The 45,461-nt window shown below is 71.7% G+C and carries 43 protein-coding genes and 1 pseudogene; 15 read left to right on the top strand and 29 right to left on the bottom strand.

Annotated elements, in window-relative coordinates:
* Both J7E86_RS14820 and J7E86_RS14815 read left to right on the top strand, forming a co-directional pair.
* The coding region (locus tag J7E86_RS14820; protein WP_215082129.1) for a Scr1 family TA system antitoxin-like transcriptional regulator at positions 1–303 on the top strand (303 nt) is incomplete at its 5' end.
* A 13-nt stretch (positions 304–316) separates the two neighbouring features.
* On the top strand, positions 317–523 hold the full coding sequence (locus J7E86_RS14815; protein WP_215082128.1) for a DUF397 domain-containing protein: 207 nt from the start codon (positions 317–319) through the stop codon (positions 521–523).
* 2 nt (positions 524–525) lie between these two features.
* Here J7E86_RS14815 and J7E86_RS14810 read toward each other — a convergent pair whose 3' ends face one another.
* From J7E86_RS14810 to J7E86_RS14770, 9 genes are all read right to left on the bottom strand, one after another.
* Entirely contained in the window at positions 526–1,170 is a 645-nt protein-coding gene (locus J7E86_RS14810; RefSeq protein ID WP_215082127.1) for a response regulator transcription factor, read from the bottom strand.
* Positions 1,134–2,411 (bottom strand): sensor domain-containing protein, encoded by a 1,278-nt coding sequence (locus tag J7E86_RS14805; RefSeq protein ID WP_215082126.1) that lies wholly within the window; start codon positions 2,409–2,411, stop codon positions 1,134–1,136. Before J7E86_RS14805 ends, J7E86_RS14810 begins: the two co-directional genes overlap by 37 nt.
* 126 nt (positions 2,412–2,537) lie before the next feature.
* Positions 2,538–2,750 carry a hypothetical protein gene (locus tag J7E86_RS14800; RefSeq protein ID WP_215082125.1) on the bottom strand — a complete coding sequence of 71 codons (213 nt, stop codon included), beginning with the start codon at positions 2,748–2,750 and terminating at the stop codon, positions 2,538–2,540.
* A 36-nt stretch (positions 2,751–2,786) separates the two neighbouring features.
* A complete protein-coding gene (locus J7E86_RS14795; protein WP_215082124.1) occupies positions 2,787–4,385 on the bottom strand; it encodes a methylmalonyl-CoA mutase in 1,599 nt (532 codons plus the stop codon).
* A 560-nt stretch (positions 4,386–4,945) separates the two neighbouring features.
* Positions 4,946–6,625, bottom strand: coding sequence for a hypothetical protein (locus tag J7E86_RS14790; protein WP_215082123.1), 1,680 nt, complete (start codon positions 6,623–6,625; stop codon positions 4,946–4,948).
* The gene (locus tag J7E86_RS14785; RefSeq protein ID WP_215082122.1) at positions 6,625–7,329 is read right to left on the bottom strand and encodes an RNA polymerase sigma factor; all 705 of its coding nucleotides are present in this window, start codon (positions 7,327–7,329) and stop codon (positions 6,625–6,627) included. The genes J7E86_RS14790 and J7E86_RS14785 overlap by 1 nt, the downstream gene beginning before the upstream one ends.
* 34 nt (positions 7,330–7,363) lie before the next feature.
* Entirely contained in the window at positions 7,364–8,347 is a 984-nt protein-coding gene (locus J7E86_RS14780; RefSeq protein WP_215082121.1) for a DUF4328 domain-containing protein, read from the bottom strand.
* Positions 8,348–8,689: 342 nt separating this feature from the next.
* Positions 8,690–10,798 (bottom strand): glycosyltransferase family 4 protein, encoded by a 2,109-nt coding sequence (locus J7E86_RS14775; RefSeq protein WP_215082120.1) that lies wholly within the window; start codon positions 10,796–10,798, stop codon positions 8,690–8,692.
* Positions 10,799–10,934: 136 nt separating this feature from the next.
* The gene (locus J7E86_RS14770) at positions 10,935–12,560 is read right to left on the bottom strand and encodes a glycoside hydrolase family 20 protein (protein WP_215082119.1); all 1,626 of its coding nucleotides are present in this window, start codon (positions 12,558–12,560) and stop codon (positions 10,935–10,937) included.
* A gap of 223 nt (positions 12,561–12,783) precedes the next feature.
* Between J7E86_RS14770 and J7E86_RS14765 the strand changes: the two genes are divergently transcribed.
* The 5 genes from J7E86_RS14765 to J7E86_RS14745 all read left to right on the top strand — a co-directional run bounded on the left by J7E86_RS14765 (position 12,784) and on the right by J7E86_RS14745 (position 16,940).
* Complete coding sequence (locus J7E86_RS14765) at positions 12,784–13,299, top strand: 2-oxo-4-hydroxy-4-carboxy-5-ureidoimidazoline decarboxylase (protein WP_215082132.1); 516 nt, start codon at positions 12,784–12,786, stop codon at positions 13,297–13,299.
* A gap of 238 nt (positions 13,300–13,537) precedes the next feature.
* Positions 13,538–13,918 (top strand): succinate dehydrogenase, cytochrome b556 subunit, encoded by a 381-nt coding sequence (gene sdhC, locus J7E86_RS14760; protein ID WP_215082118.1) that lies wholly within the window; start codon positions 13,538–13,540, stop codon positions 13,916–13,918.
* Between the two features lie 6 nt (positions 13,919–13,924).
* Positions 13,925–14,398 carry a succinate dehydrogenase hydrophobic membrane anchor subunit gene (locus tag J7E86_RS14755; RefSeq protein ID WP_215082117.1) on the top strand — a complete coding sequence of 158 codons (474 nt, stop codon included), beginning with the start codon at positions 13,925–13,927 and terminating at the stop codon, positions 14,396–14,398.
* A gap of 20 nt (positions 14,399–14,418) precedes the next feature.
* A complete protein-coding gene (gene sdhA, locus J7E86_RS14750) occupies positions 14,419–16,173 on the top strand; it encodes a succinate dehydrogenase flavoprotein subunit (RefSeq protein WP_215082116.1) in 1,755 nt (584 codons plus the stop codon).
* Positions 16,173–16,940 carry a succinate dehydrogenase iron-sulfur subunit gene (locus J7E86_RS14745; protein ID WP_215082115.1) on the top strand — a complete coding sequence of 256 codons (768 nt, stop codon included), beginning with the start codon at positions 16,173–16,175 and terminating at the stop codon, positions 16,938–16,940. Before sdhA ends, J7E86_RS14745 begins: the two co-directional genes overlap by 1 nt.
* Positions 16,941–17,250: 310 nt before the next feature.
* On the opposite strand, the gene J7E86_RS14740 is transcribed toward J7E86_RS14745, so the two are convergent.
* The gene (locus J7E86_RS14740; protein WP_215082114.1) at positions 17,251–17,601 is read right to left on the bottom strand and encodes a MerR family transcriptional regulator; all 351 of its coding nucleotides are present in this window, start codon (positions 17,599–17,601) and stop codon (positions 17,251–17,253) included.
* A gap of 52 nt (positions 17,602–17,653) precedes the next feature.
* On the opposite strand from J7E86_RS14740, the gene J7E86_RS14735 reads away from it, so the two are divergent.
* A complete protein-coding gene (locus J7E86_RS14735) occupies positions 17,654–18,451 on the top strand; it encodes an alpha/beta fold hydrolase (protein ID WP_215082113.1) in 798 nt (265 codons plus the stop codon).
* A 19-nt stretch (positions 18,452–18,470) separates the two neighbouring features.
* Here the strand turns inward: J7E86_RS14735 and J7E86_RS14730 are convergent, their stop codons facing one another.
* Positions 18,471–20,021: an ABC transporter substrate-binding protein gene (locus J7E86_RS14730; protein ID WP_215082112.1), complete on the bottom strand. Its 1,551-nt coding sequence runs from the start codon at positions 20,019–20,021 to the stop codon at positions 18,471–18,473.
* 139 nt (positions 20,022–20,160) lie between these two features.
* Positions 20,161–20,403 carry an SCO4848 family membrane protein gene (locus J7E86_RS31065; RefSeq protein ID WP_251019144.1) on the bottom strand — a complete coding sequence of 81 codons (243 nt, stop codon included), beginning with the start codon at positions 20,401–20,403 and terminating at the stop codon, positions 20,161–20,163.
* Positions 20,404–20,560: 157 nt separating this feature from the next.
* Here J7E86_RS31065 and J7E86_RS14725 point away from each other — a divergent pair, with 157 nt between their 5' ends.
* Positions 20,561–21,817, top strand: coding sequence for a D-alanyl-D-alanine carboxypeptidase (locus J7E86_RS14725; protein WP_308312589.1), 1,257 nt, complete (start codon positions 20,561–20,563; stop codon positions 21,815–21,817).
* A 39-nt stretch (positions 21,818–21,856) separates the two neighbouring features.
* Here the strand turns inward: J7E86_RS14725 and J7E86_RS14720 are convergent, their stop codons facing one another.
* From J7E86_RS14720 to trpS, 3 genes are all read right to left on the bottom strand, one after another.
* Entirely contained in the window at positions 21,857–22,741 is an 885-nt protein-coding gene (locus J7E86_RS14720) for a YihY/virulence factor BrkB family protein (RefSeq protein WP_215082111.1), read from the bottom strand.
* 63 nt (positions 22,742–22,804) lie between these two features.
* Positions 22,805–23,398, bottom strand: a complete 594-nt coding sequence (locus J7E86_RS14715; protein WP_215082110.1) for a 2'-5' RNA ligase family protein — start codon at positions 23,396–23,398, stop codon at positions 22,805–22,807.
* A gap of 232 nt (positions 23,399–23,630) precedes the next feature.
* Positions 23,631–24,644, bottom strand: a complete 1,014-nt coding sequence (gene trpS / locus J7E86_RS14710) for a tryptophan--tRNA ligase (protein WP_215082109.1) — start codon at positions 24,642–24,644, stop codon at positions 23,631–23,633.
* Between the two features lie 100 nt (positions 24,645–24,744).
* Here trpS and rocD point away from each other — a divergent pair, with 100 nt between their 5' ends.
* Positions 24,745–25,950: an ornithine--oxo-acid transaminase gene (rocD, locus tag J7E86_RS14705; protein ID WP_215082108.1), complete on the top strand. Its 1,206-nt coding sequence runs from the start codon at positions 24,745–24,747 to the stop codon at positions 25,948–25,950.
* 50 nt (positions 25,951–26,000) lie between these two features.
* On the opposite strand, the gene J7E86_RS14700 is transcribed toward rocD, so the two are convergent.
* The 4 genes from J7E86_RS14700 to J7E86_RS14685 all read right to left on the bottom strand — a co-directional run bounded on the left by J7E86_RS14700 (position 26,001) and on the right by J7E86_RS14685 (position 29,363).
* Positions 26,001–26,198 carry a hypothetical protein gene (locus tag J7E86_RS14700; protein ID WP_215082107.1) on the bottom strand — a complete coding sequence of 66 codons (198 nt, stop codon included), beginning with the start codon at positions 26,196–26,198 and terminating at the stop codon, positions 26,001–26,003.
* Between the two features lie 89 nt (positions 26,199–26,287).
* Positions 26,288–27,472 (bottom strand): glutathionylspermidine synthase family protein, encoded by a 1,185-nt coding sequence (locus J7E86_RS14695; protein WP_215082106.1) that lies wholly within the window; start codon positions 27,470–27,472, stop codon positions 26,288–26,290.
* A 5-nt stretch (positions 27,473–27,477) separates the two neighbouring features.
* On the bottom strand, positions 27,478–27,819 hold the full coding sequence (locus J7E86_RS14690; RefSeq protein ID WP_215082105.1) for a hypothetical protein: 342 nt from the start codon (positions 27,817–27,819) through the stop codon (positions 27,478–27,480).
* 104 nt (positions 27,820–27,923) lie between these two features.
* Positions 27,924–29,363 (bottom strand): PLP-dependent aminotransferase family protein, encoded by a 1,440-nt coding sequence (locus tag J7E86_RS14685; protein ID WP_215082104.1) that lies wholly within the window; start codon positions 29,361–29,363, stop codon positions 27,924–27,926.
* Between the two features lie 47 nt (positions 29,364–29,410).
* Between J7E86_RS14685 and J7E86_RS14680 the strand changes: the two genes are divergently transcribed.
* Entirely contained in the window at positions 29,411–29,902 is a 492-nt protein-coding gene (locus J7E86_RS14680) for a carboxymuconolactone decarboxylase family protein (protein ID WP_215082103.1), read from the top strand.
* Positions 29,899–30,621: an isocitrate lyase/phosphoenolpyruvate mutase family protein gene (locus J7E86_RS14675; RefSeq protein ID WP_215082102.1), complete on the top strand. Its 723-nt coding sequence runs from the start codon at positions 29,899–29,901 to the stop codon at positions 30,619–30,621. Before J7E86_RS14680 ends, J7E86_RS14675 begins: the two co-directional genes overlap by 4 nt.
* Before the next feature lie 118 nt (positions 30,622–30,739).
* Here the strand turns inward: J7E86_RS14675 and J7E86_RS14670 are convergent, their stop codons facing one another.
* From J7E86_RS14670 to J7E86_RS31060, 9 genes are all read right to left on the bottom strand, one after another.
* Positions 30,740–31,708, bottom strand: coding sequence for an ABC transporter substrate-binding protein (locus tag J7E86_RS14670; protein WP_215082101.1), 969 nt, complete (start codon positions 31,706–31,708; stop codon positions 30,740–30,742).
* Positions 31,698–33,689, bottom strand: coding sequence for a proline/glycine betaine ABC transporter permease (locus J7E86_RS14665; protein ID WP_215082100.1), 1,992 nt, complete (start codon positions 33,687–33,689; stop codon positions 31,698–31,700). The genes J7E86_RS14670 and J7E86_RS14665 overlap by 11 nt, the downstream gene beginning before the upstream one ends.
* Positions 33,690–33,723: 34 nt before the next feature.
* Positions 33,724–34,785, bottom strand: coding sequence for a glycine betaine/L-proline ABC transporter ATP-binding protein (locus J7E86_RS14660; protein WP_215082099.1), 1,062 nt, complete (start codon positions 34,783–34,785; stop codon positions 33,724–33,726).
* Positions 34,782–36,356 carry a GMC family oxidoreductase gene (locus J7E86_RS14655; RefSeq protein ID WP_215082098.1) on the bottom strand — a complete coding sequence of 525 codons (1,575 nt, stop codon included), beginning with the start codon at positions 36,354–36,356 and terminating at the stop codon, positions 34,782–34,784. The genes J7E86_RS14660 and J7E86_RS14655 overlap by 4 nt, the downstream gene beginning before the upstream one ends.
* A 93-nt stretch (positions 36,357–36,449) precedes the next feature.
* Positions 36,450–37,952 (bottom strand): aldehyde dehydrogenase family protein, encoded by a 1,503-nt coding sequence (locus J7E86_RS14650; RefSeq protein WP_215082097.1) that lies wholly within the window; start codon positions 37,950–37,952, stop codon positions 36,450–36,452.
* A 150-nt stretch (positions 37,953–38,102) separates the two neighbouring features.
* Positions 38,103–38,984, bottom strand: a complete 882-nt coding sequence (locus tag J7E86_RS14645) for a photosystem II reaction center PsbP family protein (protein ID WP_215082096.1) — start codon at positions 38,982–38,984, stop codon at positions 38,103–38,105.
* A 13-nt stretch (positions 38,985–38,997) separates the two neighbouring features.
* The gene (locus tag J7E86_RS14640; RefSeq protein WP_215082095.1) at positions 38,998–39,531 is read right to left on the bottom strand and encodes a hypothetical protein; all 534 of its coding nucleotides are present in this window, start codon (positions 39,529–39,531) and stop codon (positions 38,998–39,000) included.
* Positions 39,528–41,123 (bottom strand): hypothetical protein, encoded by a 1,596-nt coding sequence (locus J7E86_RS14635; protein WP_215082094.1) that lies wholly within the window; start codon positions 41,121–41,123, stop codon positions 39,528–39,530. Before J7E86_RS14635 ends, J7E86_RS14640 begins: the two co-directional genes overlap by 4 nt.
* Before the next feature lie 248 nt (positions 41,124–41,371).
* Complete coding sequence (locus tag J7E86_RS31060; protein ID WP_251019147.1) at positions 41,372–42,301, bottom strand: VCBS repeat-containing protein; 930 nt, start codon at positions 42,299–42,301, stop codon at positions 41,372–41,374.
* Here J7E86_RS31060 and J7E86_RS31875 point away from each other — a divergent pair.
* The 3 genes and pseudogenes from J7E86_RS31875 to J7E86_RS14620 form a co-directional block, all read left to right on the top strand.
* Positions 42,278–42,328, top strand: a pseudogene (locus J7E86_RS31875) (hypothetical protein); the annotation flags it as partial. The gene J7E86_RS31060 and the pseudogene J7E86_RS31875 sit on opposite strands and share 24 nt — an antisense overlap.
* A 114-nt stretch (positions 42,329–42,442) precedes the next feature.
* Positions 42,443–43,690 carry an RHS repeat-associated core domain-containing protein gene (locus J7E86_RS14625; RefSeq protein WP_308312590.1) on the top strand — a complete coding sequence of 416 codons (1,248 nt, stop codon included), beginning with the start codon at positions 42,443–42,445 and terminating at the stop codon, positions 43,688–43,690.
* Between the two features lie 134 nt (positions 43,691–43,824).
* The gene (locus J7E86_RS14620; protein ID WP_215082092.1) at positions 43,825–44,154 is read left to right on the top strand and encodes a hypothetical protein; all 330 of its coding nucleotides are present in this window, start codon (positions 43,825–43,827) and stop codon (positions 44,152–44,154) included.
* Between the two features lie 78 nt (positions 44,155–44,232).
* Here J7E86_RS14620 and J7E86_RS14615 read toward each other — a convergent pair whose 3' ends face one another.
* Entirely contained in the window at positions 44,233–45,222 is a 990-nt protein-coding gene (locus J7E86_RS14615) for a malate dehydrogenase (protein ID WP_215082091.1), read from the bottom strand.
* Positions 45,223–45,461 lie beyond the last annotated feature (239 nt).

Genomic DNA, 45,461 nt, shown 5'->3' with positions numbered 1-45,461 from the left:
CGGAAAACCGCTCGTGCTCAATTGCGGCACGTACTCACGATGACAGAGCGGGACAATGTGACCGTGTGCGTGATCCCCTTCGACACCGACGACTTCGGGGGAGCCGGCAACGCGATGCTCTACCTCGGGGGGCCGGTGTCGCAGCTCGACACAGTTCAACTCGATACCGCGCACGGGAGCATCTTCCTGGACGCCGAAGCTCAGCTCAGGCGGTACCGAGCGCGGCTGGACAGGATCGCTCACTCGGCTTTGGGTCCCGATGAGTCACGAGACATGATCTATCGGATTGCCCAGGACCTCTGAAAGGCCGCGAACCGTGTCCACCCCCATCACATGGCAGAAGTCCTCGTACTCCAGCGGTGGTGAGCCCGAGAACTGCATAGAAATCGGCGGCTTCCCCTCCGCCACCCATCTCCGCGAGAGCGAAACCCCCCACACCACCCTCCCCCTCACCCCCCACCGCCTCGCCGGCCTCATACGCACGCTCCAAGCAGGCACCCTCGACCGCCCCGGTAACGGCTGACGTCACCGCTCCAAGTACGCCAACACCGCCAGCACCCGCCGGTTGTCCGTATCCGAAGGATGCAGGCTCAGCTTCGGGAAGATGTTGCCGATGTGCTTGGCCACCGCCTTCTCCGAGATCACCAGCGCCTCCGCGATCCCCGCGTTCGAGCGGCCCTGGGCCAGGCATTCCAGGACCTCCCGCTCGCGCGGGGTCAGGCTGCCGACGCCCTCGTCGCGGCCCTTGCGCTGGAGGAGTTTGGTGACGACCTCCGGGTCCATGACCGTGCCGCCGTCCGCCACGCACCGCAGCGTGCTCATGAACTCCGCGCCGTTGGAGACGCGGTCCTTGAGGACGTAGCCGACCGCGCCCGCCCCGTCGGCCAGCAACTCGTGCGCGTAGAGCGGCTCCACGTACTGGGAGAGGAGCAGCACGGGCAAGGACGGAACCTCGCGGCGGGCCGCAAGCGCGGCCCGCAGGCCGTCGTCGGCGAAATCCGGCGGCAGGCGGACGTCGACGATCGCGAGGTCCGGGCGGGTCGTGGTGAGGGACGTCAGGAGGTCCGGGCCGTTGTCCACGGCGGCGAGGACCTCGTGGCCGAACGCCTCCAGGAGGCGTATCAGGCCGTCCCTCAGAAGGAAGTGGTCTTCGGCGAGGACAACACGCACGGGAGCTCCATCGTCACCATGGTCGGGCCGTTGAGGGGGCTGTTCACGGCCAGGACGCCGTCGAAGGCGGCGAGGCGGCGTTCGATGCCGCGCAGCCCCGTACCGCGGGTGATGTCCGCGCCGCCGCGGCCGTCGTCCGTGACGGTGACGCACAGCATGGCGTGATCGTAACGGACGTCCAGCCAGGCCCGGTCGGCCCCGGAGTGCTTGGCCGCGTTGGTGAGGACCTCGGACACCGCGAAGTACAGGGCCGACTCCACCGGTGGTTCCGCGCGGCCCGGCAGGTCGATCGTGACCTCGGTCGTCAGGGGGCTGACCAGGGCGAGCGCGCGGATCGCGTCGGCGAGGCCGCGGTCGGCCAGGATGGGCGGGTGGATGCCGCGGACGAGGTCGCGGAGTTCCTCCAGGGCCTTGGAGGAGGCGGCGCGGGCCTCCGTCAGCAGCCGCCGGACGGCCGCGGGGTCGGAGTCCAGGAGGTGTTCCGCCGCGTCCAGGGTCATGCCCATCGCCACCAGCCGGGCTTGCGCCCCGTCGTGGAGGTCGCGTTCGATGCGGCGGATCTCCGCCATCTGCGTGCCGACCACGTCCGAACGCGTCGCCGACAGGTGCTCGATGCGCTGCGCCATCCGCGCCGCCTGGCTGGGGGCCAGCAGCCGGTGGGTGTACGCGGCGTGGGCGCGGACCGTGTACGGCGCGGCCCACAGGGCGAGGGCCAGGTGGAGCAGGCCGACGACGGCCGACAGCGCGGCGGTCGTCGCGCCCTGGACGGGGAAGAACTCGAACCAGATGCCGCCCCATCGCTCCGCGAGCTCCACGCCCCGGAAGCCGAGGTAGATCCCCCAGGACCCGGCCAGCACCAGGCCGATCGGCAGGAAGGCGAGCGTCCCGCCCACCACCGGCTCGGTCACCAGCCACAGCCAGTCCCGCCAGGTCTGGCCGTCCCGGACGATCCACTGGCAGCGGGCCGACCAACCGGGGACGGGCGGCGGCGCGTACGGATCGGGGATCGGCTCGCCGGTCCAGTCGGCCGCCAGTGCGCGCTGCCGGTTCGCCAGGCGGCGGACGGCCGCGACCGTGAGCGGCAGCATCAGCAGCCCCAGGCCCGTACCGAGCAGGGCGAGCATCAGGGACACCAGCAGGGAGACGAGGAAGGCGACCTGCGAGAGCCACCACAGGGTCAGCGACCGCCGGAGGCCGCGAAGGCCCTTCGCCGTGAAGCGGCCGACCGAGAATCCATCCATCCGCACTGCTGTCCCCACCCCGTCCGACCGGCCGGCCGGTTCTTCGCCCGCCCTCTGTCATTATCGGGTGGCCCAGGCCCCCTGGTCGGTGGGAAAAACTCCCCTTTCCCCGCCACCCTCACAAGGTCAGAACAGCTGCTGCTGGCCCTCCATCGGCGGTTCCTCCGGGTCGAAGAGCCTCGGTTCCGTCGCCAGCAGCGGTGCCGAGCGGCGCGACCCGGGGCAGGAGATGAGCTCGAACGACACGCGGCGGCCCGGTGGGTCGTGACGGGCATAGCGGCCACCGACGACAGCGATCTCGCGGGAGCAGACGGGGCACGTGCGGCGGGGAGACGACATCACACCAGTGTCGCTCACCTCCGGTGGGCGGGGCGCTCAGAAGGCGTCGGCCGGGACGTACGTGCCCCACACCTCCCGCAGCGCGTCGCACACCTCGCCGACCGTCGCCCGCGCGCGCAGCGCCTCCTTCATCGGCGCGAGGACGTTGTCCGTGCCGGCCGCCGCCTTCCGCAGCTCCGTCAGCGACGCCTCCACCGCCCGGCGGTCGCGCTCGGCGCGAAGCCGCTCCAGGCGGGCGACCTGCTGGGCCTCGATCGCCGGGTCGACGCGCAGCGGTTCGTACGGCTCCTCCTCGTCCAGCTGGAAGCGGTTGACGCCGACGACGACCCGTTCGCCGCTGTCGGTCTCCTGGGCGATGCGGTACGCGCTGCGTTCGATCTCGCCCTTCTGGAAGCCGTCCTCGATGGCGGCCACGGCACCGCCCCGGTCCTCGACGGCGCGCATGAGGCCGAGGGCGGCCTCCTCGACCGCGTCCGTCAGCGACTCGACGGCGTACGAGCCGGCGAACGGGTCGACCGTCGCCGTCACGTCCGTCTCGTACGCCAGCACCTGTTGCGTCCGCAGCGCCAGCCGGGCCGCCTTGTCGGTGGGCAGGGCGATGGCCTCGTCGAAGGAGTTGGTGTGCAGGGACTGGGTGCCGCCGAGGACGGCCGCGAGGCCCTGGACGGCGACGCGTACGAGGTTGACCTCCGGCTGCTGGGCGGTGAGCTGGACGCCCGCCGTCTGGGTGTGGAAGCGCAGCATCAGCGACTTGGGGTCGCGGGCGCCGAACTCCTCGCGCATCACCCTCGCCCAGATCCGCCGGGCCGCGCGGAACTTCGCGACCTCCTCCAGGATCGTCGTGCGCGAGACGAAGAAGAAGGACAGGCGCGGCGCGAAGTCGTCGACCTCCATGCCGGCGGCGACGGCAGTACGGACGTACTCGATGCCGTTGGCGAGGGTGAAGGCGATCTCCTGCGCGGGCGTGGCCCCGGCCTCGGCCATGTGGTAGCCGGAGATCGAGATCGTGTTCCACTTCGGCATCGTGGTGCGGCAGTAGCGGAAGATGTCCGCGGTCAGGCGCAGCGACGGCTTGGGCGGGAAGATGTACGTGCCGCGGGCGATGTACTCCTTGAGGACGTCGTTCTGCACGGTGCCGGTCAGGCGGGCGGCCGGTACGCCCTGTTCCTCGCCGACGAGCTCGTACATCAGCAGCAGGAGCGCGGCGGGGGCGTTGATGGTCATCGACGTGGAGACCTCGTCGAGGGGGATGCCGCCGAACAGCACGCGCATGTCCTCGACGGAGTCGATCGCGACGCCGACCTTGCCGACCTCGCCGCTCGCGAGCGGGGTGTCCGAGTCGTGGCCCATCTGCGTGGGCAGATCGAAGGCGACGGACAGGCCGTGCGTGCCGTGGGCGATCAGCCGCTGGTAGCGGGCGTTGGACTCGGCGGCGGTGCCGAAGCCGGCGTACTGGCGCATGGTCCAGGGGCGGCCGGTGTACATCGTCGGGTAGACGCCGCGGGTGAAGGGGTACGCGCCCGGCTCGCCCAGCCGCTCGGCGGGGTCCCGGCCGGCGAGGTCCTGCGGGCCGTAGACCGGCTGGATGGGTGTTCCGGACTCGGTGGACCGGGTGTGGTCCGGTTCGTGCGCCATGGGTTCCCGCCTCCCGCTGCCGCTCTCCCCCACTGGGGCCCTGCTGACAGGATGCGCCGACGGGCGGGTGCGGCGCAGCCGCGACACGGCGGGGGCCCGGGGGCCAGGCGGTGTCCGGTGGGTCTTCGGCCACCGGCCGCCGTCCTTGCCGCCTGCGGCGGCGAGCGCGGGTCTTCGGCCGCGGGCCGTCTTTGCCGCCTGCGGCGGCTGGCGCGGGTTTTCGGCCGCGGGCCGTCTTTGCCGCCTGCGGCGGCGAGCGCCCTGCGGGCGCGTCCTCAATCGCCGGACGGGCTTGATTGTGGCTGGGCTCAGCCCCCTTCAGCCCGTTGAGGGCACCCCAGCGGTAGCTGGGGGAGCTTGAGGACACCACCGCGCAGCGGAGGTGCGCCACGACACACCCGCGACACTCGCTCACATGATCCGCCGGACACGGCCTACCGGGGAAGGGAGGGGGGCGCGGGCAGGGCCGGGGGAAGAGCCCCGCCCGCGCCGATGCGCCGAGCCGACGGTATGGGGGGAACTCCGGCTCGTGCGCGGCCGATGACCAGTCGGCTCACTTCTTACAGCGCCACCGTCGCGGAAAACGTCACAGCGGGGGTCTCGGGCGTCGTCTGAGGGACGCTCGCGGCGGGCGGTGCGAGGAGGGAACGGCGGCGGGTGTCGCTGCCGCCGGTGGTTCCGCCGGGCTTCCGGATGCCGCCGGTGCTCGCATCGGCGTCCTTCACGAGCTTCTCGCAGTACGCGCCGAGCGCGTCGGCGCCGATGCCGGCGGTGCGCTCCAGCAGACGCATGTCGTCCTCGTCGGCGCCCTTGCCCCGGCGCTGCTGGGCGGCCAGGACGTCCTGGCACACGCGCACGGCCCAGGTGCCGGTCGCCTTGCCGACGTCCTTGTCCATGTCCTTGTCCGTGGGGTCCTTGGTGGCGTCGCGGTCCTGTCGCCCGTCGGGGCGCGCGGAGGTGTCGTCGCCGGGTCTGTCGCGCCGGTCCCGGTCGCCGGTGGCACCGGCGCCGGGCGCGGTGGAACCGGGCGCCGTCGGGCGGCCGCTCTCCCGAGGGCCGCCGTCCTTGCCGCGCGACGGCACGGGGGTGGGCCCGCCGGGGGTGGCGGGTGCGGTCCCGGGTCCGCCGGTCTCCAGCGCGGAGACGCTCGGTGCGCTCTCGGGCTCACCGCTCGACCCGAACGGCGCGGGCAGCACGCCTGTTCCGGCGGCCACGGCGACGCCGCCCAGGGCGCAGCCGGCGATGCCCATAGCGATGGCGGCCTTGACGGGCCGCCACCGTCGCAGCAGCCCTTGCCGCGTCGCCGCGGCGGTGGCCCGGACTGTGGGATGTGACGCTTCGTCAACGCGCGTAGCCCGTGGCGCGGTGTCGCCGGGTGCGGCCCACGTGGCAGCGGCGGGATTCTTGTCCAGGGCGACGGCGGACGCGCCCGCTTCCGGGCCGGCAGCGGCCATGGACGCAGCGGCACCCAGGTGCGCGTTGGTGGCGGCGGCCGGGCCGGTCGTCTCCTGTGCGCCGAGGGCTCCGGGCGCGGCAGCGCCGTCAAGGTGCTCACGGGTCACGGCAACGGCCGGTCCCTGCGCATCGGCGAGCCCGGACGCGGCGGCAACGGCGTTACGGAGGTCATGGGCCGGGACGGCAGCCGCCCCGGCCGGTCCCCGCGCACCGGCAGACATCGCGGCAGCGCCACTCGCATACCCGTTCGCGGCGGCAACCGGTGCGGCCGGTTCCTGGAGCGCGGCAGTCGTGGACGCCGCCGCGACGGCACCCAGGTGCCTGTTCGTAGCGGCGGCAGGTCCGGCCGGTCTCTCGACGGCCGGGGACGCACCGTCGCTGCGAAGCCCGGCCGCAGCGCCGGTCGGCCCGTGACCCGCAGCCGACTCGGACGCCGCCGCGAGGTGCTCCCGCGCGGCAGCAGCGGACCCCACGGAGCCCTGCGCGCCCGCCGGCCCGTACACCTCCGACACCGTCCGGCCGAAGTCCGCGGTCGTCGCCGCTCCGGCCTCCGCCGGACCCGCGGCCCGAGCGTCGCGCATCGCAAGGAACGCCGCCACCGCCGCGTCCTCGCCCGGCAGCGGCTCGTCCGTCGTGGCGGGCCGCGGGGCCAGTGAGCGGAGAGCCGTCATCAGCCGCTCGGCCTCCGGCGGAGCCGACTCGGTGGCCGGAGCGCTCAGCAGCCGCTCCGCGGCGTCGTCGTCCAGCCAGTCTTCCAACCGGTCGTACCGGTGGTCGTCCGCCATCACATGTCCTTCTGCGTCCGCGCACGCAATTGCGTCACACCCGCAGAAGCATTCACTCCGCTGCGCGACGCCGGTGGCTTTGGTGATGTGGGTGACGTGGGGGACGTCGGTGACGTCCGTGACGAGGCCGGCCGCCGCTGCGCCGGGACGGCCTCGGGGGCCGTCACCAGCTCGGCGAGCCGTCGCAGGCCGCGGTGGGCGGCGGTACGGACCGCGCCCGGCCGCTTGCCCAGCACCCCGGCGGCGCTCTTCGCGTCGAGACCCACGACCACCCGCAGGACGACGGCCTCGGCCTGGTCCTGCGGGAGCTGGGCTATGAGCGCGAGCGTGTGGTCGGTGCCCAGGGACTCCAGGGCCTCGCCGGCGGTGTCCGCGTCGGCGGCCCGGCCCGCGAGTTCGCTCTCGTCCCCGCCGATGGCCGGGCGCCGGCCCCGCATGCGTACGTGGTCGAGCGCGCGGTTGCGGGCGATCCGGGCCGCCCAGCCGCGAAAACGGTCCGCGTCACCGGTGAACCGCTCCAGATCGCGGGCGATCTGCAGCCACGCCTCGGACGCCACGTCCTCCGCGTCCGCGTCGCCGACCAGCGACCGGACGTAACCGAGCAGGCGGGGGTGCACAGCGCGGTAGACGGTACGGAATGCCGTCTCGTCCCCGCTCTGCGCCGCGCACACCGCGGCCGTCAGCTCAGCGTCGTCCCCCTGCACGCCCTCATCCTGCCCCACTCCGAGAACCCGCGGCTCAGTAGCCCGCCGGGCCGCTGCCGTAACGATTCTGCGGCGGACCGTTCCAGCCCGCACCCGGACCGGGTTGTACGGGCGGATACCCGGTGGCGGCGTACGGCACACCGCCCGGGGGCACGGACTGCGGGCCCGCGAGGGCGCGCTGCTCCTGGAGGCTGCCGAGCTGGCGTACGACGAGGACGGCGAGGACACCCGCGACGGCGGTCAGCAGCGTGGCGAAGCCGGTGACGCTCGCGGCCGTCTTCAGCGCGCCGACGTCCTCGCGCCAGCTGCTGCCGTCGTAGCCCCGGGTCTGGATCTTCGCGCTCGCGCCGGCGGCCATGACGCTGCCCACCAGGTTGAGGGCGGCGGAGCCGATCCACAGGGTCCACCAGCTGTTGAGCAGGCCCTTGGGCGCGCTCTGCGCACCCGCCGGGGCGCTCGCCCGGTAGATGTCGTTGACGATCTGCTTGGGGAACCAGAAGTTGACGACCGGCGTGAACCAGGCGCCCGCCGCCCAGCCGGCACCGAAGCGGTGCGTGCCGGGCGCGAAGAGCTCCGCGTTCTGCCGGGCGCGGCGCATCCAGATGGCCCACAGCGTGGCACTGGCGGCCAGCGTCAGGAAGTAGAGCACCGTCGAGAACGCGACGAACCCGTCCGCGGCCTCGGCGTCGTCCTGCGTGGTCGCGGTGACCCCGTCGTCGAGGAGGGCCTCCAGGGCGAGGCGCTGCTGCGTGCGGGCCCAGAAGAGGAGCAGCAGCACGGCCGCGCAGACCGACAGCGCCACCATCAGCGCGATCCGCAGCCCGCGCCGCAGGTCGGCCCCGCCGACGGGCATGCCGGCGGCCATTCCCTGCTGCGGGAACGGCTGCGGGTACGGCGGCTGCTGGGACGGCTGCTGCGGGTACGGCTGCTGGGACGGCGCGTACGGCTGCTGGCCGGCCTGCTGGCCAAGCTGCTGCTGGTACGTACCGCACGCACCGCAGCGCCCGTCCGGGCCCACCGCGGCAGCGCGGCACCGACCGCACGGATACATCTTCGAGACCCCCTGGGGATGTGGTCGAATTCTCCGGAATTCCCCGGTTCCCCGGCCACTGGGACACAAACGACAGACGCGCCTCGGGGCGCGGAACCCCGCACGTTACGGGCAGGGACCCGGCCTCGTCCAGAAAGGGTCACCGGCACGGCGGTATGACAGTGTGACGGATTCGCGCCCGGCGGCGCTGTACTGATTGCGGGCCTCACCAGGGTTCGCACCGGACGGCGGCCGGAGCCTCTCCTGTGGGGGGTGGCGGCTCCGGCCGTCCTCCGTCCGGCGCCGGCTTCCGGCGTCAGACCCGCCCGCTCACGCGCCCTCCTCGGCGGCGATGTCCTTGACGGTGATCGTCAGGTCGTTGGTCACCGTGAAGTACGGGCGCAGCCGCACGTCCCCGCGCGTCGCCGCCGGGAAGGTGTCGATGCCCTTGCGGTCGGCGAAGTCGCCCGCGATCCGGCCCAGGCGCACCAGCGCGGCGCCGGCCGACGGCCGCACCCACAGGTCCCACAGGTCCTGCTCCTCCGCCGGCTTGTGCCGCCGCGCCATCGGCTCGTACGGCAGCTGACCGGTGCCGTGCTCCCCCTCGTCCGAGGGCAGGTTCTTCAGGGGCACCCGGACGTCCCCGACGGAACCGTCGCCGTGGCGCAGCCGCGCGATCAGTTCGGCGCCCTCGCCGAGCGTCGTGCCGTGCGGCGCGAGCGTGACGGTGATGCCGTCGTCGCCGAGCCGCACCGCGACGGCCTCGGCGTGCTCGGGGCGCAGCCAGGTGCGGACGGCCAGGAAGCCGTCGCTCGTCTCGTACGGGACCCAGGCGGCGACCCCGGCCGGGCCGTGGGCGAGGTCCAGGACCAGCAGGGCCTTCTGCTCGACGAGCGCGGCGGCGAGGCGGCGGCGGGACTTGTCGCCGGAGCGCTCGACGTAGCTGTCCCAGCGGCCCTCGGCCATGGTGTGCGCGGCCCGTTCGACGCGGACCTCGACCGGGGCGCCCGGCGCGCGGTGGGCCGGCAGCGCGACGCGCACGGACTCCTTGCCCTTGGTGCCGCGGTGGCGCAGCAGCAGGTGGGTGTCGGCGGCGGTGAGTTGCTCGGGGCGCAGCCGGACGGTCAGCGAGCCGTCGGCCTCGACGACGCAGCGGGCCTCGGGGTGGGTGAGCTCCCCGGCCGTGCAGGCGGGCGCGGCGGCGGGCTTGGCGCGGCCGCCGCCGAAGAGGCCGCGCAGCAGGCCGCCCTTGGGCTTCTTCTCCGGCGCGGCCGCCGTGGAGCCGGGGCGCAGCTCCTCGAAGAGCTCCTCGTAACGCTGGGCGATCCGGGCGGGCTCGTAGCGGTGGGCGGTCTCGCGGGCAGCCGCGCCCAGGCGGCGGCGCAGCGCGGCGTCGCCGGTGAGCTTCAGCAGCGCGTCGGCGTAGGCGCCGACGGCGTCGGAGTCGTCGAGGGGGACGAGCACGCCGTCGGTACCGTCGGTGAGGATCTCGCGCGGGCCGTAGGGGCAGTCGGTGGCGATGACCGGCAGGCCGGCGTGCATGGCCTCGACGATGGTCATGCCGAAGGACTCGGCGTCGGAGGCGACGGCGGCGACGGCGCCCTTGGACCACTCGGTCTCGATGGGCGAGCGGGCGCCCATGAGGGTGATCCGCTCGTACAGGCCGAGCTCCTCGATCTGCTTGCGCAGCTTGTTCTTGGCGGGGCCGCGGCCGTAGATCCGCAGGTTCCAGTCGGGGCGCTCGGCGGCGACCTCGGCGAAGGCGGCGATGAGGCGGTCGTAGCGCTTGACGGCGACGAGGCGGCCGGCGGAGACGATCGTCTTCGACATGCCGTCGGACGGCTCGGCCAGCGGCGCCGGGACGGCGTTGGGGATGGACAGGATGCGGGCACGGGCGTCGGGGAGGGCCTCCCGGTAGTGCCCGGCGTCGGCTTCGGAGACGGTGGCGAAGGCGTCGAGCGCGGCGATCGCGGGGTCCATCACGGCGTGCAGCTCGGGGACGTGCGCCTCGTGGGTGAGGTGCTCCTGGCCCAGGCGCAGGTAGCGGTCGCTGCCGTACGTCGCGAGGTAGCCGATGAGCTTGGGGCGGGTGGCGATGACGACGTCGGCGTCGGTGGCGGCGAGGTGGGCGGCCACGCGCTCGTCGGTGAGGGCCGTCGCGGCCATGCGGCCGTTGTCGATCCGCTCGTCGCGGAAGATCTCGCTCGGCCGCTGGTTGAGCGGGGCCGCGTACTCGTCGCCCTCGGTGTCCTCGCGCAGGTCGACCAGGGGGGTCAGGCGTACGCGCGGGTCGATGGTGAGCTCGGGTTCGTCCACGGGGCGGTTGACGCTGATGATCCGCACCTCGTGCCGGTCCGCGAGGGCGGCGGCGAGGTTGACGGTGGAGCGGATCGTGCCGCCGATGCCGTACGCGTTGTGGAGCAGGAATTCGATCTTCATCGGGCCCTCGTTACAGATGCGCGGGGTGCGCCTGCGCACACCGCCGTGGAGAGATGCGCGAGCTGCCCCGGTCTTGCCTTCCACATCTCACGACGACTGGGCGCTCCGCATGGTTCAACCCCGAACGCTAAGCCCCTCAGACCCCCACGCGTCCCGCGAGGGCCGAGAAATCCCGCCATGGGCGACTCGGCGGGCGTGGATCCCACAGCCGCTGGGCCACCGCGGCGAGCGGCAGCCGGATGCCGTCGGCCACCTGTTGCGGGGTCTGCGCGTCGGGGTGGTCGCACCAGACGGCGAGGCGGCCGCCGAGGATCCTGTCCGGTCCGGCGAGGTGGCGGGGGGCCGCCGTGGAGCCTCGGAGGACGGCCGGTGACCACTCCTCGTAGATGCGCTGACCGGTCGGATAGCGGAACTGGTTGGGCTCGCCGAGGACGTAATAGAGGTATTCGTCGTTGAGGTTGACGAGGGTTCGTCCCTCGTCGAGGTAGGTGCGCGGTTCGCGGGCGCCGAGTTCCTTGCCGGTCCAGTACTCGACCTCGATGCCCCGGTCGGCGGTGATGACGCCGCCGGCGAAGAAGCCGTCGTTCCATGCCTTGGGCGTCTTGCGGAGGGAGCGCACCACCGCGGCCCGTTCGTTGAGCCAGCCGGTGGCCAGGTCCGCCACCCCGGCCCGCGTTCCGAAGCGCTGGCGGGCCAGCGTGGCCAGGCGCGGGTAGGCGGTCTGCGGGTCCTTGGCCATCAGGGCGCGGTATTCGTCGGCGCCGAGGTGGAAGTACCGGCCGGGGAACAGGGCGCCGTACTCGCGCAGCAGGTCGTCGACGATGGCGGCGGCCTGCGGCTCGGCGATGTCGACGGCGCCGCGGGCGGGGGTGCCGGCGGCGTCGCGCAGCTGGAGGGCGGGGTGGGCCTTGATGACCGCGCCGAGGTGGCCGGGCGAGTCGATCTCGGGCACGACGGTGATGTGCAGGGAGTCGGCGAGGGCGAGGATGCGGCGGACCTCGGCCTTGGTGAGGTGCTGCGGGGAGACGATCTCGGGGTGGGTCTCGCTCTCGATGCGGAAGCCCTGGTCGTCGGAGAAGTGCAGGCCGAGCTGGTTGAGCTTGAGGGCGGCCATCTCGCGCAGCCGGCCCTCGATCCAGTCGGCGGTGAAGTACTTGCGGGCGATGTCGAGGTTCAGGCCGCGCTGGGCGCGGTCGGGCGCGTCGCGCACGACGCCGTCGGGGAGCCCGCCACCGGAGCGCACGGCCTGTGCCAGGGAGCGCGTGCCGTAGAACACGCCGGCCTCGCCCGCCGAGGTGACCAGGACCTTGCCGCCACTGGTGGTCAGCTCGTAGCCCTCGGCGCCGCCGCTCTGGCCGGGGCGCAGCGCCAGTTCGACGTCGCCGTGGCGGGCGGGGCCCCCGGCGAAGCCGATCCGGAGCTCACCGGCCAGCCGGCGGGCCTCGTCGGCGAGGGGGCCGGCGGGGTCGGCGACGACCCGGGCGCCGGGGGCGGGCCGCCAGCCGGGACCGGTGCCGGCGGTGGCCGAGCGCAGGGAGGGGATGGTGCTCGGGACGCCGGTGGGGACGGGCGCGCGGGAGGTGGTGGCGGGCGCCGCGCCGCTGGAGACGGGGCGCGAGGCTTCGGGGGAACGGGAGTCGTCCGGCGGGGCGGGGGCCTCGTCGCGCGGGCAGCCCATCAGGGTCATGGTGGCGAGGAGCGCGAGTCCGGCGACGGCGCCCCGGGCGGCGCCGGCCCGGGTGATGCTGACAGGCAGTCCCATGGAGCAGAACCTCCCATATAGGGCATATATGGGCTCAAGGTATTGCCCTTTGCCCGTCGAGGTTGTCCACCACGCGCCAGAAACCGGCCTCGTCCGAATGAAATTCGCGCATCCGTCGGGCGTCGGCCGAGAAGCGTCGTTACCGTAACGGCTCAGTTCGTCGGCCGGAAGTACCAATTCCGCATCATCTCCGGCCCCTGCACGCTCCCCCGAGGAGACCCCGCTGCACGGCTCCGACCGCCACGGCCTCGACCGCCTCAACTCCGCGCTGCCGGGCGTCGCCGAAGCCGCCCTCCTCGCCTGTTGCGGCAGCCGCCGCTGGGCCCGCCACCTCGCCGATCACCGGCCCTACCCCGACCTGCGCACCCTGCTGGCCACCGCGGAGCGGGCCGCCCGCACGCTGACGCCCGCCGACCTCACCGAGGCACTCGCCGACGAGACCGGCCCCCGGCAGCTCCTCGTCACCCATCCGGCCCTGCGCCGGGCCGAAGCCGCGTACGAGAGCAGATTCGGCCACATTTTCATCATTTATCCCGCCCCCACGGCCCCTCCCGACGACCGGCTTCCCGACGACACCGTCGGGCGGCTGCTCGCCGCGCTCCGCGTCCGCCTCGGCCACTCACCGCGCGAGGAGACCGCCGTCACCGCCGCCGAACTCACCCGACTGGCGGCAGGCCGGCTGACCCGGCTCGCCCCCGACGTCCCCTCGCCCCGGCGCCACGACGCCCGGCAGGCGTAGGGGACATAACGCCCTTATGCGAGAAAGGCGCAGGACACAACGGTCGTACCGGACACCCGCAAGGGCCGATCGGTCCCGCTCACTGGTCCGTACGTGCCTCTTTGATCACACCTGAGGACCCCGCGATACCGAACCGACAAGGCGTCGCTACGATGGCCAGGGCCGGTGGACCGTACCCGGCCGGGCCCGCTGACAGTGAAGCCGGCAGGCTCTGATCCCCGCTCCCGGAGGGTTTTCCGTGCCGGCTGGAACGCTGTACCGCGGCCGGGAAGGCATGTGGTCCTGGGTGGCTCATCGAGTCACCGGCGTCCTCATTTTCTTCTTCCTGTTCGTGCACGTCCTTGACACCGCCCTCGTTCGCGTCTCGCCCGAGGCGTACGACGAGGTCGTCGCGACGTACAAGACGCCTCTCGTCAACGTGATGGAGTACGGCCTCGTCGCCGCCATCCTCTTCCACGCACTCAATGGTCTGCGCGTCATCGCGGTGGACTTCTGGTCCAAGGGTGCCCGCTACCAGAAGCAGATGCTGTGGACCGTTGTCGCCATCTGGGTCGTGCTGATGGCCGGCGCCTTCTACCCCGTGCTCCAGCACACGCTGCGCACGCTGTTCGGGAGCTGACGCGAGATGTCCGCTGAGACCACCACCCCCGCCGTGAACGACACGGTGTCGCTCTACGACGTGGACCACCCGGCTCCGGTCATCGAGCCGCCCCGCAAGCGCACCAAGAAGACGCCGAAGTCGACCCGCACCAACTTCGAGCTGTACGGCTGGCTGTTCATGCGGCTGTCCGGCATCGTCCTGGTCGTCCTGGTCCTGGGCCACCTGCTGATCCAGCTGGTCCTCGACGGCGGCGTCAGCAAGATCGGCTTCGCCTTCGTGGCCGGTCGCTGGGCCTCGCCTTTCTGGCAGGCATGGGACCTGATCATGCTGTGGCTGGCGATGCTGCACGGTGCCAACGGCCTGCGCACGGTCATCAACGACTACGCGGAGCGGCCCACGACCCGCTTCTGGCTGAAGAACCTGCTGTACACGGCCACGGTGTTCACCGTCCTGCTGGGCACGCTGGTGATCTTCACCTTCGACCCGAACATCCGCTAGAGCCCGGGGCTGACGAGACCATGAAGATCCACAAGTACGACACCGTCATCGTCGGCGCCGGTGGCGCCGGCATGCGCGCGGCCATCGAGTCGACCAAGCGCAGCCGCACCGCGGTGCTGACCAAGCTGTACCCCACCCGCTCCCACACCGGCGCCGCCCAGGGCGGCATGGCCGCCGCCCTCGCGAACGTCGAGGAGGACAACTGGGAGTGGCACACCTTCGACACGATCAAGGGTGGCGACTACCTGGTCGACCAGGACGCCGCCGAGATCCTGGCGAAGGAGGCCATCGACGCGGTCCTCGACCTGGAGAAGATGGGCCTGCCGTTCAACCGCACCCCGGACGGCACCATCGACCAGCGCCGCTTCGGCGGTCACAGCCGTAACCACGGCGAGGCCCCGGTCCGCCGGTCCTGCTACGCCGCGGACCGCACCGGCCACATGATCCTCCAGACGCTGTACCAGAACTGCGTCAAGGAGGGCGTGGAGTTCTTCAACGAGTTCTACGTCCTCGACCAGCTGATCACCGAGGTCGACGGCGTCCGGAAGTCGGCCGGCGTGGTGGCCTACGAGCTCGCCACCGGCGAGATCCACGTCTTCCAGGCGAAGGCCGTCATCTACGCCTCCGGCGGCACCGGCAAGTTCTTCAAGGTGACCTCCAACGCGCACACGCTCACCGGTGACGGCCAGGCGGCCTGCTACCGCCGCGGCCTGCCGCTGGAGGACATGGAGTTCTTCCAGTTCCACCCGACGGGCATCTGGCGCATGGGCATCCTGCTGACGGAGGGCGCCCGCGGTGAGGGCGGCATCCTCCGCAACAAGGACGGCGAGCGCTTCATGGAGAAGTACGCGCCGGTCATGAAGGACCTCGCCTCGCGTGACGTCGTCTCGCGCTCCATCTACACGGAGATCCGCGAGGGCCGTGGCTGCGGTCCCGAGGGCGACCACGTCTACCTCGACCTCACCCACCTGCCGCCGGAGCAGCTCGACGCCAAGCTCCCGGACATCACCGAGTTCGCGCGGACGTACCTCGGCATCGAGCCCTACACGGACCCGATCCCGATCCAGCCCACCGCGCACTACGCCATGGGCGGCATCCCGACCAACGTCGCGGGTGAGGTGCTGGCCGACAACGACACCGTCGTCCCCGGCCTGTACGCCGCCGGCGAGGTCGCCTGCGTGTCCGTGCACGGCGCCAACCGTCTGGGCACCAACTCGCTGCTGGACATCAACGTCTTCGGCAAGCGGGCCGGCATCGCCGCCGCCGAGTACTCCGCCAAGGCCGACTACGTCGAGCTGCCGGAGAACCCGGCGCAGCTCGTCGCCGACCAGGTCGAGCGGCTGCGGAACTCCACCGGCACCGAGCGGGTCGCCGAGCTCCGCAAGGAGCTGCAGGAGACCATGGACGCCAACGTGATGGTGTTCCGCACCGAGCAGACGATCAAGACGGCCGTCGAGAAGATCGCCGAGCTGCGCGAGCGGTACCTGAACGTCTCCGTCCAGGACAAGGGCAAGCGGTTCAACACCGACCTGCTGGAGGCCATCGAGCTGGGCAACCTGCTCGACCTGGCCGAGGTCATGGCCGTGTCCGCGCTGGCGCGCAAGGAGTCCCGCGGCGGTCACTACCGCGAGGACTACCCCAACCGCGACGACGTCAACTTCATGCGGCACACCATGGCGTACCGCGAGGTCGACGCGGACGGCAAGGACTCGATCCGCCTCGACTACAAGCCGGTCGTCCAGACCCGCTACCAGCCGATGGAGCGTAAGTACTGATGAGCACCCCGACGCTCGAGAAGAGCGCGGCCTCGGCCGAGTCCGAGGCCCCCGCGCACCTGATCACGGTCACCTTCCGGGTCCGCCGCTTCAACCCGGAGATCTCGGACGAGGCGACCTGGCAGGACTTCCAGCTGGAGATCGACCCCAAGGAGCGGGTCCTCGACGGCCTGCACAAGATCAAGTGGGAGCACGACGGCACGCTGACGTTCCGCCGCTCCTGCGCGCACGGCATCTGCGGCTCCGACGCCATGCGGATCAACGGCAAGAACCGCCTGGCGTGCAAGACGCTGATCAAGGACATCAACCCCGCCAAGCCGATCACGGTCGAGCCCATCAAGGGCCTCACGGTCCTGAAGGACCTCGTGGTCGACATGGAGCCGTTCTTCCAGGCGTACCGCGACGTCATGCCGTTCCTCATCACCAAGGGGAACGAGCCGACGCGTGAGCGTCTGCAGACGGCCGAGGACCGCGAGCGGTTCGACGACACCACCAAGTGCATCCTGTGCGCCGCGTGCACGTCGTCCTGCCCGGTGTTCTGGAACGACGGGCAGTACTTCGGCCCGGCGGCCATCGTCAACGCCCACCGCTTCATCTTCGACTCGCGCGACGAGGCCGGCGAGCAGCGGCTGGAGATCCTTAACGACAAGGACGGCGTGTGGCGCTGCCGCACGACGTTCAACTGCACGGACGCGTGCCCGCGTGGCATCGAGGTCACGAAGGCGATCCAGGAGGTCAAGCGCGCGCTGATCACGCGACGCTTCTGACCTGCGGTCTGCTGTGTACGACGAAGCCCCGCTCCAGCGATGGAGCGGGGCTTCGTGGTGCACCGGCCGCGCGAGGGCCTGTCCGGCGGATCATGTGGGCGGCCGCGGGTCGTGTCATTCGCACCTCCGCTGCGCGGCGGTGTCCTCAATCGCCGGACGGGCTGGTTTCGGCTGGGCTCAGCCCATCCCAGCCCGTTGGGGGCACCCCCAGCGGTAGCTGGGGGAGATTGAGGACGCGCCCGCAGGGCGCCCCGCCGCCGCAGGCGGCACGGACGGCCCGCAGCCGAAGACCCGCCGGGCCGGGGACCCGTTACGCCGGCCGCATGGACGACGTCACTTCCAGCAGCGCTTCCCGCTTGCGCGCCAGCTCCGCCAGCTGTTCGTCCACGCGGGACAGCTGCTCGTCCACGACCTGGACGGAGTGCTCGCACGCGAGCAGGCCCGGGCCGCCCTCGGCGCAGGGCAGCAGATCCCGGATGGCCTCGGTGGTCAGACCGCCGGCCAGGAGCTCACGGACGCGCGTCACGCGCTCGACCGCGTCGGCCCCGTAGCGCCGGTAGTCGTTGGAGTCCCGCTCGGAGACGAGCAGGCCCTGCTGCTCGTAGTAGCGCAGCAGCCGGGTGCTGACGCCTGTCCTTCGCGACAGTTCCCCTATCCGCATCCCGGTCCTCCCCTTGACCTTCACACTGATGTCAACTGCCAACCTAATGGCCATGACACAGATTCCCGTATCCCCGTTCGGCCCGCTCACCGCCCAGGTGCACGGCTCCGGTCCCGGCATCCTGCTCGCGCACGGTGCGGGCGGCAGCATCGAGGGCAACTACCTGCCGATCATGCCGGCCCTGGCCGCCGGCCACACCGTCGTGGCCCCCGACTACCCCGGCTCCGGCGCCACCCCGCGGGCGACCGCGCCGCTCACCCTCGACGGGCTGGCCGACGCCGTCGTCGCCTCGGCGACGGAGGCCGGCCTGGAGACCTTCACCCTCGTCGGCTACTCGCTGGGCACCCTGGTGTCCGTACGGGCCGCCGCCCGCCACCCCGAGCGGGTGCGCGGGCTGGTGCTGACGGCCGGTCTGGCCCGGGCCGACAACCGGCTGCTGGCCTCCCTGGACATCTGGCGGAAGCTGCTGGCCGACGGCGACCGCGAGACCTTCGCGCGCTTCGTCGCCCTGAGCGGCTTCGGCGCGCCGTTCTTCAACGCCGTGCCCACCGAGCAGCTCGGCGCCTTCTACGAGCTGCTGGCTGCCGGTATCCCGGACGGGGCGGCCGACCAGGCTGCCGTCGTCCAGGCCGCGGACACCACGGGCGACCTCGCCGGGATCTCCGTACCCACCCTGGTCGTCGCGACCACCCTGGACACCCTGGTCACGCCCGCCAACTCCCGCGTGCTCGCGGACCGCATACCCGGTGCCGAGTACGCCGAGATCGAGACGGGCCACATCCCGATGGCCGAGAAGCCGGAGGAATGGAGCGAGCTGATCACCAGCTTCCTCGACAAGCACGCGCTGTGAGCCCGCACCTGAGCTGACGTCAGATCCGCCCCAGCTGCCACAGCCGCCAGATCCCCGTGCCGTCCGTCAGGTACTGCGTGCCGGAGATCGAGGAACTGCTCAGCGTGTACTCCTTCTTCTGCCACAGCGGCACCAGCGGCACGTCCTCGGCGACGATCTTCTGGATGGCGCGGAAGTCGGCCGCGACGCGGTTGCGTTCGTAACTCTTCTGGGTGGCGGCGATGCGCTGCTCGACGCGGGCGCTGACGTAGCCGGAGTGGAGGGCGGAGCCCTTGCCGACGAGCGGGGTGGTGAAGGTGTCGGCGTCGGGGAAGTCCGCGACCCAGGTGACGCAGTAGGCGTCGTAGGCCCCGCGGGCGTAGCCCTCCAGGAACTCCTTCCACGGCACGTGCTGCGTCGTCACCTCGAACAGCCCGGTGGCCTCCAGCTGCCTCTTCAGCAAGGCCGCCTCCTCGTCCGTGGCGGCGCCCTGGGAGTAGGCCAGACGGAAGCGGACGGGCTGGAGGATGCCGGCCTGGCGCAGCAGGGCGCGGGCGCGGTCCGGGTCGGGCTCGGGGTAGGCGTCGAAGAACGACGTGGTGTGGCCGCTGAGGCCCTGCGGGATGAGGGAGTACAGCGGCTCGACCGTCCGCAGGTGGATGTCGCGGGCGAGGGCCACCCGGTCGACGACGGCGGCGACGGCCCGGCGCACCGCGACGTCCTTCACGGGTGAGCCGTCGCGGAGGTTGAAGATCAGCGAGCGGGTGGTGGCGCCCGCGCTCTCCATCATCTTCACGCCGGAGTCCGACGGGGACTGCTGGGCGATGACGGACGGCGGCAGCTGGCGGCCGGCCACGTCGATGCTGCGCCGCTTCCACGCCTGGGCCATCGCCGCCGCGTCCCGGAAGTAGCGCACGGTCACGGCCTCGCCCTTGCGCTTGATGCCACCGCGGTAGTCGCCGTTGGGCTTCAGCTCGGCGCGCGTGCCCGCCTGATAGCTCTTCAGCTCGTACGGGCCGGAGCCGTCCACGGCGTCGCCCTCGCGGAGCCGGTCGGCGGGATAGCGCGTGGAGTCGACGATGGAGCCGGCGCCGGTGGCTATCTTGAACGGGAAGGTGGCGTCCGGCACCCGCAGATGGAAGGTCACCGTCCGCCCGGCCGCCTCCACCGAGCGGAGCGTCTCCAGCAGCTGTCCGGGGCCCTGCGGGGAGTTGATGCGGGAGATCCGGTCGAAGGAGAACTTCACGTCCCGCGCCGTCATCTCCCGGCCGCTGGTGAACCTCAGGCCCTCGCGCAGCTCGCACACGTACGTGCGTAAGTCGCCGCCGTGGAACTCGCAGCGGCTCGCCGCGTCCGCGACCGGCGTGCTGGTGCCGGGCGTGAAGGTCAGAAGTGACTGGTAGACGTTGCCGTACAGCGCCCAGGAGGCCGCGTCATAGGCTCCCGCCGGATCGAGCGCGGTGACCGTGTCGATGGTGCCGACCGTGATCGGCCCCTCGTCCCGCTCCCCCGACGACACCAGCCCGCAGCCGGTGACCCCGGCCAGCAGCGCCCCGCACATCACAGCCGTCCGCATCCGGACCCAACGCATCCCCGCGCCCCCTCCGCCCAGTGATGCGCATCACTCAAACATACGAACGCGCATACGTCCGGGGAATAGGCCAAGTGATCGTCGGCAGGGGCGGGAGCGGGCGGAATCGTCCCGCTATGCGGGGGCCACTATCGGACCCCTATGACGTACGCCGCAACGCCTGCACGCCGCGCAACCCGATGATCCCGACAGCCGTCCCCAGAAGAAACGAAGTGATCGCGAGCGCGAGATGGACCCAGAAGTACGCCGTCGGGTCGCCCGCGTCGTCGAACGCGAGCCCGCTGCCGTCCTTCCACAAATTCTTCGCGAAGGTGATCCAGATGAACCAGCTCCAGACCCCGAAGGCGAGCAGGAACCAGGCCACGGGGCGGGAGAGGGTCATGGGCGCGCGGGGGGACGGTGAGGCGTCCCCGGAAGAGCTCAGCATGGGTTTCAGTATGCGTTCGGCTCCGCACACTGGTCCTATCGGGTCCTCGGCACGGGTCCGTCCCGGTGAGGCAGGGACTAGAAGCCCCGCGTGGCGGGGTACGTTCACGGACGTGCCGACGACGACATCACACCCCCCGCGGTGCGCCGCGACGCGACGCTACGGGGCCGCGCTCGCGGCCACCGCCTCGCTGCTCCTCCCGCTGATGACCGCCGCTCCCGCCCACGCCGACAACCCGGCCGACGGCAAGGGCGCCCCGAAGACCCCACCCGCGCGGATGTCCACGGTGGGGGGCGAGTTGCTGGGCAGGCCCGGACCCCAGGTGCGCCGCGGGCCGGGCGCCCCGGAACTGCCCAGGGATCTCTCCGGCCGCTCCTGGCTGGTGGCCGACGCCGAGTCGGGCGCGATCCTGGCCGCGAACAACGCGCACTGGCGGCTGCCCCCGGCGTCCACCCTGAAGATGCTCTTCGCCGACACCGTGCTGCCCAAGCTGCCCCGCACCAAGACGCACAAGGTGCTGCCCTCCGACCTGGAGGGCATGGGCGCGGGCAGCAGCGCGGTCGGGATCAAGGAGGGCTCGTCCTACTCGGTCCACGACCTGTGGCTCGGGGTCTTCCTGCGCTCGGGCAACGACGCCGTACGGGTGCTGTCCGCGATGAACGGCGGTGTCGACCGGACCGTGGCGGACATGCAGGCCCACGCCGACGACCTCCAGGCGCGGGACACGCACGTCGTCAGCCCCGACGGCTATGACGCGGAGGGGCAGGTCTCCAGCGCGTACGACCTGACGCTGTTCGCCCGTTCGGGGCTGCAGAAGGCCGACTTCCGGGAGTACTGCGCGACGGTGTCGGCGCAGTTCCCGGCCGAGGAGAAGCCGGGCAAGCAACGGGAGAGCTTCGGCATCGTCAACACCAACCGGCTGCTCACGGGTGAGGGCATGCCGAACGGCGAGCCCTACAAGGGCATGGCGGGCGTCAAGAACGGCTCCACGACCAACGCGGGGAACACCTTCACCGGCGTCGCCCAGCACGACGGCCGCAAGCTGCTGGTCACCGTCATGAACCCGGAGAAGGCCGAGCTCTACCAGGTCTACAAGGAGACCCGGGCGCTGCTGGACTGGGGCTTCGAGGCGGCCGGCCACGTCGAGCCGGTCGGTGTGCTCGTCGCGCCCAAGGGCATGACGGACAAGCCCGGCGGCAAGGACGGCACGCAGGCCACGGACCGCGCCCAGGCGTCGGTCACCGGCTCGGGCAGCGGGATGTGGACGGCGGTCGGGATCACGGGCGGCGCGCTGGTGCTGCTGGCCGGCGCGGGGTTCGTGGTGCACCGGCGCCACCCGTTGCCGGACCGGGTGCGCCGCCGGCGCTGAACCGGGCCCGCCCGGACCCCGGCCAGCACGCCCCGGCCCTCACGCGCGAGTGCCGGGGTCCGCGGCGGAGTCCGCCGGGGCCTCCCCGAGCGACGGCGTGGCCGTCCACGCGGCACAGAAGAGGGTCAGCTTCGCCGTGAAGTTGATCCACAGCAGCAGCGCCACCGGCGTGCCGAACGCCCCGTACATGCTCTTGGCCGCCACCTGCTGGAGATAGCCGCTGATCAGCAGCTTCAGCAGCTCGAAGCCGACCGCGCCGAGCAGCGCGCCCACCACCAGGCGGCGCGGCTCGGGGTGCACGCCGGGCAGCCGGGACAGGACGTAGAGCATCAGCAGGAAGTCGGCGAGCACGGCGATGCAGAAGCCGGCCACGGTCAGCAGGGGGCCGACGCCGTCCAGGCCGGCCTTCTCGACCACCCAGCCCACGGCGGCGGAGGCGAACGCCGAGCAGCCGAAGGAGACCAGGGCGACCCCGCCGAGGCCCAGCAGCACGGCCCCGTCCTTGAGCTTGAGCAGGATGGGGTTGCCGGGGTCCTCCTCCTTCTGCCACACCGCCCGCAGGCATTCGCGCAGGGATCCGATCCAGCCCATTCCCGTGAAGAGGAGCAGGGCGCCGGCGACGATCCCGACCGTGCCGGCGTTGTCGACGAGCGTGCTGAGGTCGAGCTGGCCGGAGATGCCGGGCACCTGCTCGGCGAGCTTCCGCTCCACGTCGCGCAGCTGCCCCCGGTCGAGCACCGCCGCGCCGATCGCGGCGCCCACGGTGACGAGCGGGAAGAGCGAGAGGAAGCTGGTGAAGGTGATCGCGGCGGCCAGCCGGGTCCACTTCGCCCGGTCCAGGGTCTCGTACGAGCGCCACGCGTGCGTGCGCATCAGCCGGGCGATCAGGGGTCCGATCACCGGCAGCCGGGTCAGCCAGTCCATGGTCCACACCTACCATCTCCGGGGTGGCTGTACGCGTACCCCGGAAAACGGGTGGTGACCGGTCTAGCGGGAGGCCGCCGGGGGGCGTGCGACGCCGCTCTGGCGCGGTATGGCCGCGTCCGCGCCCTCCCCGCCCTCACCGAAGGGGTACTCGCGCTCCAGCCGCCAGACGCCGTCCGGGCCCTGCTCGTACAGCGCGAAGCCGTTGACCGTCCAGGCGGCCGCGAACTCCGCCAGCTCCGCGTAGGCCCGGTCCATCGCCTCCTCGGCGATGCCGTGGGCGATGGTGACGTGCGGGTGGTACGGGAACTGCAGCTCGCGGGCGACGGGCCCGGAGGCGTCCCGGACGCGCTTCTGGAGCCAGGCGCAGGAGGACGCGCCCTCGACCACGTTGACGTAGACGACGGGCGAGAGGGGGCGGAAGGTGCCGGTGCCGGAGAGACGCATCCGGAACGGCCGGCCGAGCGCCGCCACCTCGGCGAGGTGCCGCTCGATCTCGGGCAGGCACGAGTCGTCGACCTCGGTGGGCGGCAGCAGGGTGACGTGCGTGGGGATGCCGTGCGCGTGCGGGTCCCCGAAGCCCTCGCGGCGCTTCTGGAGGAAGCTGCCGTACGGCTCCGGGACAGCGATCGAAACGCCGAGCGTTACGGTCCCCATTGCGTTCTCCCTCCTGTGCGCCTGTACGGACCCGTGGCCAGTGTGACGGCTGAGCCGTACCTGGTGCCAGGTCCGCTGGTCCCGCGCGCCCGGGACCGTGGCCCCGGGCGTGCGCCCGCCCGGGCCCGTCGGTGCTTCTGCCCGGGGCCCGCCGGTGCCATGTCCGGACCGGGCGGTCGGTGCTCGTCAGTGCTGTTCAGTACCTGATCAAAAGATGACCGGTGCTGCGTGGTCAGTGCTTCGCGGGCAGGAAGCCCACCTTGTCGTACGCCTGGGCGAGGGTCTCGCCGGCGACCGCGCGGGCCTTCTCGGCGCCCTTCGCCAGGACGGCGTCCAGCGTCTCCGGGTCGTCCAGGTATTCCTGCGTACGGGCCCGGAAGGGGGTCACCCACTCCACCATCACCTCGGCGAGGTCGGTCTTGAGCGCACCGTAACCCTTGCCCTCGTACTTCTGCTCCAGTTCCGCGATACCCGCGCCGGTGAGCGTGGCGTAGATGGTCAGCAGGTTACTGACGCCGGGCTTCTTCTCGGCGTCGAAACGGATCACCGTGTCGGTGTCGGTGACCGCGCTCTTGATCTTCTTCGCGGAGACCTTGGGCTCGTCGAGGAGGTTGATCAGGCCCTTGGCGGTGGACGCCGACTTGCTCATCTTCGCCGTCGGGTCCTGGAGGTCGTAGATCTTCGCCGTCTCGCGCACGATGTGCGGCGACGGGACCGTGAAGGTGTCACCGAAACGGGCGTTGAAGCGCTCGGCGAGATCACGGGTGAGCTCGACGTGCTGGCGCTGGTCCTCGCCCACCGGGACGGCGTCCGCCTGGTAGAGCAGGATGTCCGCGACCTGGAGGACGGGGTACGTGAACAGGCCCACCGTGGTCTGGTTGGCGCCGTGCCTCGCCGACTTGTCCTTGAACTGCGTCATGCGGGACGCCTCGCCGAAGCCGGTGAGGCAGTTCATGACCCACGCGAGCTGGGCGTGTTCGGGCACGTGGCTCTGCACGAACAGGGTGCAGCGCTCCGGGTCCAGGCCCGCGGCCAGCAGCTGGGCGGCGGCGATCCGGGTGTTCGCACGCAGTTCCCGCGGGTCCTGCGCAACGGTGATCGCGTGCAGGTCGACGACCATGTAGAAGGCGTCGTGGGTCTCTTGCAGCGCCACGTACTGCCGGACGGCACCGAGGTAGTTCCCCAGGTGGAAGGAGCCTGCGGTGGGCTGGATACCGGAGAGAGCGCGCGGACGATCAAGGGCCATGCGCACATTCTCTCAGGTGTGGCAGCGGGCTCGGTCCGGCGGTGCCGTGGGGTAGTAGAAAGTAGGAACAGCATGCCCCGCATACCGAACGGAGCACACGGTGACATCCACGGAACGCAGCATCGCCGCCGCCGAGGCCCACAGCGCGCACAACTACCATCCGTTGCCGGTCGTCGTCGCCTACGCGGAGGGCGCGTGGATGACGGACGTCGAGGGGCGGCGTTATCTCGACATGCTCGCCGGATACTCCGCGCTCAACTTCGGCCACGGCAACCGCCGGCTGATCAACGCCGCGAAGGCGCAGCTCGATCGGGTGACGCTCACCTCGCGCGCCTTCCACCACGACCGGTTCGCGGATTTCTGCACCGAGCTCGCCACCTTGTGCGGCAAGGAGATGGTGCTGCCGATGAACACCGGCGCGGAGGCGGTCGAGACGGCCGTGAAGACCGCCCGGAAGTGGGGCTACCGCGTCAAGGGCGTGCCGGCCGGCCGGGCGAAGATCGTGGTCGCCGAGAACAACTTCCACGGCCGCACCACCACGATCATCAGCTTCTCCACGGACGAGGAGGCCCGCGCCGACTACGGCCCGTACACGCCGGGCTTCGAGATCGTTCCGTACGGCGATCTCGCCGCGCTGGAGGCGGCGATCGACGACGACACCGTGGCCGTCCTGCTGGAGCCCATCCAGGGCGAGGCCGGCGTGCTCGTACCGCCGCCGGGCTATCTGCGAGGCGTCCGGCGGCTGACGGCGGAGCGCGAGGTGCTGTTCATCGCGGACGAGATCCAGTCCGGGCTGGGCCGCACCGGAAGAACCTTCGCCTGTGACCACGAGGACGTCGTTCCGGACATGTACGTGCTGGGCAAGGCGCTCGGCGGCGGTGTGGTGCCGGTGTCGGCGGTGGTGGCCTCGCGGGAGATCCTCGGCGTGTACCGGCCCGGCGAGCACGGCTCGACCTTCGGCGGGAACCCGCTCGCGTGCGCGGTGGCGCTGGAGGTCGTGGCGATGCTGAAGTCCGGGGAGTTCCAGCAGCGGGCCACGGAGCTGGGCGACCACCTGCACCACGAGCTCGGTCTGCTGGTCGGCGGCGGCGCGGTGGAGGCCGTGCGCGGCCGCGGCCTGTGGGCGGGGGTCGACATCGCCCCCGCGAAAGGCACCGGGCGGCAGATCTCGGAGCGGCTGATGGACCGCCGCGTCCTGGTGAAGGACACCCACGGCTCCACGATCCGTATCGCTCCCCCGCTGGTGATCAGCAAGGAGGACCTGGACTGGGGCCTGGAGCAGCTGCGGTCGGTGCTGGAGGGCTGACGTGTGCCGCGGGTGCCCGCCGGACGTCCGGCGGGCACCTCACACGGTCCTCACACGTCGTAGTTCTCGTCGAAGGTGTCCCGGTCGCGCTGCCAGTGCTCCTGCTGGCTCGGCTGCCGGGTCTTCTCCTGGACCTTCTCCTTCGCCTGGCGGGCGCGCCCCTGGACCGTCTGCTTGGCGTCCGATGCCTTGGACTTCGCCTTGTCCGACGCCTGCTCCGCCTTGTTCCGGCGCTGATGCTTGGACATCGCTGTTCACTCCCGGGGGATGACGGGGATGTGCTCCCGCCGCCAGGCTTGCACGGTCCGGCACCCCGCGCATGCGGAGCGGGAACCGGTCACCGGATGACGTGCGGCAGGAACCGTGCGTACCCGTCCGTGACCAGTCCCTCCGACTCGCGGATGCCCAGGCCCGCGGGTTCCTCCTCGACCACCCACGCGCCGAGCACCACGCGGTTGCCGTCGATCTCCGGGAGCGGGGCCAGCTGCTGGTAGCAGCAGGGCTCGTCGCGGAGCACGGGGGCGTCGCCGGCGGCGTGGACCGTCACGCCGTCGCCCTCCCGGCCGAGCAGCGGCTTGGCGACCCAGCCGTGGGTGCCGGCCAGCTCGCGCGGGCCGTCCAGATAGGCGGGCAGGAGGTTCGGGTGGCCGGGGAAGAGCTCCCACAGCACGGCGAGCAGCGCCTTGTTGGACAGGAGCATCTTCCAGGCCGGCTCGATCCACAGGGTGGAGCCGGTGCCGCCGCCGTTGTCGAGGGTGTCCAGGGCGTGCGGGCCGAAGCGGTCGGTGGCCAGCCATTCCCAGGGGTAGAGCTTGAAGCAGGCGCGGACGAACGCGTACCGCTCGTCGACGAAGCGGCCGGAGACGTGGTCCCAGCCGATGTCCTCCATCGAGATGGCCCGGGTGGCGAGCCCGGCCTGCTCGGCGGTCTCGCGCAGGTAGGCGACCGTCATCAGGTCCTCGCCGAGCTCGTCGTCCGCGGAGTGCGCGAAGTGCAGGGGCGCGCCGGGCGGCAGCAGGGGCGCCTGGCGCTTCCAGGCGTCGACGAGCCGCTCGTGGAGGGAGTTCCACTGGTCGCAGTCGGGGAACCGGTCCTCCATCCAGAACCACTGGGCGCTCGCGGCCTCCACCAGCGAGGTGGGGGTGTCGGCGTTGTACTCCAGCATCTTGGCCGGGCCGTCGCCGTCGTAGCGCAGATCGAAGCGGGCGTAGACGGAGGGGAGCTCCGCGCGCCGGCGCCAGGACTCGGCGATCAGCGCGGCCAGCCGCGGGTCGGTGACGCCGAGGTCGGCGAAGCGGTCGCGCTTGACGATGTGCGCTGCGGCGGCCAGGCACATCTCGTGCAGCTCGGCGACGGTCTCCTCCAGCGCCTCTATCTCGGCGATGGTGAAGGAGTAGTACGCGCTCTCGTCCCAGTACGGGCGCAGCGAGCCGTCCGGGTGCCGGGTGAGGGGGTAGATGAGGCCCTGTTCCTCGACCGTGGACTGCCAGGCGGGGCGCGGGGTGATCCGGTGTCGGCGCACGGTCCTCAACCCCCGCCCGAGCCGGATCCGGAGCAGCCGAAGCCGCCGCGGTCGACAGCCTGGCTCTTGCTGAACGTGCCGTTCTCGGCGTAGCCGCCGGACCGGCCGGAGCCGTAGTACCAGCGGCCGGTGCCGTTGCCGCTGCTTCCGCCGCTGCTGCTGCCGCTGCCGCTCTTGCACGCCTTGGAGTCGAGGACGCGATAGCCACGCACGGAGTCGTGGCTGTTCGGGTCGACGCAGCGCTTGTCCGGTTCCGAGCCGCAGGAGGTGAGCGCGGCCGCGAGCGCGCCCATCCCGCCGAGTATCACCGTCGACGACCGCAGTCGCCGTCGTGCCTTCTCCGCCATGTGTCCGACCCCCGTCAGTTCACGTCGTACGCAGTTCACTCTTCAAGAAGTGCGTTCACCCTAAAGGGCGAGCGCGGCCGGGGGAACGCGGGGCTCCGGTCCGCTCAGTCCGCCGGGGGCAGGGCGCGCAGCAGCGCGTCCAGGGCACCCGAGAAGGCGTGGTCGGGGGGCGTGCCGTAGCCGACGATCAGCCCGTCCGGGCCGGCCACGTCGCGGATGCCCCCGCCGCCGTAGCGGAAGCGGGACACCCCCTCCAGGGCCAGCCCCTGCCAGGCGGCCGCCTGGACGGTGGCACGCTCGGTGCCGGGCGGGAGTTCGAGTACGGCGTGCAGTCCGGCGGCGATGCCGGTGACGCGGATGTGCGGGGCGTGCTCGGCGAGGGCGGCCACGAGCTGGTCGCGGCGGCGCCGGTAGCGCAGCCGCATCGCGCGGACGTGCCGGTCGTACGCGCCGCTCGTGATCAGTTCCGCGAGGGTCAGCTGGTCGAGGACGCCCGAGCTCCACTCCCCCGCCCTCTTCACCTTCAGCACGTCGCCCACCAGGTGTTCCGGCAGCACCATCCAGGAGAGCCGCAGTCCGGGCGCCAGGGACTTGCTGGTGGTGCCGAGGTAGACGACGCGCTCGGGGCTGAGGCCCTGCAGACAGCCGACGGGCTGGCGGTCGTAGCGGAACTCGCCGTCGTAGTCGTCCTCCAGGATCAGCCCGCCGGTGCGCACCGCCCAGTCGACGACGGCGGCCCGCCGGTCGGGGTGCAGCGGTACGCCCGTGGGGAACTGGTGGGCCGGCGTGAGCAGGGCCGCCCGCACGCCCTTGCGCCCGTCCAGCGCGCCCACGTCGGCGCCGAGGGGATCCACCTCCAGCATCGAGCAGCGCAGCCCGGTCCGTTCCAGGGCCTCGTGGTGGAACCAGAGCCCGTACTCCTCGACGCCCATCTCGCGGGTCCCGCGCTGCCGCAGCACCCGGCTGAGCAGGGCCAGCCCCTGGGTGAAGCCCGCGCACACCACGATCCGGTCCGCGTCGGCGCGCACCCCGCGCGCCCGCGCGAGGTAGTCCGCGAGGGCCGTCCGCAGCTCGGGGCGGCCACGCTCGTCGACGTGCCCGAACGCCTCGTGCGGTGCGGCCGCCAGCGCCCGGCGGGCGGCGGAGAGCCAGGCGGCGCGCGGGAAGGCGGAGACGTCGGCGCTGCCGGTGCGCAGGTCGTAGGCGGGCCGGCGGGCCGTACGGGGCGGGGTGGAGCCGCGCTCGGGGTCGCGGGGCGCCGCCCGGCGGGCCACGCGCGTGCCGGAGCCCTGGCGCGCGGTGAGCCAGCCCTCGGCGACGAGCTCGCCGTAGGCGTCGGCGACGGTGTTCCGCGCCAGGCACAGGTCGGCGGCGAGGGAACGGGAGGAGGGCAGCTTGGTGCCGGGCGCGAGACGGCCCGTACGGACGGCGTCGCGCAGGGCGCGGATCAGACAGGCGCGCACCCCGCCCGGGCCGGTCAGGTTCAGGTCCAGGTGCAGGTCCGCGCCGGTGCCGCCACCCGAAGTGGCCCACGTTTTCTCCATGGGAGTGGACCATACCGATGGGCTACCGCGCTCATAGGCTCGTTCCCATGACGACGACGGACTCCACGCCCACCACCCACCACCACGGCCCGCGGATGCTCCTGCACGAGCTGGCCCCCGAGGTGCAGAAGGCGATGCTCGGACTGGAGCGTGCCTCCCGCAAGGGCCTCGAACCGACGCTGATCGAACTGGTCAAGATCCGCGCCTCGCAGGTCAACCACTGCGCCTTCTGTCTCGACATGCACACCAAGGACGCCCGCCGGATGGGCGAGAGCGAGGAGCGCCTCTTCCTCCTCAACGCGTGGGAGGAGGCCACCGGCTACTACACCGAGAAGGAGCAGGCGGCCCTCGCGCTCACCGAGGCGGTCACCGTCCTCACCGACGGCTTCGTGCCCGACGCGGTTTACGAGCGCGCCGCCCGCAGCTTCGGCGAGAAGGAACTGGCCCAGCTGATCTCGCTGATCGTCACGATCAACGCCTGGAACCGGATCGGCGTGTCCACCCGCCTCCACCCCGGCGCGTACGAGGCATCGGCGTGACGGCCGCGGCCTTCCGCGCCCTGCACCGTGTCCGTGGCGCGGACGGCCCGCTCGTGCTGCCGGGGCCGTGGGACGCCGCCAGCGCCCGCGCGTTCGCCGACGCGGGCTTCCCGGCCCTGGCCACGCCGAGCGCGGGGGTCTCGGCGTCGCTGGGGTATGCGGACGGTGCCGCGCCGCCCGCGGAGATGTTCGCGGCGGTCGCGCGGATCGCCCGGGCGGTGGACGTGCCCGTATCGGCGGACATCGAGGACGGCTACGGCCTGCCGGCCCGCGAGCTCGTCGCCCGGCTGCTGGAGACCGGCGCGGTCGGCTGCAACCTGGAGGACAGCGACCGGGCCGGCCACGGCCTGAAGGACCCGCGCGAACAGGCCGACCGGCTGGCGGAGATACGGGCGGAGGCGGGCGACGCGCTCGTCGTCAACGCCCGCGTCGACACCTTCCTGTGGGGTGACCGGGACCTCACCTCCGCGCTGGCCCGCGCCCGGCTCTACGCGGAGGCCGGCGCGGACTGCCTCTTCCCGATCGTGGCCCCGCCGGAGTTCCTGGCACCGATCGCGGCGGAGACCGGCCTGCCGGTGAACGCGTTGGCGCAGCCGGGTGGGCTCACGCCCCGTGAGCTGGGTGCGCGGGGTGCGTCCCGCGTGACGTTCGGGGGCGGGCTGCACCGGAGCGCGATGGCAGTGGTGGAGAGGATCGCGGCCGGGCTGCGGGTCACGTGAGCGCCTGACGGCGCTGTCCTCAAGCGCCGGACGGGCTGAATCAGCCCGTCCGGCGCTTGAGGACACGGAGGGGCAGCCCGTCCGGCGCTTGAGGACACGCCGGCCCGCCCCGCAGGGGCTACTTCAGCCACCCCTTCCACACATCCGGGTGCCGCTGCACCCACCGCTTCGCCGCCTCTTCCGCGGACAGTTTGTCCTCCGCGATCATCTGCGCCACCTCGTTCTGGTCCGCCTTCGACCAGTGGAAGTTCTTCAGGAAGCGCGCGGCCTTGCCGCCCTTGTGGGTGAACTCCGCGTTGAGGAACTTCTTCAACGACTGCGTCGGGTACGCGCAGTTGACGGTCGAGGGGTCCGCGGCGCCCTTCTCCGCGCAGGCGTCGGTGTACTCGGGCAGCTTCACCTCCACCATCGGCACCTCGTTGAAGAGCCACTGCGGCTCGTACCAGTAGGTGAGGAAGGGCTGCTTCTTCTTCGCGAACTGCTGGATCTGCGTGATCTGCGCCGCCTCGGAGCCCGCGAAGACGACCTGGTAGTCCAGGCCCAGGTTGTTCACCAGTGCCTTGTCGTTGGTGACGTAGGACGGCGAACCGTCGAGCAGCTGGCCCTTGCCGCCGCTCTCGGCGGTGCGCATCTGGGACGCGTACTTGTTGAGGTTCTTCCAGTCGAGTACGTCCGGGTGGGCGTCGGCGAAGTACTTCGGTACGTACCAGCCGATGTGCCCGGTGACGCCGAGATCGCCGCCGGGGACGATCGTCTTCTTGTCCTGGACGTACCGCTTCTCCTGGTCCGGGTGGCTCCAGTCCTCCAGGATCGCGTCGACGCGGCCCTGGCTGAGGGCGTCCCACGCCGGGACCTCGTCCACCTGCACGGTGTCGACGCGGTAGCCGAGTTCGTGCTCCAGGAGGTACTCGGCGACGGCGGCGTTGGCGCGTGCGCCCACCCACGACTGCACGGACAGGGTGACCGTCTTGGTGCCCTGGGCGTCGGCGTAGGGCGAGGACTGCTTGGTCATGTCGGCCGCGCCGCAGCCGGTGGCGGCGAGCAGGCACAGGGCGCCGGCGGTGCCGGCGATCAGCTTACGAGCCATCACGGGCTCCCTTCGTCGGCTGGGTGACCCGGTCGAGCATCAGCCCCAGGCAGACGATCGCGGCACCCGCGACGAGCCCGGTGGCCAGGTCTCCCTGGGCGAGGCCGAAGACGACCTCGTAGCCGAGCGCGCCGCCGCCGACGAGGCCGCCGATGATGACGACGGACAGCACCAGCACGACGGCCTGGTTGACCGCCAGCAGCAGTTCCGGCCTGGCCAGCGGGAACTGCACCTGCCGCAGCTGCTGGCCGCTGGTCGCGCCCATCGAGCGGGCGGACTCCAGGGCGCCGGGGTTGACCTGGCGCAGGCCCTGGCCGGCGATGCGGATGACGGCGGGCAGCGCGTAGACGATCGCGGCCGCGGCGGCCGGGGCCCGGCCGACGCCGAAGAGGGCGACGACGGGGATCAGGTAGACGAACTGCGGCATCGTCTGGAAGACGTCGAGGACGGGGCGCATGATCCGTTCCACGCGTGCGCTGCGCGCCACGGGCACGGCGACGGCGAAGCCGAGGACGAGCGTGACGGCGACGGCCGCGATGACCTGCGAGAGGGTGTCCATGGAGACGTCCCAGCGGCCGAGCACGCCGATCGCGGCCAGGGAGAGGACGGCGGTCAGCGCGGTGCGCCAGGTGCCGATCAGCCAGGCGAGGGCGGCGACCAGCAGCAGGGCGCCCCACCAGGGCAGGCCCTGGAGGCCGTCGCGCAGCGGGTCGAGGACCCAGCCGGTGTAGCGGGCGGCCCAGTCGGCGGTGCCGCCGATGCCCGGGACGCCGGAGTAGAGGTGGTCGACCATCCAGTCCTTGGCGTCGTTGACCGGCGCGGCGATGGCCACGGTCCAGCCGTCGGGCCAGATCTTGGAGTCCAGCAGGCGGGCCGCGACGGCGGCGGCCGCGGTGACCGCGGCGACGAGCGCCCAGCGCGCCCACGGGCGGCCGGCGGGCTCGGTGCCCACGCGTTCGCCGGCGGCGGCGGTGGTCCGGTCCAGGACGACCGCCAGCAGCACGATGGGGATGCCGGCGGCGAGGGCGCTGCCGACGTCGACGGTCGACAGCGCCTGGTAGACGCGGTCGCCCAGGCCGTCGGCGCCGATGACGGACGCGATCACGGCCATCGACAGGGCCATCATGATGGTCTGGTTGACGCCGAGCAGCAGCTCGCGGCGGGCGAGCGGCAGCCGTACGGTCAGCAGCCGCTGCCGGCCGGTGGCGCCGAGGGAGGCCGCGGCCTCCAGGACGCCCTTGTCGGTGGCGCGCAGGCCCAGCGCGGTCAGCCGTGCCATGGGCGGGGCGGCGTAGACGACGGTGGCCAGGACGGCCGGTGCCACGCCGATGCCGAAGATCAGCACGACGGGCAGCAGGTAGGCGAAGGCGGGCAGCGCCTGCATGGTGTCCAGGACGGGCCGCATGACGCGGAACATCCGCTCCGACAGCCCGCCCGCGAGGCCCAGCAGCGCGCCGACCACGACGGACGCGGCGACGGCGACGACCATCAGCGCGAGCGTGCGCATCGTGGGCACCCACATGCCGAGCAGCCCGCACACGGCGAACGACACCAGTGTGGTGGCGGCGACCCTGATACCGGCCACCCGCCAGGCGAGCAGCGCCGCGCCGGCCGTCACGCCGGCCCAGCCGAGGGTGAGCAGCACGGTGTAGACGGCGTGGACGGCGGCGATGATGGCGCCGCTGATGTGCCCGAAGAAGTAGAGGAAGAGCCAGTGGCCGTCGCGGTTGTCGATGATCCAGTCGTTGGCCCGGCCGAGCGTGCCGGTCAGATCGACGGTCAGCGCCTGCGGCCAGGTGCCGCTGCCCCAGGTGAGGGCGGCGAGCGGGACCAGGACGGCCGCCGCGGCGGCGAGCACGAGGAGCTTGCGGGCGGCGGGGTGGGCGCCGAGGGCTCGTAGCGCCCCGAGGCCCTTCTCCCGTACGGCGTCGGTCGCCTCGGCGCCGGAGGCGCGGCGGGCGGTGGAGGTCGCGGTACTCATGCGCGGTGCCCCCTCGGATGGTGTTCGGTCACGTTCACGCCGCGGCCTTCTTCCCGCGGTCCAGGCCGGCCACGACGCCCAGGAGGCCCTGGCTGTCGACGACGCCGAGGCAGCGGCCGCCCTCGACGACGCGCGCCGGGCCGCCGGTGCGGGCCACGGTCTCGATCGCGTCGGCGACGGTCGTCGCCGGGTCGATGGCGGGGCCGGAGTCGTTCTCGTCGGCGGCGGCGGGGCGCATGGCGCGGCGGACGGTGAGGACCTGCTCGCGCGGCACGTCGCGGATGAAGTCGCGGACGTAGTCGTCGGCCGGGGAGCCGACGATCTCCTCGGGCGTGCCGCACTGCACGACGCGGCCGCCGCGCATCAGCGCGATCCGGTCGCCGACGCGCAGGGCCTCGGCGAGGTCGTGGGTGATGAAGACCATGGTGCGGCCCTCGTCGCGGTGCAGGCGGACGACCTCGTCCTGCATCTCGCGGCGGATCAGGGGGTCGAGCGCGCTGAACGGCTCGTCGAAGAGCAGTACTTCGGGGTCCGCGGCGAGGGCGCGGGCGAGTCCCACGCGCTGCTGCTGGCCGCCCGAGAGCTGCCCGGGGCGGCGCCCCTCCAGCCCGGCGAGACCGACCTTGTCGACGATCTCGGCGGCCTTGGCGCGCCGTTCGGCCTTGCCGACGCCCTGGATCTCCAGGCCGTAGGCGACGTTGTCGAGGACGGTGCGGTGCGGGAGCAGACCGAAGTGCTGGAAGACCATGGCGGCGCGGTGCCGGCGCAGCTCGCGCAGGGCGCCCTTGTCCATGCCGCGGACGTCCTCGCCGTCGATGGCGATGGTGCCGGAGGTGGGCTCGATGAGCCGGGTCAGACAGCGCACGAGCGTGGACTTGCCGGAGCCGGAGAGGCCCATGACGACGAAGACCTCGCCCTGGCGGACGTCGAAGGACACGTCGCGCACGGCCACGGTGCAGCCGGCCCGCTCGCGCAGTTCCTCCGGGTTCAGCTCGGCGAGTTCGCCGCCGGGGACGCGGTCGGCCTTGGGGCCGAAGACCTTCCACAGGTTGCGGACGGAGAAGACGGGCGCGGTGGCCGCGGCGGTGGCGTTCACTTGGCATCACCGCCTACGGCCGGGGCCGCGCCGAGCAGTTCGGCGCACTTCTCCCCCACCATCAGCACGCCGATCATCGGGTTGACCGCCGGCATCGTCGGGAAGACGGAGGCGTCGGCGATGCGTACGCCCTCCAGACCGCGGACCCGCAGCTGCGGGTCGACGACGGCCTGCCCGTCGTCGGCCGCGCCCATCCGGCAGGTGCCGGCCGGGTGGTAGACCGTGTGGGCGACCTGCCGGGCGTACGCGCTGATCTCCTCGTCCGAGGTGACCTCCGGGCCCGGGCACACCTCGCGCTTGAGCCAGCCGGCCAGCGGCTCGGCCTTGGCTATCTCGCGGGCGATCTTGATGCCGTCGACGAGGGTGCGGCCGTCGTAGTCGTCCTCGTCCGTGAAGTAGCGGAAGTCGAGGGCGGGCTTGACGGCCGGGTCGGCGCTGGTGAGGTAGAGCCGGCCGCGGCTGCGCGGCTTGGGGATGTTGGGGGTCATCGACACGCCGTGCGCGGGCTTCTCGTAGCCGATGCGCTCGGGGTTGTCGGTGAAGGGGATCTGGTAGAAGTGGAACATCAGGTCCGGCCCGTCGGACTCGGGGTCGCGCCGTACGAACAGGCCCGCGTCGGAGTCCATGGCGGAGTTCTCGGGGATCGGCCCGTGGGTCTCCCAGACGATGACCGACTCGGGGTGGTCGAGGAGGTTCTCGCCGACGCCCGGCAGGTCGTGGACGACGGGGATGCCCAGCGCGTCCAGGTCGGCCTTGGGGCCGATGCCGGAGTGCATCAGCAGCCGGGGGGTGTCGACGGCGCCGGCGCACAGCAGGACCTCGCGGCCCGCCTCGACGAGGATCTCCTCGCCGTCCTTGGTGCGGACCCGCACGCCCGTGGCGCGGTTGCCCTCCAGCTCCAGCCGGTACGCCCAGGTCTCCAGCAGGATGCGGAGGTTGGGGCGGTCGCCGGCCTCGATGTGGGGGTGGAGGTAGGCGACGGAGGCGGAGGAGCGCTTGTTGTTCTCCGGGTGGTAGGCGAGGTCGAAGAAGCCGGCGCCCTCGTGGAAGGGCTGCTTGTTGAAGCCCTCCACGCGCGGCACGTCGATGGCCTTCTGCGCGGCCTCCACGAAGTCGCGGGCGATGGCGTTGCGGTCCTTCTCGTCGACGGCGACGATGTTGTTGCGCAGCCGGGTGAAGTACGGGTCCATCGACTCCGCGTCCCAGCCCTCGGCGCCGGCGGCCGCCCACTCGTCCCAGTCGCCGGGCAGCGGCTTGAAGGAGATCAGCGTGTTGTGCGAGGAGCACCCGCCGAGCACGCGCGCCCGGCTGTGCCGGATGTGGGAGTTGCCGCGCGGCTGCTCGGTCGTGGGGTAGTCGTAGTCGAGCTCGCCGCCGAGCAGCCCGAGCCAGCGGCGCAGGGTGAGCACCTCGGGGCGGTCGATGTCGGACGGGCCGCCTTCGATGACGACGACGCTGGTGCCGGGGTCCTCGGCGAGCCGGGAGGCGATCACCGAGCCCGCGGTGCCGCCGCCGACGACGACGTAGTCGGCGGTGATCTTCACTCGGGTCTCTTCAACAACGGGGGGCATGGGGGTACTCCTCGGAGGCAGGGAATGTTCTTCGCGTGTCGGTTCGCTGGGAGTTCGCTACGACAGTGGATACGAGCTCGCTACGAGACTGGCTCAGCCCGCGAACCAGCGCACCGGCCGCGGCGCGAGGTTCTGGTAGATGTGCTTGGCCTCGCGGTACTCCGCCAGGCCCGCCGGGCCGAGTTCGCGGCCGATTCCGGACTTGCCGAACCCGCCCCACTCCGCCTGCGGCAGGTAGGGGTGGTAGTCGTTGATCCACACGGTGCCGTGGCGCAGCCGCCCTGCGACGCGGCGGGCGCGGCCGGCGTCCTTGGTCCAGACGGCGCCGGCGAGTCCGTACTCGGTGTCGTTGGCGAGCGCGACGGCCTCGTCCTCGGTGCGGAAGGTCTCGACGGTGAGGATCGGCCCGAAGGTCTCCTCGCGGACGACCCGCATGGTGGCGTCACAGCGGTCGAGGACGGTCGGCGAGTAGAAGTAACCGTTCGCGGGGCGGACCGCGTTGGGCTCCGGCTGCTTGCCTCCGCAGCGCAGCACGGCGCCCTCGGCGAGCGCGGAGTCGACGTAGTACTCGGTCTTGTCGAGCTGCTGGGCGGAGACGAGCGGACCGCACTCGACGCCGTCCTCGGTGCCGCGGCCGAGCTTGATCTTCTCGGCGCGGCGGGCGAGTTCGGCGACGAACCGCTCGCGCACGGACTCCTCGACGATCAGGCGGGAGCCGGCCGAGCAGACCTGGCCGCTGTGGATGAACGCGGCGTTGAGCGCCTGGTCGACGGCGGTGTCGAAGTCCTCGTCGGTCGCGCAGGCGTCGGCGAAGACGACGTTGGGGTTCTTGCCGCCCAGTTCGAGGGCGACCTTCTTCACGCTCGGCGCCGCGGCCTGCATGACCTTGGTGCCGCTGGTGAGCCCGCCGGTGAAGGAGACCAGGTCGACGTCCGGGTGCTCGGCCAGCCGCGCCCCGACGGGGTCGCCCGCGCCGGTGACGAGGTTGGCCACCCCTGCCGGGAGGCCCGCCTCGGCCAGCAGCCGGATCAGGTGCACGGTGGACAGCGGGGTGACCTCGCTGGGCTTGATGACGAAGGTGTTGCCCGCGGCCAGCGCCGGGGCGATCTTCCAGCTGGCCTGGAGGAGGGGGTAGTTCCAGGGGGTGATCAGCGCGCAGACGCCGACCGGTTCATGGACGACGACGCTGTGGATGTCGGCGGAGCCGGCGTCCACGACGCGCCCGCCGCCCTCGTTCACCACCAGGTCGGCGAAGTAGCGGAAGGCGTCACTGACGCAGTCGACGTCGATCCGGCCCTCTTCGAGGGTCTTGCCGGTGTCGCGGCTCTCGGTCAGGGCGATCGCCTCGCGGTCGCGCTGGAGCAGCCCGGCGACCTCGCGCAGCAGAGCGGCCCGCTCGGCGACGGGCGTGTGCGGCCAGGTGCCGGTGTCGAAGGCGCGGCGGGCTGCGGCCACGGCGGCGTCGGTGTCGTCGGCTCCGCCCTCGGACACCACGGCCAGGGTCTTGGCGTCCGCGGGGTCGAGGACCTCGCGCTGGGTGCCGGCCGCGGCGGCCCGCCACACCCCGTCCACGTGGATGGTCTCGACTGACGACATGCGTTTTCTGCCTTCCGATATCCGATACGTCCCGTCACCGGTCGAGCGGAGCTCGGGCCGGCAACGGGGCGCGCCTCTCCAGAAGGCCGAAACTTATGCCACTTTCTTCACGAAGAGTGACGCACGTCACTCTCAGTCAACATCATCCTCTCAGCTCGCGCAGGAGCCCGTGGGGCAGAACGAGCCCAGCAGATTCCGGTAGATCCGCAGGTGAGCGGGCCAGTCATCGCCCGGTCCGCCGACCAGCAGGGCGTACTGCTTGCTGTTGCTCGCCGTGTAGGCGCGCACCCCGATGTGCCGAGTGCTGCCGTCGTCACGGGTGTAGGTGTACTCCAGCTCCGCCGCGCCGCCGCTGAGCTGCCACAGGCCGATCTTGCGGTAGCCCTTGTTCCTGGAGACCGTCTTCTCGGTCGCCACCAGCGACTCGTAGGGCGTCGTCTCCGGGCCGCTCAGTGTGAACACCTGGATCAGGCTCTTGTCGTCCGACCGCTTGTAGAAGACGCTGGCGCCCTCCGTACTGCGCAGCCACCCCCGGGGCACGTCCAGCGTGAATCCGGCCGGGTCCGCCGTGCGCACATAGCCCGTCGGTGCGCCGCTGCCGGACAGGGTGCCGGGAACGGGCGTCGACGGTACGTACGACGGGGCGCCGTAGCTGGGATAGCTGTAGCTGGGGTAGCTGTAGGAGGGATAGCTGTACGTCGGCGCGCTCGTCGGTCCGCCGAAGGTGGAGCCGGGCGTCGGCAGCGCGCTGGCACTGGGCAGCCCGCCGCCGGCGGGGCCGCTGTCGTCGTCGCGCACCAGCGACCAGATGCCGACGCCGATGCCGCCCGCGAGCACCACCCCGGCGAGCACGCCGGCCAGGATGGTCGCGTGCGACGGCCCGTCCGGCGGGTCGTCCGGGTGCGGCGGCCCGAGCAGGACCTCGGGCTCGTCCGGGTCGTACGGGCGGTCCGGGTCGTGCGGGCGGTGTCGCGGTCTGGGCGGCAGGTCGTCGTCCACCCACTGCTGGAGGTCTGCGTCCCAGCGGCTCATGTGCCCCGCCCCCTCAGGCCAGCAGCTGGCTGATGGCCTGGACGACGGCGAGCGCCGAGGCCAGCCCGCCGGCCGCCGTGGCACCGCCGCCGAGCAGGGCGCGGAGCCGGACCAGGCGGCCGCGCTCGGCGCGGCCGGCCGGCGCGGCCTCCTCCTCCAGCCCGGCCAGCTGACCCTCGACCTCGTCGAGGCCGTCACCGTCGGTCCGGGCCAGCAGCGGCAGGTGACCGCGCAGCTCGCGCACGGCCGCCAGCAGCTCGGGCGGTACCGCCAGCAGCTCCCGCGAGGAGTCCACCGCCTCCGCCTCGGGCCCCGCGGCGAGCGCGCCGCCCACGACCTCGCCCGCGGCGATGGCCCCCTCGCCCGGCGGCCGCGACGGTACGGGCACTAAGGCCGCGTCCCGCTCGGCGGGCCGGGCCACGCGCTCCGACCGGTCCTCCGCCCGCGCCTTGCGGCCGCTGGCGACCGCGCCGCCGGACATGCGTCCGATGACGATCCCGCCACCGCCGCCGCCCTGTGGTTCCTGTGGTGCGTTGGTGTCCGTCATGATCCCCCGCTTTTCGTCATGTTCTTGGCCTGGGCCCCGGATCCGGCGGCCACCGCGCCGCCGCTCATCGCGCCGATGTAGACGCCGCCCTCACTGATCTGCACGATCTGCTGCTCGAACTGATCGGTCTCGTACCCCTGGGAGCGCAGGGCATCCCGCACGCCGCTCGCGATGCGGTCCTGGACCGTCTTCACATAGCGGCTGATGTCCATCTCCTGGAACAGGGAGACCGTGCGCGTGCCGGCGATCTCCCGCACCGAACCGGCGGGGCCGTCCGGCGCCGCGCGCCGGGGGTCGGCGAGCCAGGTGCGGAAGCCCGAGACGGCCGAGCGGATCGTGGAGACGGCGGCCGCGAAGCCCGCGGCGGGGCCGGTCAGGAACGCCCGCAGGCCGTCGCGCAGGATGTCGTCCTCACCGCGCGCGGCGATCACGTCGACGGCGCGGAACTCCGGCTTGATCGGCGTCAGGACGTGCGGGACGACCTCCAGGACCAGCATGCCGCCCTGGGTGTGCACCCTGACCAGCACGGAGACGACGACCTGCTCGTCCCAGGCGCCGATGCGCACGCGCAGGAAGTACCGGCGCGCCTCGCCGCCCTCGTCGACCGACTCGGTCACGTGCCGGCGGACGGTCTCGGTCTCGTAGTCCAGCCGCGGCCGGGGCGGGCCGACGGGCAGATAGACGAACTCCTCGATCTCCAGGTCCTTCAGCCGGTCCCGGCTGGTCGCGGCGGCCGCCTCGCGCAGCGCCTCCAGCCGGGGCCGCACCAGCTCGATGACCGTGCGCCCGGTGAAGGGCCCGGTGCCGTTGACCGTCCCCTCGCGCTTCTTGAGCTCCAGGGCGAACGACCAGGGCTCGTACGGGCTCCCCATCCCGATGAAGGGCCGGAAGGGGTCGTAGATCGTCAGCCCCGCGTACTGCTCCCGGTCGATGGCCCGGGCGATCCTCAGGTGGTACGGGCTGGTGGGCAGGGCCCGGGGCGCCCAGGCGAACGCCTTCTTGCCGAGCTCGGCGCGCATCACGGCCGCCACCCGCGAGCGGTGCATCCACACCGGGAGCACCAGCACGAGCGGGAAGATGAGGGCGAGCCAGTTGTCGGCGCCCTCGAAGAGCGCGTAGAAGGCGAAGATCCAGTACCCGAGGGCGACCACCGGCGGGATCACCGGGACCAGGGCCCGCAGGGGCGCGCGGTGGCCCTTGAGCGCCTCGCGCAGGGTGCGTCTGTCGACGACGTAGGCGGCCGAGCCCCGCCCGGCGGTGGCGTGCGCGGACCACTGCACGAAGCAGACCAGGGCGTACAGCCCCGACCAGATGGGCGGCACGCCCTCCGGCTCGGTGGCCAGGTCGACCCCGATGAAGATGGCCCAAAGGGCCAGCAGTAACAGCGCCGTCAGCGCGTCCTGTCTACGGGCCCGCAGCGCGTGGGCGAGCACCGGCACGACGTCGACGCCGAGCGACGGCGCGATGGGTCTTTCCTCGTGTTCCACCAGCTCCTCGATGACCCGGCGGCGGAACTCGATGTCGAGATAGGTGCCCGCGCACAGCAGCCGGGTGGCCTCGGTGCGGGAGTCCTGTCGGACGGGTGAGGTCATGCGTCCCCCGATCGTCGAACTCACCTGCGATGACACATGAGTTGACGGATTTTCGGAGTACTCAGAATAGGCCAGAAGTCCCGGGCGCAACCCCTGTGGGGGCGCAAACGACGGGCCGGATCTCGCCACGTACGGATGCTTGCAAGAACGGGCGCCCGAATGCCACCAAGTTCATCCCCGCCAAAACACGGTCACACCACCACAGGTGCCTCACGGCCCGGACACCGGCCCGGACCGTGAGGCAGGTGCTACAGAGTCCAGTAGTCACTGGTGTAGCTATTGATGGCACGCGACCTGGCGAAGGTCCAGAAGTTCGGTCCCGTACCCCAACTCGGCATCACGTCACCGAAGCGGCCGTCAGGCTTGGTGAGCCAGGTGTACATCCGCAGACTGCCGTCGGTGTGCCCGTACAGCACGCCAAAATCGTCCCGTCCGTCACCGTCGTAATCACCGATCACGGCGTGCATGCGCTTCGTGCTGAACTGGCCCGGGCCGACCTCCCACGACTTCACCGGGTTGGCGAAGGTAACCGCGGCCGTGCCTTTGCTGAGCAAGGTGTGGAGGCCTCCCCGCCCATCGGCGAAGTCGTACCAGTAGGCGATGTCGTCGCGTCCGTCACCGTCGAAGTCCCCGGCCTGGATCCGGTACCGATCCCAGGAACCCCACTCTCCATTGGTCGCCGTCCAGGAGACGACGGGATCATTGAAGCCCCCGGCAGGGTTGGTGGCGAAGGTGTGCATCTTGATCGTGCCGTCGGCCAGCTTCTGCAGCGCGCCCAGATCATCCCGCCCGTCGCCGTTGAAGTCGCCGGTGACGAACTTGAGCTTCGTTACGTCCCACCAGCCGTCGGGAGCAACGTAGGAGGCGGAGGGGTCATTGAATCCGCCCCGGACGTTGGCCGTGAACGTCCAGAGCCTGTCCGTGCCGTCACTGGCGTTGTACCAGACGGCGACATCGTCACGACCGTCACCATTGAAGTCGCCGGCCTGGATGTTCGTCCTGCCGAAGTACCAGCCGGAGGCGCTGCCCCAGGAACTGAACGGGGCGGCGAAACTGCCGTCAGCGGCCCGGGCGGTACCGTCGACGAGAAGTACACATACGACCAGGCAGGCAACACCACCACCCGTAAGGCCGGGGCGGCCCCGGAGCAGAAGCTGGACTGGGACACCGAGGGACATCTGGCCTCGGTCACACAAGGCGGCGGCTCGACGAAGTACGTCTACGACGCCGACGGGGCCCGGCTACTACGCAAGGACTCCAGCGGAGCCACCCTCTATCTGCCCAACGGCACCGAACTCCGCCTCACCGAGTCGGGAAAGGTGATCGGTACGCGCTACTACGGCAGCGGCAGCAAAACCATCGCCATGCGGTCCGCCGGCCGGCTCACGTTCCTGCTGTCCGACCACCACGGCACCGCATCCGTCCAGGTCGACGACACCACAGGCCAGGACGTCACCCGGCGCAGGACCACGCTCTTCGGCGCCCCTCGTGGCACTCAGCCCGAGGGCTGGGCCGGCGACAAGGGTTTCGTCGGCGGCACCCGCGACAGCGGAACCGGCCTGACCCATCTGGGGGCGCGTGAATACGATCCTGTAGTCGGCCGCTTTATCAGCGTCGACCCGGTCATGGACCTCAATGACCCTCAGCAGGCCAACGGTTATACCTACGCGAGCAACAACCCGGCCACGTCGTCGGACCCCACCGGGTTGATCCCGGGTGGGTGCGGCACGGAGGGCCCCTGCTACGGGTACTCACCCTCGCACGGCTGCCCGGGCGGCTGTGGATCCACCGCAAACGTCGAATGGGGCGAGTCCAGAGTCTCCAACCCGCACTGGTCGCCGAGGAGCAGGGGCAGTGACAGTTCCTATCACGGGGCCTACCGCGCGGGATTCGGGAGCAAGCCGACCGGATCGCAACGTGCGGTGTTCAACGTGGGGCGCGGGCCGGACCGCGGGATCATCATGATGAGGTTCTTCATCCATACGCGGATGGCCATGCTCGGGCAGCTCCTCGGGGACAACCGAGGCTTCTCGGTTGATCCAGAAGAGGACTCACGGATGGTGCTCTTCTGGGACACTGCGACCGGACAGGTCTCCTACACCATCGCACCGTCCCATACCCCTCCAGGGGACGATGCTTACATGATGGCAAGGTTCGGGCGTCATGCGGACCCATCAAGAATGATTCCGGCCAACAAGATCCTGATCAACTCCCGGTCCAGCGACACAATGGGCGGCAATAACGTACTGAACCCCCGTGAATCATCACCAGACGGGATCCGGATGGATGTCCATGCGGTACAAAGCCTGTTCCCACTCTTCTCGGTCGACAACACAGTGTCCATCAAGACCAACAAGTCCTCGGTCAGCGTCAGTCGAAGTGGCGATCCCTACCCCGACATGGAGGTCGTGCAATATCCCCGCAACGGGGAACCCAGAGTGGTCGCCACCGACAACATGGCCAACGAAAACGGGCTCGATTCCATGCCCTTGCGCGTACCGGGAATCAACTCGTCGAAAATTGACCGCTCATGGACCGACGGACGCTGCGTCAGAGGGTGCCGCTGATGACCGCAGTGGTGGCCTACCGTAAGCCCGGTGAGTGCGTACGCCGAATCGCTCGGTGCGTCCTCTTGTACCTCGCCGCGTTCGCCGTCGGCTGGTTCCTCATAGCAGTCACCGGGCCCCGACCGTTGAAGCCCTTGTCAACGTCTTTCGAGCATGAGCCGTTCGGGGAGTCCCTGCGCTACTACCTGGGTGTCGCGGCGGGCATGCTGGTGATGATCGGACTGCCGTCCCTCGTCATCGCCCTGCTGGCCGGGCTCATCCGCAGGAAGATGCCGTCGCAGGACTTCAGGGCTTTGTCGGCGGGCCTGCTGCTGCTCCCCGTCTGGCCGCTCCTGTTCGCGGGCACCACGGTCATCCTGCTCATTCAGGTCGCCGTACAGGTGGTGTTTGCCGTGGCCCTCATGCCCGTGCCCCTGTTGCCGCCACCCGTCAGCGGTGGCGGCAAGCAGTCACCGCCGCTCTGATCCGGATCCGCTCCCACACACAGACGCGCCCCCGGCAGCCGAGGCTGTCGGGGGCACGTCCGTGGGGCGATCCGTGGATCAGATGAGGCCGAGACCGCGCACCGCGTCGCGCTCCTCGACGAGCTCCTGCACCGAGGCGTCGATGCGGGTGCGGGAGAACTCGTTGATGTCCAGGCCCTGGACGATCTCGTACTTGCCGTCCTTGCAGGTGACCGGGAAGGAGGAGATGAGGCCCTGCGGCACGCCGTAGGAACCGTCCGAGGGGATGCCCATGGAGGTCCAGTCGCCGGCGGCCGTGCCGTTGACCCAGGTGTGGACGTGGTCGATCGCGGCGTTGGCGGCGGAGGCGGCCGAGGACGCGCCACGGGCCTCGATGATCGCGGCGCCGCGCTTGGCGACGGTCGGGATGAAGGCGTCGGCCAGCCACTGCTCGTCGTTCACGACCTCGGCGGCGTTCTTGCCCGCGACCTCGGCGTGGAAGATGTCCGGGTACTGGGTGGCGGAGTGGTTGCCCCAGATCGTCAGCTTCTTGATCTCGCTCACCGGAGTGCCGGTCTTCTTCGCGAGCTGCGAGATGGCGCGGTTGTGGTCCAGGCGCGTCATCGCGGTGAAGCGCTCGGCCGGGACGTCCGGGGCGGCGGCCTGCGCGATGAGCGCGTTGGTGTTGGCCGGGTTGCCGACGACGAGGACCTTGATGTCGTCCGCGGCGTTGTCGTTGATGGCCTTGCCCTGCGGCTTGAAGATGCCGCCGTTGGCCTCCAGCAGGTCGCCGCGCTCCATGCCCTTGGTGCGCGGGCGGGCGCCGACGAGCAGGGCGACGTTGGCACCGTCGAAGGCGACGTTCGGGTCGTCGGTGATCTCGATGCCGCGCAGCAGCGGGAACGCGCAGTCGTCGAGCTCCATGGCGGTGCCCTCGGCGGCCTTCAGGCCCTGCGGGATCTCCAGCAGCCGCAGCTTGACCGGCACGTCGGCGCCGAGGAGGTGACCGGAGGCGATGCGGAAGAGCAGCGCGTAGCCGATCTGACCGGCCGCGCCGGTAACGGTGACATTGACGGGAGTGCGGGTCATGGCGATCTCCTGCTGCGAACTGGGGTTGGGTGTCCCTGCCCATTTGTGGGGATCTCTCTCGGTGTCAAGAGATCCGGCGTCAGGCTATCCGACCGCGCACCCCGTCGACCGCCGCCCCCGTGTGGGACGCCTCACCGTGCCGCCGCCGGGCGGGCCGCCCCGGCCCGTCCGGCGATCGCGGGGACCGGGCCGGCTCAGGCCGGCGAGGTCGCGCCCCGCGCGGGCGTGCACCCCTGCGG

This window comes from Streptomyces sp. ISL-11 (genome assembly GCF_018614525.1).
Taxonomy (GTDB): domain Bacteria; phylum Actinomycetota; class Actinomycetes; order Streptomycetales; family Streptomycetaceae; genus Streptomyces.
This window is presented reverse-complemented; position numbering and strand designations above follow the sequence as displayed.

Coding starts and splice junctions, on each gene's coding strand:
- J7E86_RS14800 (WP_215082125.1), bottom strand. CDS start 2,750: ATGTCGTCTCCCCGCCGCACGTGCCCCGTCTGCTCCCGCGAGATCGCT.
- J7E86_RS14690 (WP_215082105.1), bottom strand. CDS start 27,819: ATGGCGGAGAAGGCACGACGGCGACTGCGGTCGTCGACGGTGATACTC.
- J7E86_RS14650 (WP_215082097.1), bottom strand. CDS start 37,952: ATGTCGTCAGTCGAGACCATCCACGTGGACGGGGTGTGGCGGGCCGCC.
- J7E86_RS14745 (WP_215082115.1), top strand. CDS start 16,173: ATGAGCACCCCGACGCTCGAGAAGAGCGCGGCCTCGGCCGAGTCCGAG.
- J7E86_RS14615 (WP_215082091.1), bottom strand. CDS start 45,222: ATGACCCGCACTCCCGTCAATGTCACCGTTACCGGCGCGGCCGGTCAG.
- J7E86_RS14755 (WP_215082117.1), top strand. CDS start 13,925: ATGTCCGCTGAGACCACCACCCCCGCCGTGAACGACACGGTGTCGCTC.
- J7E86_RS14715 (WP_215082110.1), bottom strand. CDS start 23,398: ATGGGGACCGTAACGCTCGGCGTTTCGATCGCTGTCCCGGAGCCGTAC.
- J7E86_RS14685 (WP_215082104.1), bottom strand. CDS start 29,363: ATGGAGAAAACGTGGGCCACTTCGGGTGGCGGCACCGGCGCGGACCTG.
- J7E86_RS14790 (WP_215082123.1), bottom strand. CDS start 6,625: ATGGCGGACGACCACCGGTACGACCGGTTGGAAGACTGGCTGGACGAC.
- J7E86_RS14635 (WP_215082094.1), bottom strand. CDS start 41,123: ATGACCTCACCCGTCCGACAGGACTCCCGCACCGAGGCCACCCGGCTG.
- J7E86_RS14740 (WP_215082114.1), bottom strand. CDS start 17,601: ATGCGGATAGGGGAACTGTCGCGAAGGACAGGCGTCAGCACCCGGCTG.
- J7E86_RS14670 (WP_215082101.1), bottom strand. CDS start 31,708: ATGGCTCGTAAGCTGATCGCCGGCACCGCCGGCGCCCTGTGCCTGCTC.
- trpS (WP_215082109.1), bottom strand. CDS start 24,644: ATGGCCCTTGATCGTCCGCGCGCTCTCTCCGGTATCCAGCCCACCGCA.
- J7E86_RS14775 (WP_215082120.1), bottom strand. CDS start 10,798: ATGAAGATCGAATTCCTGCTCCACAACGCGTACGGCATCGGCGGCACG.
- J7E86_RS14665 (WP_215082100.1), bottom strand. CDS start 33,689: ATGAGTACCGCGACCTCCACCGCCCGCCGCGCCTCCGGCGCCGAGGCG.
- J7E86_RS14720 (WP_215082111.1), bottom strand. CDS start 22,741: ATGGACTGGCTGACCCGGCTGCCGGTGATCGGACCCCTGATCGCCCGG.
- J7E86_RS14640 (WP_215082095.1), bottom strand. CDS start 39,531: ATGACGGACACCAACGCACCACAGGAACCACAGGGCGGCGGCGGTGGC.
- J7E86_RS14655 (WP_215082098.1), bottom strand. CDS start 36,356: ATGCCCCCCGTTGTTGAAGAGACCCGAGTGAAGATCACCGCCGACTAC.
- J7E86_RS31065 (WP_251019144.1), bottom strand. CDS start 20,403: ATGACCCTCTCCCGCCCCGTGGCCTGGTTCCTGCTCGCCTTCGGGGTC.
- J7E86_RS14645 (WP_215082096.1), bottom strand. CDS start 38,984: ATGAGCCGCTGGGACGCAGACCTCCAGCAGTGGGTGGACGACGACCTG.
- J7E86_RS14805 (WP_215082126.1), bottom strand. CDS start 2,411: ATGGATGGATTCTCGGTCGGCCGCTTCACGGCGAAGGGCCTTCGCGGC.
- J7E86_RS14735 (WP_215082113.1), top strand. CDS start 17,654: ATGACACAGATTCCCGTATCCCCGTTCGGCCCGCTCACCGCCCAGGTG.
- J7E86_RS31060 (WP_251019147.1), bottom strand. CDS start 42,301: ATGTCCCTCGGTGTCCCAGTCCAGCTTCTGCTCCGGGGCCGCCCCGGC.
- J7E86_RS14730 (WP_215082112.1), bottom strand. CDS start 20,021: ATGCGTTGGGTCCGGATGCGGACGGCTGTGATGTGCGGGGCGCTGCTG.
- J7E86_RS14680 (WP_215082103.1), top strand. CDS start 29,411: ATGACGACGACGGACTCCACGCCCACCACCCACCACCACGGCCCGCGG.
- J7E86_RS14700 (WP_215082107.1), bottom strand. CDS start 26,198: ATGTCCAAGCATCAGCGCCGGAACAAGGCGGAGCAGGCGTCGGACAAG.
- J7E86_RS14770 (WP_215082119.1), bottom strand. CDS start 12,560: ATGGGACTGCCTGTCAGCATCACCCGGGCCGGCGCCGCCCGGGGCGCC.
- J7E86_RS14795 (WP_215082124.1), bottom strand. CDS start 4,385: ATGGCGCACGAACCGGACCACACCCGGTCCACCGAGTCCGGAACACCC.
- sdhA (WP_215082116.1), top strand. CDS start 14,419: ATGAAGATCCACAAGTACGACACCGTCATCGTCGGCGCCGGTGGCGCC.